Origin of the sequence: Massilia sp. BSC265, from assembly GCF_000740675.1 — a bacterium.
Classification (GTDB): domain Bacteria; phylum Pseudomonadota; class Gammaproteobacteria; order Burkholderiales; family Burkholderiaceae_D; genus Telluria.
This window is the reverse complement of the sequence record NZ_JPXI01000033.1, coordinates 57310-114040: the sequence shown is the minus strand read 5'-3', so window position 1 is coordinate 114040 and position 56731 is coordinate 57310. Positions and strand designations below refer to the sequence as shown.

General features: G+C 67.6%; 49 protein-coding genes and 1 pseudogene (2 of these 50 running past the window's edge). 19 read left to right on the top strand and 31 right to left on the bottom strand.

Annotation, left to right across the window (positions count from 1 at the left end):
- Nucleotides 1–2733 carry the 3' portion of an EAL domain-containing protein gene (locus MA09_RS12655; RefSeq protein ID WP_229440696.1) on the top strand. It extends 150 nt beyond the left edge of the window, so only the last 2733 of its 2883 coding nucleotides appear in the window; its start codon lies off the left edge, out of view; its stop codon occupies nucleotides 2731–2733.
- An 85-nt stretch (nucleotides 2734–2818) separates the two neighbouring features.
- Here the strand turns inward: MA09_RS12655 and MA09_RS12650 are convergent, their stop codons facing one another.
- From MA09_RS12650 to MA09_RS12640, 3 genes are all read right to left on the bottom strand, one after another.
- Entirely contained in the window at nucleotides 2819–3205 is a 387-nt protein-coding gene (locus MA09_RS12650; RefSeq protein ID WP_036248961.1) for a hypothetical protein, read from the bottom strand.
- Between the two features lie 94 nt (nucleotides 3206–3299).
- Nucleotides 3300–3674 carry a RidA family protein gene (locus MA09_RS12645; protein ID WP_036248958.1) on the bottom strand — a complete coding sequence of 125 codons (375 nt, stop codon included), beginning with the start codon at nucleotides 3672–3674 and terminating at the stop codon, nucleotides 3300–3302.
- Entirely contained in the window at nucleotides 3674–4651 is a 978-nt protein-coding gene (locus MA09_RS12640; RefSeq protein WP_036248955.1) for a threo-3-hydroxy-L-aspartate ammonia-lyase, read from the bottom strand. Before MA09_RS12640 ends, MA09_RS12645 begins: the two co-directional genes overlap by 1 nt.
- A 122-nt stretch (nucleotides 4652–4773) precedes the next feature.
- On the opposite strand from MA09_RS12640, the gene MA09_RS12635 reads away from it, so the two are divergent.
- The 3 genes from MA09_RS12635 to MA09_RS12625 all read left to right on the top strand — a co-directional run bounded on the left by MA09_RS12635 (nucleotide 4774) and on the right by MA09_RS12625 (nucleotide 8169).
- Nucleotides 4774–5316 (top strand): GbsR/MarR family transcriptional regulator, encoded by a 543-nt coding sequence (locus tag MA09_RS12635; RefSeq protein WP_036248953.1) that lies wholly within the window; start codon nucleotides 4774–4776, stop codon nucleotides 5314–5316.
- Nucleotides 5313–6341, top strand: a complete 1029-nt coding sequence (locus tag MA09_RS12630; protein WP_081897572.1) for a TIGR01777 family oxidoreductase — start codon at nucleotides 5313–5315, stop codon at nucleotides 6339–6341. Before MA09_RS12635 ends, MA09_RS12630 begins: the two co-directional genes overlap by 4 nt.
- A 355-nt stretch (nucleotides 6342–6696) precedes the next feature.
- Nucleotides 6697–8169: a pyridoxal phosphate-dependent aminotransferase gene (locus MA09_RS12625; RefSeq protein WP_036248950.1), complete on the top strand. Its 1473-nt coding sequence runs from the start codon at nucleotides 6697–6699 to the stop codon at nucleotides 8167–8169.
- 3 nt (nucleotides 8170–8172) lie between these two features.
- Here MA09_RS12625 and MA09_RS12620 read toward each other — a convergent pair whose 3' ends face one another.
- Genes MA09_RS12620 through ompR form a run of 3 tightly spaced genes read right to left on the bottom strand, consistent with a single transcriptional unit; the run spans nucleotide 8173 to nucleotide 11955 of the window.
- Complete coding sequence (locus MA09_RS12620) at nucleotides 8173–9873, bottom strand: hypothetical protein (protein WP_036248947.1); 1701 nt, start codon at nucleotides 9871–9873, stop codon at nucleotides 8173–8175.
- A 7-nt stretch (nucleotides 9874–9880) separates the two neighbouring features.
- Nucleotides 9881–11254 (bottom strand): sensor histidine kinase, encoded by a 1374-nt coding sequence (locus tag MA09_RS12615; RefSeq protein WP_036248944.1) that lies wholly within the window; start codon nucleotides 11252–11254, stop codon nucleotides 9881–9883.
- Nucleotides 11254–11955 (bottom strand): two-component system response regulator OmpR, encoded by a 702-nt coding sequence (ompR, locus tag MA09_RS12610; protein WP_051306146.1) that lies wholly within the window; start codon nucleotides 11953–11955, stop codon nucleotides 11254–11256. The genes MA09_RS12615 and ompR overlap by 1 nt, the downstream gene beginning before the upstream one ends.
- 286 nt (nucleotides 11956–12241) lie before the next feature.
- Here ompR and MA09_RS12605 point away from each other — a divergent pair, with 286 nt between their 5' ends.
- Both MA09_RS12605 and MA09_RS12600 read left to right on the top strand, forming a co-directional pair.
- A complete protein-coding gene (locus MA09_RS12605) occupies nucleotides 12242–12646 on the top strand; it encodes a hypothetical protein (protein ID WP_051933401.1) in 405 nt (134 codons plus the stop codon).
- A gap of 178 nt (nucleotides 12647–12824) precedes the next feature.
- The gene (locus tag MA09_RS12600; RefSeq protein ID WP_081897571.1) at nucleotides 12825–14756 is read left to right on the top strand and encodes a flagellar assembly protein A; all 1932 of its coding nucleotides are present in this window, start codon (nucleotides 12825–12827) and stop codon (nucleotides 14754–14756) included.
- 37 nt (nucleotides 14757–14793) lie between these two features.
- Here MA09_RS12600 and MA09_RS12595 read toward each other — a convergent pair whose 3' ends face one another.
- On the bottom strand, nucleotides 14794–15294 hold the full coding sequence (locus tag MA09_RS12595; RefSeq protein WP_036248938.1) for a nuclear transport factor 2 family protein: 501 nt from the start codon (nucleotides 15292–15294) through the stop codon (nucleotides 14794–14796).
- A gap of 101 nt (nucleotides 15295–15395) precedes the next feature.
- Nucleotides 15396–16265, bottom strand: a complete 870-nt coding sequence (locus tag MA09_RS12590) for a DUF817 domain-containing protein (protein WP_152594641.1) — start codon at nucleotides 16263–16265, stop codon at nucleotides 15396–15398.
- Between the two features lie 131 nt (nucleotides 16266–16396).
- Here MA09_RS12590 and MA09_RS23705 point away from each other — a divergent pair, with 131 nt between their 5' ends.
- The 5 genes from MA09_RS23705 (at nucleotide 16397) to MA09_RS12565 (ending at nucleotide 21505) form a co-directional block, all read left to right on the top strand.
- Nucleotides 16397–19375 (top strand): PAS domain-containing protein, encoded by a 2979-nt coding sequence (locus MA09_RS23705; protein WP_081897570.1) that lies wholly within the window; start codon nucleotides 16397–16399, stop codon nucleotides 19373–19375.
- 9 nt (nucleotides 19376–19384) lie between these two features.
- A complete protein-coding gene (locus MA09_RS12580) occupies nucleotides 19385–20014 on the top strand; it encodes an NUDIX hydrolase (protein WP_036248935.1) in 630 nt (209 codons plus the stop codon).
- 11 nt (nucleotides 20015–20025) lie between these two features.
- Entirely contained in the window at nucleotides 20026–20388 is a 363-nt protein-coding gene (locus MA09_RS12575) for a hypothetical protein (protein WP_036248932.1), read from the top strand.
- Between the two features lie 107 nt (nucleotides 20389–20495).
- The gene (locus MA09_RS12570; protein ID WP_036248929.1) at nucleotides 20496–20975 is read left to right on the top strand and encodes a hypothetical protein; all 480 of its coding nucleotides are present in this window, start codon (nucleotides 20496–20498) and stop codon (nucleotides 20973–20975) included.
- Nucleotides 20976–21043: 68 nt separating this feature from the next.
- Entirely contained in the window at nucleotides 21044–21505 is a 462-nt protein-coding gene (locus MA09_RS12565) for a chemotaxis protein CheW (protein ID WP_036248926.1), read from the top strand.
- On the opposite strand, the gene MA09_RS12560 is transcribed toward MA09_RS12565, so the two are convergent.
- The 10 genes from MA09_RS12560 to dapC all read right to left on the bottom strand — a co-directional run bounded on the left by MA09_RS12560 (nucleotide 21502) and on the right by dapC (nucleotide 34351).
- On the bottom strand, nucleotides 21502–23541 hold the full coding sequence (locus MA09_RS12560) for a TonB-dependent receptor domain-containing protein (protein ID WP_229440726.1): 2040 nt from the start codon (nucleotides 23539–23541) through the stop codon (nucleotides 21502–21504). The two genes, MA09_RS12565 and MA09_RS12560, sit on opposite strands and share 4 nt — an antisense overlap.
- Nucleotides 23542–23906: 365 nt before the next feature.
- A complete protein-coding gene (locus MA09_RS12555; RefSeq protein ID WP_036248920.1) occupies nucleotides 23907–25886 on the bottom strand; it encodes an ATP-binding cassette domain-containing protein in 1980 nt (659 codons plus the stop codon).
- Nucleotides 25887–26031: 145 nt separating this feature from the next.
- The gene (gene prmB, locus MA09_RS12550; protein WP_036248918.1) at nucleotides 26032–26922 is read right to left on the bottom strand and encodes a 50S ribosomal protein L3 N(5)-glutamine methyltransferase; all 891 of its coding nucleotides are present in this window, start codon (nucleotides 26920–26922) and stop codon (nucleotides 26032–26034) included.
- A 21-nt stretch (nucleotides 26923–26943) separates the two neighbouring features.
- The gene (dapE, locus tag MA09_RS12545) at nucleotides 26944–28080 is read right to left on the bottom strand and encodes a succinyl-diaminopimelate desuccinylase (RefSeq protein WP_036248916.1); all 1137 of its coding nucleotides are present in this window, start codon (nucleotides 28078–28080) and stop codon (nucleotides 26944–26946) included.
- Nucleotides 28077–28436, bottom strand: coding sequence for an ArsC family reductase (locus tag MA09_RS12540; RefSeq protein ID WP_036248913.1), 360 nt, complete (start codon nucleotides 28434–28436; stop codon nucleotides 28077–28079). The genes dapE and MA09_RS12540 overlap by 4 nt, the downstream gene beginning before the upstream one ends.
- Nucleotides 28437–28653: 217 nt before the next feature.
- Entirely contained in the window at nucleotides 28654–29997 is a 1344-nt protein-coding gene (gene gudD, locus MA09_RS12535) for a glucarate dehydratase (RefSeq protein ID WP_036248910.1), read from the bottom strand.
- A 90-nt stretch (nucleotides 29998–30087) separates the two neighbouring features.
- Nucleotides 30088–30996, bottom strand: a complete 909-nt coding sequence (locus MA09_RS12530; RefSeq protein WP_036248907.1) for a LysR substrate-binding domain-containing protein — start codon at nucleotides 30994–30996, stop codon at nucleotides 30088–30090.
- A 28-nt stretch (nucleotides 30997–31024) separates the two neighbouring features.
- Nucleotides 31025–32167, bottom strand: a complete 1143-nt coding sequence (locus tag MA09_RS12525) for a PilT/PilU family type 4a pilus ATPase (protein ID WP_036248904.1) — start codon at nucleotides 32165–32167, stop codon at nucleotides 31025–31027.
- A 96-nt stretch (nucleotides 32168–32263) separates the two neighbouring features.
- Nucleotides 32264–33091, bottom strand: a complete 828-nt coding sequence (gene dapD, locus MA09_RS12520; protein WP_036248901.1) for a 2,3,4,5-tetrahydropyridine-2,6-dicarboxylate N-succinyltransferase — start codon at nucleotides 33089–33091, stop codon at nucleotides 32264–32266.
- Nucleotides 33092–33139: 48 nt separating this feature from the next.
- On the bottom strand, nucleotides 33140–34351 hold the full coding sequence (gene dapC / locus MA09_RS12515; RefSeq protein WP_036248900.1) for a succinyldiaminopimelate transaminase: 1212 nt from the start codon (nucleotides 34349–34351) through the stop codon (nucleotides 33140–33142).
- Between the two features lie 154 nt (nucleotides 34352–34505).
- Here dapC and MA09_RS12510 point away from each other — a divergent pair, with 154 nt between their 5' ends.
- The 3 genes and pseudogenes from MA09_RS12510 to MA09_RS25525 all read left to right on the top strand — a co-directional run bounded on the left by MA09_RS12510 (nucleotide 34506) and on the right by MA09_RS25525 (nucleotide 37416).
- The gene (locus MA09_RS12510) at nucleotides 34506–36155 is read left to right on the top strand and encodes a mechanosensitive ion channel family protein (RefSeq protein WP_036248897.1); all 1650 of its coding nucleotides are present in this window, start codon (nucleotides 34506–34508) and stop codon (nucleotides 36153–36155) included.
- Between the two features lie 105 nt (nucleotides 36156–36260).
- Nucleotides 36261–36665 (top strand): annotated as a pseudogene (locus tag MA09_RS25530) (ABC transporter ATP-binding protein); the annotation flags it as partial.
- Between the two features lie 85 nt (nucleotides 36666–36750).
- On the top strand, nucleotides 36751–37416 hold the full coding sequence (locus tag MA09_RS25525) for an ATP-binding cassette domain-containing protein (RefSeq protein ID WP_307183862.1): 666 nt from the start codon (nucleotides 36751–36753) through the stop codon (nucleotides 37414–37416).
- On the opposite strand, the gene MA09_RS12500 is transcribed toward MA09_RS25525, so the two are convergent.
- Entirely contained in the window at nucleotides 37395–38459 is a 1065-nt protein-coding gene (locus tag MA09_RS12500) for an AraC family transcriptional regulator (RefSeq protein WP_051933398.1), read from the bottom strand. The two genes, MA09_RS25525 and MA09_RS12500, sit on opposite strands and share 22 nt — an antisense overlap.
- Before the next feature lie 72 nt (nucleotides 38460–38531).
- On the opposite strand from MA09_RS12500, the gene MA09_RS12495 reads away from it, so the two are divergent.
- From MA09_RS12495 to MA09_RS12485, 3 genes are read left to right on the top strand one after another with little or no spacing between them, the layout of a single operon-like run.
- The gene (locus tag MA09_RS12495) at nucleotides 38532–40127 is read left to right on the top strand and encodes an FAD-binding oxidoreductase (protein ID WP_036248894.1); all 1596 of its coding nucleotides are present in this window, start codon (nucleotides 38532–38534) and stop codon (nucleotides 40125–40127) included.
- On the top strand, nucleotides 40124–41695 hold the full coding sequence (locus tag MA09_RS12490) for a glycerol-3-phosphate dehydrogenase/oxidase (protein WP_036248892.1): 1572 nt from the start codon (nucleotides 40124–40126) through the stop codon (nucleotides 41693–41695). Before MA09_RS12495 ends, MA09_RS12490 begins: the two co-directional genes overlap by 4 nt.
- Nucleotides 41688–43250, top strand: a complete 1563-nt coding sequence (locus tag MA09_RS12485; RefSeq protein ID WP_036248889.1) for an FGGY-family carbohydrate kinase — start codon at nucleotides 41688–41690, stop codon at nucleotides 43248–43250. The genes MA09_RS12490 and MA09_RS12485 overlap by 8 nt, the downstream gene beginning before the upstream one ends.
- Here the strand turns inward: MA09_RS12485 and MA09_RS12480 are convergent.
- From MA09_RS12480 to MA09_RS12465, 4 genes are all read right to left on the bottom strand, one after another.
- Nucleotides 43232–43747, bottom strand: coding sequence for a response regulator (locus tag MA09_RS12480; protein ID WP_081897569.1), 516 nt, complete (start codon nucleotides 43745–43747; stop codon nucleotides 43232–43234). The genes MA09_RS12485 and MA09_RS12480 overlap by 19 nt on opposite strands.
- Before the next feature lie 28 nt (nucleotides 43748–43775).
- Nucleotides 43776–44969 (bottom strand): PLP-dependent aminotransferase family protein, encoded by a 1194-nt coding sequence (locus MA09_RS12475; protein WP_036248886.1) that lies wholly within the window; start codon nucleotides 44967–44969, stop codon nucleotides 43776–43778.
- 144 nt (nucleotides 44970–45113) lie between these two features.
- A complete protein-coding gene (locus MA09_RS12470; protein ID WP_036249941.1) occupies nucleotides 45114–45575 on the bottom strand; it encodes a RidA family protein in 462 nt (153 codons plus the stop codon).
- Between the two features lie 66 nt (nucleotides 45576–45641).
- A complete protein-coding gene (locus tag MA09_RS12465; RefSeq protein ID WP_036248884.1) occupies nucleotides 45642–46556 on the bottom strand; it encodes a DMT family transporter in 915 nt (304 codons plus the stop codon).
- 114 nt (nucleotides 46557–46670) lie between these two features.
- On the opposite strand from MA09_RS12465, the gene MA09_RS12460 reads away from it, so the two are divergent.
- Nucleotides 46671–48104 (top strand): PLP-dependent aminotransferase family protein, encoded by a 1434-nt coding sequence (locus tag MA09_RS12460; RefSeq protein WP_036248882.1) that lies wholly within the window; start codon nucleotides 46671–46673, stop codon nucleotides 48102–48104.
- A 3-nt stretch (nucleotides 48105–48107) separates the two neighbouring features.
- Here MA09_RS12460 and MA09_RS12455 read toward each other — a convergent pair whose 3' ends face one another.
- Nucleotides 48108–48590, bottom strand: coding sequence for a VOC family protein (locus MA09_RS12455; protein WP_036248879.1), 483 nt, complete (start codon nucleotides 48588–48590; stop codon nucleotides 48108–48110).
- A 230-nt stretch (nucleotides 48591–48820) separates the two neighbouring features.
- On the opposite strand from MA09_RS12455, the gene lpxD reads away from it, so the two are divergent.
- Nucleotides 48821–49882, top strand: coding sequence for a UDP-3-O-(3-hydroxymyristoyl)glucosamine N-acyltransferase (gene lpxD / locus MA09_RS12450; RefSeq protein ID WP_036248877.1), 1062 nt, complete (start codon nucleotides 48821–48823; stop codon nucleotides 49880–49882).
- A gap of 38 nt (nucleotides 49883–49920) precedes the next feature.
- Here lpxD and MA09_RS12445 read toward each other — a convergent pair whose 3' ends face one another.
- The 7 genes in view from MA09_RS12445 to MA09_RS12415 are tightly spaced (at most 53 nt apart) and all read right to left on the bottom strand, a layout consistent with a single transcriptional unit that may run on beyond the window.
- Complete coding sequence (locus MA09_RS12445; protein ID WP_229440695.1) at nucleotides 49921–51129, bottom strand: Gfo/Idh/MocA family protein; 1209 nt, start codon at nucleotides 51127–51129, stop codon at nucleotides 49921–49923.
- The gene (locus MA09_RS12440) at nucleotides 51126–52181 is read right to left on the bottom strand and encodes a sugar phosphate isomerase/epimerase (protein ID WP_036248873.1); all 1056 of its coding nucleotides are present in this window, start codon (nucleotides 52179–52181) and stop codon (nucleotides 51126–51128) included. Before MA09_RS12440 ends, MA09_RS12445 begins: the two co-directional genes overlap by 4 nt.
- 15 nt (nucleotides 52182–52196) lie before the next feature.
- Nucleotides 52197–53141, bottom strand: a complete 945-nt coding sequence (locus tag MA09_RS12435; RefSeq protein WP_152594640.1) for a substrate-binding domain-containing protein — start codon at nucleotides 53139–53141, stop codon at nucleotides 52197–52199.
- Between the two features lie 53 nt (nucleotides 53142–53194).
- Nucleotides 53195–54226, bottom strand: a complete 1032-nt coding sequence (locus tag MA09_RS12430) for an ABC transporter permease (RefSeq protein ID WP_036248868.1) — start codon at nucleotides 54224–54226, stop codon at nucleotides 53195–53197.
- Nucleotides 54195–55694: a sugar ABC transporter ATP-binding protein gene (locus MA09_RS12425; RefSeq protein WP_036248867.1), complete on the bottom strand. Its 1500-nt coding sequence runs from the start codon at nucleotides 55692–55694 to the stop codon at nucleotides 54195–54197. Before MA09_RS12425 ends, MA09_RS12430 begins: the two co-directional genes overlap by 32 nt.
- Nucleotides 55691–56545 (bottom strand): sugar phosphate isomerase/epimerase, encoded by an 855-nt coding sequence (locus MA09_RS12420; protein ID WP_036248865.1) that lies wholly within the window; start codon nucleotides 56543–56545, stop codon nucleotides 55691–55693. Before MA09_RS12420 ends, MA09_RS12425 begins: the two co-directional genes overlap by 4 nt.
- 29 nt (nucleotides 56546–56574) lie before the next feature.
- Nucleotides 56575–56731: the 3' end of a GMC oxidoreductase gene (locus MA09_RS12415; protein ID WP_036248862.1), read on the bottom strand. It continues 1583 nt past the right edge of the window; only the last 157 of its 1740 coding nucleotides appear in the window; the start codon falls outside the window, past its right edge; its stop codon occupies nucleotides 56575–56577.

The window sequence follows — 56731 nt, the reverse complement described above, 5'->3', positions numbered from 1 at the left end:
CCAGGCGCCGCGCTGGCGCGCACACGCGCCTCCGGCCTGGTCATCGGCCATGACACCCACCTGTCCGAAGCCCCGGTCTGGTTCGCCTTCGAACCGATGCCGCGTGCGGGCACGCAGGTGGTCGAGTTTCCCTCGCGCCACGCACTCGACGTGAGCTGCTGGGACGCCGCCAGCCTGGTGCCGCTCGGCAGCGCCATCCGTGGCGCGAGCCAGGGTGTCATCGAAGGATCGAAGGCCGGTTTCGCCCTGCAGCTGAACCCGCTGCCGCCCGAACTGCTGTGCCGCGCCACGTTCTCCGGCCCGGCCCGCCTGTCGGTGCTGCAATGGCCGGCCGACCAGTACGCGCTATCGGTCGAGCAGTACCACCGCAAGTCCGGCCTGCTCGACGGCGGCATGGTGGTGCTGGCCCTGTTCATCCTGATTACCGCCGCCATCAACCGCCAGCCGCTGTATGTGCTGTTCGCGGGCTGGCTGGTGCTGAACCTGCGCATGGCCGCACTGTCGGCAGGGTGGGACATCCAGTGGCTGGGGCAGACCATTCCGTCGGACTGGCTGCTGCGCAGCCGCTCGGTCACGATTACCCTGTACGGCATCGCCACGCTCACCCTGTACCAGGCCCTGCTGAAAGAAAACATCGCTGCGCTGCGCTACGTGCTGCCGTTCCGCATCATGCAGTGGCTGTGCATGCCGATGCTGGCCGCCGCCATGTTCCTGCCTTACGGCATGTACCTGCCGCTGCTGTGGGGTATTACGGTGTGCTGCTTCTCGGTCATGACTGTCGGCCTGTTCAAGATCATCGCGGAATCGCGCAACCGGGTCGCTTCCTGGTTCGCCGCTTCCTTCGCCGTCAGCTTCCTGGCCACCATCGCCGAAGTGGCCTCGGCCGCGCTCGGCATGCGCGAACTGCTGGGCGTCATCAACAGCGTCACTGCCGCGCTCGCGTCGAGCCTGCTGGCCGCGCTCGCCGTGGCCGAGCAGATGCGGGTCGAGACCGAACAGCGCGAAGCGGCCCAGCAGGAACTGGAACACGCCTACCAGGCCATGCCGGTCGGCCTGTTCACGCTCGATATGTATGGCCATTTCCTGAGCGTGAATCCGGCGCTGCAGAAGATGCTGGGCATCGCCAGCTTCGTGCCGGGCCGCACCGCGTGGCGCCAGTTCTTCACCGAAAGTACCTGGACCGAGCTGCACGAGGGGGTGCATGCCAAGGCCGAGGCCGAGATGGAACTGACCAGCCGCGACGGCACCCAGCGCTTCCTGGTGAGCGCCACCCTGGCGCGCTCGCGGATCGAAGGCGTGCTGCAGGACACCACCGAAAAGCACAAGGCCACCGAGCAGCTGCAGTTCATGGCCAACAACGATCCGCTGACCAAGGTCTTCAACCGCCGCGGCATCGAACGCGAATTTGCCCTGGCCGCCAATGGCCTGGCAAACGGCAAGCCGATGGCCCTGGCCTACGTCGACCTCGACCGCTTCAAGCTGATCAACGACCTGTTCGGCCACGCGGCCGGCGACGAAGTGCTCAAGCAGGTATGCGAGCGCATGGCGACCATGCTGGCCGGCGGCCAGCAGATCGGCCGCGTGGGCGGCGACGAATTCGTGATCCTGATGCCGGAAACGGCCATCCCGCTGGCCTCGATCATCTGCCGCGGCATCGTCGACCGCCTCGGCAACACCCCGTACCGGGTGGGCGACAAGGCCTTCCATGTGCGGGGCTCGGTCGGGCTGATCGAAGTCACGCCGGGCATCGCCATGAAGGATGCGGTCTCGACCGCCGACCGCGCCTGCCGTGAAGCCAAGGCCGGGGCAGGCGAGGGCCTGGTGGTCTACGAGCGCGGCGCCGAAGCCTTCCGCCAGCGCGCCGCCGAGCTGGACATGGTGGCGCGCCTTTCAAGCCCGCAAGCCACCGACGCCTTGCTGCTCGAGATGCAGCCGATCATGTCGCTGCGCAGTCCGCGCGAATCGCTGAACTTCGAAGTGCTGCTGCGCATGCGCGAGCCGGACGGCCGCGTGGTGCCGGCCGGCGCCGTGATCTCGGCGGCCGAGAAGAGCGGCCGCGCAAGCGTGATCGACCGCTGGGTGCTGAACACGACGCTGGCCTGGATTGCCGAGCATGCCGAGCAGCTGGGCAATACCCGTTTCGTCTGCATGAACCTGTCGGGCGCCTCGCTCAACGACGAGCGCTTCGTGCAGGACACCTTCGACATCCTGGGACGCTACGTGCATGTCGCCAGCCGCTTGTGCCTGGAGATCACGGAAAGCGTCGCGCTGCACGACCTCGACAACACGCGCCGCTTCATCGACCAGGTGCGCAGCTTCGGCGTGAAGGTGGCTCTGGACGACTTCGGCGCCGGCTATACGTCCTTCTCCTACCTGAAGGAACTCCCGGCCGACGTGCTGAAGATCGACGGCAACTTCATCGTCAACATCAACGCCCATCCGGCCAATGTGGCGATCGTCGAAGCGATCGTCAGCCTGGCGGGCAACCTGGGCATGAGGACGATCGCGGAATGGGCGGAAGACGCGGCCACCGTGCAGACGCTGGCGGAGATCGGCGTGGACTACGTGCAGGGCTGGGCGGTGTCGCGCTCGCAGCCGCCGGAGCGCCTGCTGCAGGCACGCTCGGCCGCGGATTTCATCACCAATCCCGAGGTGCTGGATGTGCTGCGGATGCTGGAGTCGCCCTCGCCGTCGCACCTGGCGAGTGTAACGAGGCTGCATGATTTGCATTGAGCAGCGCCCTGGCCGTTCGAATTGACGTAGGGCGGGCGGGTCTCCCGCCCACGCGTTCAACCAGCTGTAGGGCAGCCGCAAACGCTTAATCCAGCGTCGCCAGCGTCCGCTTCGGCGCCCCCGCATCCATCAACAAAAATTGCGCCCGCGCTGCCTTGAGCGTGGCCACGTCGCGCGTCATCGGCTTGGCCTTCACGCGCTTCGGCAGTGGACGGCGTTGCACCGCAGACGGTGGTGGCAGCACGCCCTGTTCGGCTGCCAGTGGATACGGTTCGGCACGGGTAATGCCTTCGTCAGCCGGGGTATTGGCCAGGCGCACCATGGTCGCACCGTTCTCGCAGCCCTGGTCGGTCAGGGTGACGCGGCCGGCGCTGTCGACGCACTTGACGATGTTTGCGCCCGCATGGGCAAGCTGGACGGTCGGTGCGGCCAGGGCCGCGACAAGCATACTGAGGCAGAGATGACGCTTCATGGTCGGCTCCTTTATCGAGCCTCCATTGTCCGTGCCTGTCTTGCATGGCTCTGTTCGCTGCCTCACGTGTGCGCGGCTGGCGCGCCGGAATCTCTCAGCTGTTCGGACGCTCGGCGACCAACTGCACTTCCACCAGGAAACCGTAGTGCAGCGCCGGCACCGGCACCACGGCACGTGCCGGCCGGTGGTCGCCGAACACGCCCGCATACGCGCTATTGAATGCGGGCCAGTGCTCGACGCCGGCCAGGTAAGCCGTGCATTGCACGACGTCGTTCATCTGGCAGCCAGCTGCGCGCAGGATCTTCTCGCACTGCGCGAATACCGACGCGCACTGGGCGTCGAAGCTGGTATCCGCCAGGTCGCGCGCCGGCAGCACCCCCGACACGAAGACCAGGCCGCCGCGCGTGACGACGGCCTGCGAATAATGGCCTGCGGGGGCGGGGAGTTCGGATGACTGGACGAATTCCATCACGCTTCCAAAGTCTGCATCAGCGCGGCAAAGCGCGACAGGTCGACGTTGCCGCCGCTGATCAGGATGCCGACGCGCTTAGCCCTGACGTCGACCACGCCGTGCAGCGCCGCGGCCGCCGCCAGGCAACCGGTGGGCTCGACGATCATCTTCATGCGCTCGGCGAAGAAGGCCATGGTCTGCACAAGTTGCGCGTCGCTGACGGTGACGATGTCGTCCACGCTGCGGCGAATCACCTCGAAGTTGTGCTCGCCGATATGGGTCACCATGGCGCCGTCGGCGATGGTCCTGGGCACCGCGATGTGCACGATTTCCCCCTTGCGCAGCGATTGCTGCCCGTCGTTGCCGGCTTCCGGCTCGACGCCGATCACCCGGCAAGACGGCGACAGGGCGCGCGCCGCCAGCGCGCAGCCGGCCAGCAGGCCGCCGCCGCCCAGGCACACCAGCAGGATGTCGAGCTCGCCGGTTTCCTCGAACAGTTCCTTGGCGGCCGTGCCCTGGCCGGCAATGACGTCCGGATGGTCGTAGGGCGGAATCAGGGTCATGCCGCGCTCTTCCGACAGGCGCCGGCCGATCTCTTCGCGGTTCTCCGTATAGCGGTCATAGGTGATGACTTCGCCGCCGTACTCCTTGGTGGCCTTGACCTTCAGCGCCGGCGCGTCCTGCGGCATGATGATGACGGACTTGATGCCGGCCAGCCTGGCCGACAGGGCGATCGCCTGGGCGTGGTTGCCCGAAGAGAAGGTCAGCACGCCGGCGGCGCGCTGGGCCTCGTCGAATTTGGCGATGGCGTTGTAGGCGCCGCGGAACTTGAAGGCGCCCATGCGCTGGTAGTTCTCGCACTTGAAGAACAGCGTGCCGCCGGACAGCTTGTTCGCCGTGCTCGAGGTCAGGACCGGCGTGCGGTGCGCAGCGCCAGCCAAGCGCTCGGCGGACAGTTCGACGTCACGGTAGGAGAGGGCGGTAGTAGCGGTCATGGCGGTCTCGGTCAAGTCGAAAGGCGACAGTATAGCGAACCGACATTCCCCATCAAGGATTCGCTTGACCTTTCGTTCATTTCGTTCTTTAATTTCTGTAACAACAGAAATAAAGGAAAATCATGAGCCTCAGCCCGACCGCGCAGAAATTCGTCCTTCACTGGGGAGAGATGGGAACCCGCTGGGGCGTCAACCGGACCGTCGCCCAGATCCACGCGCTGCTCTACCTGTCCGAGCGCCCCTTGACCGCCGACGACATCGTCGAGACCTTGGGCGTGGCCCGCTCCAACGTCAGCAACAGCCTGAAGGAGCTGCAGAGCTGGAAGCTGGTGCGCGTGAGCCACGTGCTGGGCGACCGGCGCGACCACTTCCAGGCCTTGCAGGATGTGTGGGAAATCTTCCGGGTGATCCTGGAAGAGCGCAAGCGCCGCGAGATCGACCCCACCCTCACCGTCCTGCGCGAATGCGCCATCGAAGGGGAAGCGGACAAGGGCCTGGACGCCGCCACGCTGGCGCGCATGCAGGTCGTGCTCGAGTTCCTCGAGATGCTGAGCGCCACCTTCAAGGACTACCAGCACCTGCCGCCGCAGACGCTGCAGCGCTTCCTCAAGATGGGCGGCAAGGTCGCCCGCTTCCTCGGACCCAACGGCAAGGAGCAGCCATGAGCGCCAACGTACGGAAGCTGTCGGGACTGCGCGATGTAATCGCAGCTGCGCGCGGACAGGGCGGCATCAAGGTGCCCGCCGTGTCCTTCGATGCGCACAAGCGTACCGTCCTCGTCACCGGCGCCACCGGCTTCGTCGGCCGGCACCTGGTGCCGGCCCTGCTGCAGGACGGCCACACGGTGCTCGCCCTGAGCCGGCAGCCGGAAGCGGCGGCGCGGCTGTTCGAGGGCAAGGTAAAGTGCATCGCATCGATGGACGCGCTGCCACCGAGCACCCGGATCGACGTCGTGGTCAACCTGGCCGGCGCCCGCATCCTGGGCCCGCGCTGGAGCACGGCGCGCAAGGAAGCCCTGCGCCGCAGCCGCGTCGAGCTGACGCGGCAGGTGGTGGCCTGGATCGAACGCGCCGACCACAAGCCCTTCCTGCTGCTGAATGCCTCCGCCATCGGCTACTACGGCATCCAGCGCATCGGCGACGCGTCCGAGCTCGACGAAGCCGCGCCGCCGCAGCCGATCTTCATGTCGGACCTGTGCCGCGAATGGGAGGAAGCGGCCGGCGCCGCCGCGCGGTACGGCGTGCAGGTGGAGTGCATGCGCTTCGGCCTGGTCGTCGGCAAAGGCGGGGCGCTGCCCATGATGCTGCTGCCGATCCTGCTCGGCCTGGGCGGGAGGCTGGGAAGCGGCCGGCAGTGGCTGTCGTGGATCCACGTGGACGACGTGGTGGGCGGCATGGCGCACCGCTGGCGCCACGCGCTCGCGGCCCCAAGGCCGGGCACCGCAGGGGCCACCAATTTCACGGCGCCCGAATGCCTCACGCAGGCCGAATTCGGCCGGGCGGCCGGGCGTATCTGGCGCCGTCCCAGCTTCATGCCGACGCCCGGCTGGCCGCTGCGCCTGATGCTGGGCGAGCAGTCCGACCTGCTGCTGGAGGGGCAGCGCGTCGTGCCGCGGCGGCTGCAGCGGGAAGGCTTCGTGTTTCGCTACCCCGGCATCGAGGGGGCGCTGGCGAGCCTGAAAGGCAGATAACGGGCTAATGCCTGTCACTTAAGAGGCGCCGCTCATCCGTAGGGTGGGCGGGTCTCCCGCCCACGCGGTTAGATCACAGTACTGCAGCCCGGTCGATTTTTCGTATCTCAACTAACACCGCGTGGGCGTTTGTCATTCCGGGCATTGCCCGGCATTACCCCGCCCACCCTACAGTTCTTCCTAACTGACAGGCATTGGGTAACGGGCCATGATTCATGCGGCTTGCATGGTTCGGATCGCCCCGTCCAATCGTGCGACTGTCACTACTGCAACTCATTAGACTGCGCGGAGTTTTTGCTGTTGCTCCATGGCAAAACTGCAACCATCCGCCAAGTTTATAGTGAGAGACATCCTCATGACCCAGCTGAATCAAGCCCTCGAACGCCCCACGATTCCCACCTGGACGCCGCACCTGCGCAGCCACATCAAGGCCGCCGCCGAGCACCTCCAGAACGATTCGGAAGAGATGCGCCAATGCTCGCCGGAGCAGGTGCTGTATCACGAGTACATGGGGGCCGGCGCGCCGCACGGACCGGTGCTGTATGCCGTCAAGGGCGAACACTGGAACGGCGTCAGTCCTAAATTCCTGGAATTCATCAACGCCTTCCAGTTCGAGCGCGGCGACATGGGTTATGCCGAATCCGGCTACGGCATTCAGCGCCACCGCAATTTCATGCGCCGACTGATCGTCAGCGAACACCACCTGGCGGGGCGCAAGCCGGCCCCCGGCCTCGACATCGACGTCGGCTGCCTGGCGATGACCACCCGGATGGCGATGTACGACATGGCCAAGGTCGCGATGCGCCACGCGCGCGACAACTTCCCGGGCAAGACCCCGGTGGCGCTGGTGCCGACCCCGAGCTGGGACTACCGCGGCATCTTCAGGGACGTCGGCTTCGAGGTCGTGTTCCTGCCGCTGGGGCCGAAGAACGGCTGGCTGCCGGACCTGCGGCGATGGGACGCCATCGTGCGCGAGACGGTTGCCGACGGCAGCCGCCACATCGCCATGGCCGTGACCAATCCGCAGCACAACCCGACCGGCATGCAATGGCCGGTCGAGGTCACGCACTACCTCCTGGAGCTGTGCGCGGCGCAAGGCGGCTTCCTGCTGCTCGACGACGCCTATTACTGCGTCCACGACCCGCGCGCGCCGGTCGTCAACCACCTGAAGGCGCTGCTCGACGCCTTCGACGGCAACGGCGGCGACAATGAGCTGGTCCGCTCCGGCATGTTCGAGCGCTGGGTCGCCACCCGCCCCTTCGGCAAGCAGTTCTCGTGCAATACGATGGGCGTCGCGGCCATCACCACCTCGCCGAAGATGCTGCGGCTCCTGGGCCGCGAATCCTGGATCAACCGCTACCACACCAACACCCACAATGCGGAGCTGATGTGCGCCTGGCTGGCCACGCCGGAAGCAGCCGACTGGACCATCGAGACCGGCCTGTTCTACACGCGCCAGAAGGAACTGGTGCGCGCGCGCCTGAAGGAACGCATGGGCTGGCTCGACCCGGCCCTGTGCATCGGGCCGTCGACCTCCTACATGCTGATCGAGATCCCGCAGGTGTACCAGACCACCGACGGCGGCATCGACCGCTTCCGCGACGACCTGTTCTTCGCCACCGGCACCCTGGTCTCGGCCTCGCTGTTCAACCAGACCGCGCCGGTGCCCTTCGTGCGCCTGCACCTGGGCAGCCACCCGGACGTGATCGAGGAGTTCCTGCGCCGCTGGGAAGCGGCCGGCCTGCGCTACGACATGCCGGCCACCTTCGGGGGCAGGGCGGCGCTGGCGAGGCCGGTGCTGCCGCCGGCGTTCCGGCAGGGGGCGTAAAGCTCAAATGCCGAATGCCTTCAGCCCGGCGTCCAGCAGCATCCCGAAGGGGTTGTTGCGGCGCCGGCCTTCCTGGGCCGCGCGCGGAACTTCCTCGTACAGGAAGCAGGCATCCTGCCCGGTGAAGCTGTCGTGGAACAGCGGCTGCCTGCCGGCCAGGTAAGGCAGGAAGGGCTCGGCGCGCACGGTACCGTAGCCGGCGTGCGCGCTGAAGCCCAGGGTGGCGTCCTGGCTGATCGTGCGGCCACGGCCGGCGTGTTCGAGGCGCACGCCGCGGCAACCCTTGAGCACCAGGGTCGCCGGGCCCTCGAACGACAGATAGCGCAATTGCAGCGTGAGCCAGGCATGCAGCGTTCCCAGGCGCCAGTGGCTGCGGATGACGGGCCGCCGGCCCCCACCCAGGACCATGCCCACCAGGCAGCTCGGCTGCAACACGAAGGACTCGCCGGGCGCGAGTTCCAGCAGCGCGACTTCGTCCAGCGGGTCGAGTGTCGCCGATACGACCACCTCGGCCGCCGTCACGGCGCGCAGGCGTTTGAGCATCCACAGGCGCGCGGCCAGGCTGCTCAGCGGGCGCCGCCAGTCGAACAACACGCGGGTCGCGACGGCCACGCCTGCAGGCTGGCTCTGGCAGTAGTCGGGACGGACCAGCAGTTCGTCGCCCGGCGCCAGTGCCAGGGCTTGCGAGACGGCAGAGATGCGCGAAGACATCCGGGGCCGCGTCTGCGCAGCGGCCGCGCCGATGACGATCGCCAGCCTGCGCGCCGCCAGCGGCGCCAGCACGAAATAGAACAGGGCGCGGATCGCCGCCGGCGCCAGCCACCACCCAAGCAGCACCAGCAGCGCCGGCAGCAGCAGCGGCTGCACCACTCCGTAGACTTGCCAGGCGCCGCTGGTCCCCGCCAGCTGCTCGACCTCGCGCAGCCGTTCGCGCAGCGGTGCGGCGGCAGCCGCCAGCGCCTCGTCATTCAGCCGGAACGCGGCCGGTGCGCCGACCGACGGCAGCGTGTTCACCAGCGCCCGCTGGGCCTGGAAGGCCCGGTGCGCGGCGGTGTTCCTGGCGCGCAGCTGGGCTGCCCTCGCGTCCAGTGCCCGCAGATGCCGGTAGTCTTCGGTAAAGAACAGTTTGCCCCAGGTCCCCGCGGCCGCTTCGAGCTGGGCGCGCCTTTTCAATGTGTCCTGCAGCGCCGTGTAGACCGCCACGTGTTCGCGTCGCAGCCGTTCCAGGGTGGCCAGCGCGGCCTGCCGGTTGGCGAGCGCGTCGGCGCGCGCGCGCAGGGCCAGCAGGTGCGTCTTTTCCTGGCGCCGCAGTTCGATTTCCATGTCGCGCATGGCCGAGCGCGCAAGCTGCTGCGCCAGGGCCTCCCGGCCGGCGAGCACGGCGCCCAGCACCGGTGCGGCTTCCTGCTCGCGGCGCAGCTGTGCGATCTCCCCGTCGATGGCCGCGATGCGCCTGTCGAGCTGTGCGATGCCGGCGCCGGACAGCCGGCGAACCTCTTCTTCGGTGGCATGCACCAGCGCGGCGCGGCGCTCGTCGAAGACGGCCTGCGCCTGCCGCAGCGCCGGGAGTTCGCCGACGATGTGCTGGATGTCCCTCCACTCGTCCCTCACCCAGGAGGCGGACGCGAGGACGAGCACGATGGCCGCGAACACCAGCAGGTTGCGGCCAAGGCTGCGAAGGAGGACGGCGAGCAGCTGTCCCACGCGTCGCTTACCCCGCCAGCGGCAGCGCCAGTTGCAGCAGCAGGCCGCCGCCTTCGCGGTTGCTGACCGTCAGCTCGGCGTTGTGGCGCGTGAGCACGCGCTCCACGATGGCCAGGCCCAGGCCGGCGCCGTTGGCCTGGCCGCGCGCGCTGTCCAGGCGCGTGAAGGGCTTCAGCAGCTGGTTGATCTGGTCCTCCGGCACGCCCACGCCGTGGTCGCAGATCTCGATCACGGCGCGCCGTCCGTGGCCTGTCGCTTTTACTCTTAATACGATCGCGATCTCGGTGTAGTCCTGGCCCGGCGTCTTGCCGTACTTGCGCGCGTTCTCGATGATGTTGTTGACCACGCGCCGCAGGTCGGTCGCGTTGCCCATCACGTGCACGCCGGGCATCAGGTCGACCCGGACCCGCAGGTCGCGGATGCGGCCCGCCTCGCGGCCGACTTCGGCCAGCATCTCGGACAGGTTGACCGAAACGAAAGTGGCGGCATCGGTCGGCTTGGCGTAGTCGAGGAACTGGCCGATGATCGCGTCCATCTGGTTGATGTCCGACTGCATGCCTTCGCGCGCATCGTCCGGCAGGTTGGCCATTTCGACCTCGAGCTGCATGCGCGCCAGCGGCGTGCGCAGGTCGTGCGAGATGCCGGCCAGGATCACCGCGCGGTCCTTCTCCACCTGCGCCAGGTCGTCGACCATCTGGTTGAAGCTGCGGTTGGCCTCGATGATCTCCTGCGAGCCCTTCTCGGGCAGCGGGTCCGGCTTCTCGCCCTTGGCGATGGTGCGCGCCGCCGCCGTCAGGCGCGCCAGCGGCCGGTTCACCAGCGAGGAGATCAGCGCCGCGCCGAGCAGCGACAGCAGGCCGACCAGCGTGGCCCAGCCGAGCCACTGCTCGCGCGACAGGCCGGCCAGGCGCTCGCGCTCGAGCATCAGCCAGTATTCGTCCTCGTCGATGTTGAAGCTGATGTAGAAACCCGGCACCCCGTTCACGTTGCTCGAGAAGCGCGTCTGCTTGCCGAGGCGTTCGCGCACCATGGCGGCGATCTCGGGCATCAGGCGGTTGTCCGGCGGCGGCTCGATGATGTCGTCTTCGTTCAGCGTGAAGATGCGGATGCCTTCGCTCGACGCCAGCTCGAACAGCAGTTCGCGCCGCTGCTCGGGCGCCGAGTGGATGAGGGCGGCCTTGGTCAGCGTGACGACCGACACCACCAGTTCGGCGGTCTGCTGCACCTGGGGACCGCGCTGGAACATGTTGAGCATGCCGATCCAGGAGCCGATCGAGGCCGCGGTGAGCAGCGACATCAAGAGGAAAGTGCGCCAGAACAGGCCGCTCCGGTACCAGGCGAAGCGGGCGGCGCGGCGCGCCGCCGAGAGTGGAGCTAACACTAGCGCGGCTGTCCTTCAGGGATGAACACGTAGCCCAGGCCCCAGACGGTCTGAATGTACAGCGGGCTGGAAGGATCCGGCTCGATCAGCTTGCGCAAGCGCGAGATCTGCACGTCGAGCGAGCGGTCGAAGACCTCGTATTCGCGGCCTCTAGCCAGTTCCATCAGCTTCTCGCGCGAGAGCGGCTGGCGCGCATGGCGCGCGAACACCTTCAGCACCGAGAATTCGCCGGTGGTCAGGGGCACGGTCTCGCCATTTTTCTTCAGCGTGCGCGTGCCCAGGTCGAGCACGAAGTCGCCGAACTCGAAGGTCTGCGGGGTCTCGCTCGGCGCGCCCGGGATCTCGTCGGGGCCCTTGCGGCGCAGGACCGCGCCGATGCGGGCCACCAGCTCGCGCGGGTTGAAAGGCTTGGGCAGGTAGTCGTCTGCGCCCATCTCGAGGCCGACGATGCGGTCGACATCCTCGCCCTTCGCGGTCAGCATGATGATCGGGGTCTGGTCGCCGGCGCCGCGCAGGCGGCGGCAGATCGACAGGCCGTCCTCGCCGGGCAGCATGAGGTCCAGCACCAGGAGGTCATAGCGCTCGCGCAGCCACAGCTTGTTCATGGCGGGCGCGCTTTCCGCGGTCACCACCTGGAAGCCCTGTTCGGTGAGGTAGCGGCGCAGCAGGTCGCGCAGGCGGACGTCGTCGTCCACGACCATGATCTTGGCGGAGTGGCCGCCCTGGTTGCCAGGGGCGCTGTTGATGCCGCTGCCGGCAGTGCCCGTATTGTTCGTCGTCGCGTTCATATGGAATCCAGAATTGTCAGAAGCATGTCGCTATGGTAACGTCTTATCGCTTGGACATCTCGTCCATGTGGCTCAGCCATTACATTGTGTTACAAACTTTACCCAATCAGGCTTACTCCTCAGACGGTATGCACATACACTGGCGGCAAGTGGAAATCACAGCTTATCTGTTTATATGGCATCGCGGAAGAGGAACACCATGAACAACGTGCGTATCAAAATCCAGGCAGAAGGTTCGGCTGCAAGCGGCGGTCTGCCGCTTCAGTTCGCTACGCTCGTCCGGCACGGTGTGGTCGCCTTTGCCCTGGCTTGCACCGCTGCCGGCGCCGTGGCGGCCGGTCAGGACCGCAGCCCGCGCCGCGACGAGATGCACCAGCAGGGCATGCGCGACCGTTACGACGCCCGTGCGCAGGATCCGCGCTACGACCAGCGTGCCTACGAGATGCGCGAGGAAGCCCGCATGCGGCAGGAAGAAGCCATGCGCGACTCCATGCGTGAAGAAGGCGGCCGCCGCATGCGCATGACGCCGGACGAGCGCAGCGAGCTGAAGCGTCAGATCAATGAAGCCAACCGGGACCTTCCTCCGAACCTGCGCCGCCGCTGATTCGGCGGCCGCGGCGGCCCGCCGCGCTCCTTCCTGACGGCGCCTGCGGGCGCCGTCGTCGTGTACGGGACCTTTCCCCCATCGGTGGGGTTCTTTAGGAAAAGCATGTTGCAATACGTTTATTTACTTATTGCAACATGCTATCTTAGGGAACCTTAGCAGATCGGGAGAGCATGCCGTGTCCAACCCAGTAGCCAGCAGCGTCCAGTCCCTGCCGGTGGCCCGGCCTGTGGCCGCATCTGCGGCTTCTGGCACGCCTGCCGCCACCGCAGGCGCCGGCGCATGCATCGCCCGCCATGCTGACGGCGTCTATTGCGATGTCGCGGCGCTGGGCCACACCTTGCTGGCGGCAGTCGAGGGCATCCTGCTCCGGAACCAGTATTTCGCCGGCCTCGATTATCCGGTCCTGATCAAGGCCCTGTTCGGCCATGGCCCCGAGCTGCCGCGCAATGCCCGCGGGGAGACCGTGGTGCGCCTGGCCGACGGCATCCTGCCTTTCGATCCCGCGCGCCGCCAGCTCTATCGCGCGGTCAAGATCGCCGACGGCCAGGCCGAGTACTACTTCGAGCCCGTGTTCCTGGCCGACGCGGAAGGCGTCGAGCAGCCGACCAGCCTCGACATCGACGAGTTCATCGCCGACATGTGGATGAAGGGCATCCGCTTCGGTATCGATGTCGAAGGGGTCGCGGCCGCCATCGCTTCCGGCGCGGCGGGCCGCATCGTGGTGGCGCGCCGGCTGCCTCCCCGGCCGGGCCAGGACGCGCGCGTGGTCGAGGTCTCGAACGAGCTGCACCGCAGCGACGCGCCGCGCCAGCTCGCCAACGGCAGGCTCGACCTGATGAGCTTCCAGAACCGCTTCCCGCAAGTCCAGCGCGGCACGCGCCTGCTGCGCAAGCTCCCGCGCGTACAGGGCGAGCCGGGTTTCGACCTGTCCGGCATCGCCCTCGCGCCGGAGATGCCGCTTGATCTCGAACTGATGGACTGGAGCGGCCCCGGCACCACGGTCGACCGCATCGCCGAAGGCGAGTTCGTGGTCGCCCTGCAGGATGGTTTCCTGAACGTGGAAGGCAACCGCATCTCGGTGGGCGACAAGATCGTCAGCCATGACGGCGTCAGCGCCAGGACCACCGGCAACCTGCAGCTGGAGGGCGACTACGAGGAATTCGGCGAAGTGCAGGAAAACCGGGTGGTCGAGGGCGGCAGCATCACCGTGCATGCCGACGTCTTCGGCCATATCGTCTCGCGCGGCGGCGTGGTGTGCCTGAACCGCAACCTGATGGGCGGCAGCGCGCGCAACGCCGACGGCCCGATCGTCGTCCAAGGGGTCGCTTCAAGCGCCGTCATCGGAAGCGCCAACGGCGAAGTCAGCCTGCAGCGCGCCGAGAACTGCGTCATTTCGGGCAGCAGGGTCTCGGTGGTCGAAGCGGTCAATTGCGAGATCGTGGCCGACGTGGTGGAGATCACCCAGGCCGAAGGCTGCGCCATTGCCGCAAAACGCATCGCGATCGAGCGCGCCGCGCCGCGCGGACACAGCGAAATGCGGATCTTCGTGCTGCGCCCCGACTGCGCGCGCATCGACGCGGCGATCGGCATGATTCGCGAGCGCGTGGGCCGGTTCGGCGAGCTGGCCGGGCAGCGTCGCGCGGCGATGGGCGCGCTGGCGGCACAGCCGGAGGTGGCCAGCTACCTCCGGCTGGCCGGGCGTGTGCGCAAGGGTGAGCTGGTGCTCACGCCCGAGCAGCAACCGGCATTCAAGAAGCTGGCCGCTGCCGCCGCGCCGGCGCTCAAGCAGATGGCCGCGCTGTCGCAGGAAACCAAGGACATCGAGGCCGAGCAGCAGTCCGGCATGGCGCTGCTGGCAAGGCTGGAAGCGCAGCGGGCGCAGCATAGCAGCGCGGCCAGCGTCGCCATCCTGCAGGCCGCCGGCGACATCACGGTGCGTGCGCTGGACGTCGAACCCGACAGTGCGGAAGCAGAGCGCGGCAGCCATTACCACCTGGCGCCGCGCGAGATCAAGGCGCGCCTGCGCGACGCCAGCGGCGCCGAGCTGCTGTTTGCCGGCAGCAGCGGCAGCTTCAGCTGGAGCACGGCGGAGCTCGCCACCTCCTGAGCGTCAGGGCGTCCGCCAACTCCAGTGGTCAGGCGCCTTAGCTGCGCGCCGGCCTGATGGCGGTGCTCTGGTGAAAGCTGCTCTTCCAGCCGTCCGGCTGGCGTATCCACAGGTGCGCGAAGCGGAAGCGCAGCGGTTTGGCGGAGACGCCCGCCTGCAGCGAACGGAAGGTACCGGTCACCAGGGCCGCGCTGCCGCCTTCCAGCACCTGTACTTCGGTCGATTCGATCTCGTAGAGGCGGAAGCCGAAGTCGTTGCGTTCGAGCCCCGTGAGCAGCTCGGTCTTGCTGCGCACCCGCCCGCGGCTGTCGACGTGGTAGTACTGGCGGTCCATCAGGTGGCGCAGGGCAGCGACGTCGCGCCGCACGATGGCGTTGGCGCGCTGCCTCTCCAGCCCGGCCAGCAGGGCGGGGAGGTCGACTTCTCCGGCGGCGATGGCGCGCTGGCTCTGGAAGCCTGCCGCATGGACGGGCTGCGGCGCCGGCAGCGTGGCGGACAGCACCGCGAGCAGGGCGACTAGGCTGGTCGGCGGTTTCATGGCGGTTCCTTCGTGAAAGCGGACAGGAGCGTGCTACGCGCCCATGATACCGCGCTCCGCGCCGGCGCCGAACACCTGTCCGTCCTGCCCCTTGCCGGCCCTCAGGGGCGCGCGATGTGGATCTTTTCCTTGATGTGCTTGAGGTTGGCGACGATGGTGAAGGTCATGATCACCAGCAGCGACCACGAGCTCCACTTGCTCACGTGGACCACCGACCAGGCGCCCAGCTGGTTCGGATAGCGCCACACGCCCCAGAAGGTGCCGATGTTCTCGGCCAGCCAGATGAAGAAGCCGATCAGCACGAAGGACAGCAGCAGCGGCATCTTGCGGTCGCGGTCGAGCGGCCGGAACACCACCGTGGTGCGCGAGTACAGGCCGAGCGCGCAGGCCGCCAGGTACCAGCGGTAGTCGCCGATGTAATGGTGGGTGAAGAAGTTCAGGTAGATCAGGATCGCGATCGTCCAGGCCATCCAGTGCGGCGGATGGTGGCGGATGCGCAGGTCGAACAGGCGCCAGGCCTGCACGATGTAGCTGCCGATGGCCGCATACATGAAGCCCGAGAACAGCGGCACTTCGAGCACCTTGGCATAGGCGAAGTCCGGATAGGCCCAGGACTGGATCGCGCCTGACACCTTGAAGGCCTCGAGCGCGAAGCCGATCGCGTGGAACAGGCAGATTGCCTTCAGCTCGTCCATCGTCTCCAGTCCCGAACGCACCATCCACAGCTGGATGGCCAGCGCCACCAGCAGCAGCACGTCGTAGCGCGGGACACCGAGGATGCCGGTGCGCGGCGTCAGCATCATGGCGGCGAAGAACAGGCCCACGAACAGGCAGGCGCGCGCGTTCTTGAATCCGAACCAGAGGAACTCGACCCCGCCGCGGCGCCAACCGGCGAGCCGGCGCGGACGCGTGTCGAGCAGGACGTTATCGAGTGCCAGGGTGATCGGGGCGGAGCCGGGCGTCTTGTTCATTGTTATCGGCGAGGCAAGATAGGTCAGCCGATCTTGTCACAGAAGGGTGGGCGAATCAATGGCAGGCGCTCGCAGGTGCGCAAAACGATGCCTGGACGTAACGAAATCTTGTCAGAATCAATAGAGGTACAATGAATATTCATCATTACGACCTCTGGATCATGGCGCTCCACGACCACGCCTACCGCGCCCTGTTCGACGCTTCGCCGAATCCCTATCTCGTGCTCGACCGCGAGCTCACCATCGTCACCGCCAACCGGGCCTACCTGGCGTCCACCGGGCGCACCCTGGCGGAGATCGCCGGGCGCCCGGCCGGCGATGCCTTCCCGTCCGACCCGGCCACCATGCGCCATATGCTGGCTTCGTTCAACCGGGTGTTGCGCTCCAAGCGGCCGGACACCATGGCGCTGCTGCGCTATGACATCGCCCGCAGCAGTACCGATGGCGTCGACGGTGGCGGCATGGAGACGCGCTACTGGACCGTCACGCACCTGCCGGTGCTGGATGCAGCGGGCGAAGTCGAACTGGTGCTGCAGCATCCGATCGACGTCACCGGACTGGCGCGCATGCGCGAAGCCGCGGGCCTGGCGCTGGATGCGGACACCCCGCTGCTGGCCGAGCAGACCGGATTGATGGACCGCGCCCGCCATGTCCAGGAAGCCAACCTGCACCTGCAGGCCGACGTCGCGCGCCTGCAAACGCTGTTCCTGAAGGCGCCGAGCTTCATGGCGGTGTTGCGGGGCCCCGAGCACGTGTTTGAATTCGTCAACGACGCCATGATCGAGCTGCTCGGACCGCGCGCCTATATCGGCCGGCCGGTGCGCGAGGCGCTGGCCGAGCTGGAAGACCAGCGCCTGTTCGAGGTGCTCGACGCGGTCCACGCCTCGGGGAGGGAATACCTGGCCTACGACATCCCGATCCGGATCCGGCGCGGCGCAGGCGCGGAGCTGGAGCGGCGCTACATCAACGTGATCTACCAGCCGATCGTCGAGGAGGGCATCATTGCCGGCATCTTCGTGGAAGGCACCGACGTCACCGAGCAGCACCTGGCGCGCCGCACGGTCGAGATGCAGGTGGCGCAGATGAAGCAGGTCGAGCGCCAGCAGGCTTTCCAGCTCGCGCTGGCCGACCGCCTGGCGCCGCTGGACGAGGTCGGGGAGATCATCGGCGCGGCCAGCGCCCTGCTTGGCGAGACGCTCGGCCTGGCGCGGGTGCTGTTCGCCGAGGTGCGCGAGCCGTTTGGCGCAGTCACGATCCGTCGTGACTGGTGCCGCCCGGGTGTGTCCAGCATCGCAGGAGTCGCGACGACGCTCGACGCTTTCGGTCCCGGTCTGGCCCTGGAGCTGCGCCGCGGGAACGATGTGGTGGTCGCGGACGCGGAGCGGGATCCACGCACCAGCGCCTTCCTGACCGCCTACGAGGCGTTTGCAGTACGCGCCTATATGACCATGCCGCTGATCAAGGCCGGGGAACTGCGCATCGTCCTGAGCATGCACAGCGACGTCCCGCGGGACTGGAGGGAGGACGAGGTGCGGATGGCGCGCGAAATGGCCGAGCGTACCTGGGCAGCAGTGGAAAACGCCGGTGCCCAGGCCGAGCTGCGGGCCGAGCGCGACCGCTCGCGCTATATCTTCGACACCATGACCGAAGGCTTCGCCCTGATCGATGCCGACTGGACCGTCACGCGCATGAACGCGACAGGCCTGCAGCTGGTGCAGCGGGCGGAAGACGAGATCATCGGTCGCGATCACTGGGAGGCATTCCCGAGTTCCGTGGGCAGCGAGGTGGAGCGCATCTGCCACGAAGTGATGACCACGCGGGTGGCCGGCCATGTCGAATACGCGTATCCGCTGCCGGCCGGGGGGCACCTGTGGATGGAGGTGCGCGTGTATCCGGCCATGGAGGGCGGGCTGGCGATCTTCTTCCGCGACATCAGCAACCGGCGCCGCGCCCAGGAACAGCTGCGCCTCGAGGCCCAGCGCAAGGACGAGTTCCTGGCCATGCTGGCCCATGAGCTGCGCAACCCGCTGGCGCCGATCGGGGCCGCGGCCGAGCTGCTGGCGCTCGGGCGCCTGTCGGAGGATGGCGTGCGCCATACCAGTGCGATCGTCGCGCGCCAGGTCGGTCACATGACGAGCCTGATCAACGACCTGCTGGACGTCTCGCGCGTCACACGTGGCCTGGTGGCGCTGGCCTCGGAGCCGGTCGACGTCAAGGCCACCGTGGCCGACGCGCTGGAGCAGGCGCGCCCCCTGGTCCAGGCGCGCCACCACCGGCTGGAGGTGCACCTGGCCCCGGATGAAGCCGTGGTCGAGGGCGACCGCAAGCGCCTGGTGCAGGTGCTGGCCAATCTGCTGGGCAACGCCGCCAAGTACACCCCGGACGGCGGTCGCATCGTGGTGGGACTGGAGGTGGAGGACGAGCGGGTGCTGCTGTCGGTCGCGGACAACGGAATCGGCATGTCGCCGGAGGTGCAGCGCGGCGTGTTCGACTTGTTCACCCAGGCCGAGCGCACTTCGGACCGTTCGCAAGGCGGCCTGGGCATCGGCCTGGCGCTGGTCAAGAGCCTGGTCGAGCTGCACCGCGGCAGCGTGGCGGTGCACAGCGACGGCCCGGGGCAGGGCAGCCGCTTCTCGGTCTGCCTGCCGCGCATGGCCGTGCCGGCGCAGCTGCGGCAGGACGGCGAAGACAAGGCCGGCCGCCATGCCGGGGCGCCCGCGGGCGCCGGCCGCCACGTGCTGGTGGTCGACGACAATGCCGACGCCGCCGAGCTGCTGGGCATGATGCTGGAAAGCGCCGGCCACCGCGTCCACATCGACCACCATTCGCACAGTGCGCTCGACTACGCGCGCGCGCATGCGCCGGAGGCCTGCATCCTCGACATCGGCCTGCCCGACATGGACGGCAACGAACTGGCGCGCCGCCTGCGCACGCTGCCGGGGATGGCCGGGGCGCTGCTGGTCGCCGTCACCGGCTACGGAAGACCGCAGGACCGCGACGCCGCGCTGGCGGCCGGCTTCGACCAGCACCTGGTGAAGCCGGTCGACATCCAGCAGCTGCTGGACCTGCTGGCGCCGCCGCCTCGCCTCGAACCAGGGCGCCTGCCGTAGAATGTCCGCATGACCGCCTTCCATCCGAAACAGGACGAATACGGCGCCCCGGTGGCGCTCCATTTCCCGACCCCGCCGACATCGGTGGACAGCTGGCTCGACCCGCAGCAGCTTGCCACCGTGGTCCCCCAGGGCGTGCTGCCCGCCGCCCTGTGCGGCATTCCCTTCGAGGCCTGGCGCGACGCTCCGCAGAACGATGCCGGCTGGGCCGTGGTGGCAGGCCAGGATGCGCCCTTCGACGAGCCGCCCTTCGTGCCGGCGCCCGGCAAGCGCGTGGCGGCGGGCGTCGTCATCGTCGAATCCGACGGGCGGGTCTGGGTGGTGCATCCGTCGAATGGCTTCGGCGGCTATCCGGCCACCTTCCCGAAAGGGACGCTGGACCCGGGCATGCTGCTCCGCGCCACGGCGATTCGCGAAGCCTATGAAGAAAGCGGACTGCGCGTGGCCTTGAGCGGCTACCTGATGGACCTGACGCGCAGCCGCAGCCGGACCCGCTACTACCTGGGCCGGCGCGTCGGCGGCTGCCCCTCGGACATGGGCTGGGAGAGCCAGGCGGTGTCGCTGGTGCCGCGCGCGTTGCTGGGCAAGCTGCTGGTCAATCCGAACGATGCGCCGCTGGTGGCCTGGCTGCAGGCCTGAACGGAGCCGCCATGGAACCCATTGCGCTGGTGGCCGGGATTGCGGTGGCGGCGCTAGCGGCGTACAGCAACTACCGGTATGTGCGTGGCGCGCGCGACGTCGTACGCCTGGCGGACAAGGAATTCCGGCAAATCCTCGTCAAGGGAGCGCCGCCGGAGCTGTGCTTCGACGGCCGGGGCGCCGAGATCGTCGTCGAGAGCGTGTCTTACCAGGACAAGTACCGTATACGCGTCCTCAGCGTGACCCGCTACGCGCGCAATGCGCACGGCGAGTATTTCTACTTCATGTCCGAAGGCACGGGCAGGCCTTTGTTCAGGCATATCGAACAACGGGCCGCCAAGGCGGCGCTGGGAAAACGCTACGTGGAGCCCTGAGCCATGGACGGCGGGGGGCAAAGCGAAGTCATCCTTCCGTAAAATCGGAACATGCGCTACCCCTGCCGGGATACACTGGATGCCGCTATTTCGCCAAACGGAGAACCATGCATATCGAGCGGATCCATTTTGAAGCGGTGTTCGATGTCGCGCCCGGCCGCGGCGACTTCAGCTTCCGTAGCGGTGGTCGCACCGAGTATGGCGTCAACCTGCGGCGCGGAACGATTCCGCGTGCAGGCGCCACCTATGCCGTCGCGTTCGGGCGGGCGGGAGACTGGAGCTCGGTGCTGGGCTGGCGCGACCTCGCCGCGCAAGAGGTCATGCTCAACCATTCGACCGTCGGGCTGCTGCTGGCCAGGCTATACGACATCTATTGGTACGGCCTGTTCGTTTTCGCGGGCGGGTTCGTGTTTGGCGGCATCCGCATGGCGCTGGCCTTCGCGGCACTCTTCATTGCCGGACTCCTCTACGTAACCGCGCGGGATGTCCGTACCCTGCGTCACGCCAGGTACGCCTTGCTCTCTGCCGACGATCATGCCGGAAATCCGGACAAAAACGGTGCGCAGCGCCCCGGCGCAGTGCCATAGTTGATTGCAGTCAACAATTTAAGGGAAGCTCCCCTTTAGCATTGGTGGTGCCGATGAAAGGAAGCACCATGTCGAACCACATACTCGCCGCACCCCGGCAGTTCCTCGGTTTCACCCTGGGCGGGCTCGAATACGGGCTCGACTATGCCGCGGTACAGGAACTGAAGGCCTACCGGTCGCTCGAGCGCTTTTCCAGCGACGGCGAGATCATTGGCGGCGTGGCCTTGTCGCGCGGGGTCATCATGCCGGTAATGGACCTGCGGGCAGCGTTCTCCCCCCGATTCACGCTGCCCGAGCCGGATACCGACGTGGTGATCGTCCGGGTGGCGGCAGGCAGGGTCGGGGTGGTGGTGGAGCGCGTCACCGGGGTGGTGCGCCTGCGTCCGGAGCAGGTGGCGCCGCTGCCGGGCGCCCAGCACGACGCCGACTACCTGATCGGGCTGGGCCTCGCCAGGGGGCGCCGCATGATCCTGATCGACATCGAGCGCCTGATGTCGGTGGCGCCCGCCGCGCCGCGCCAGGTCGCTTAGAAATCGGCGCTCACGGACAGCCAGAGACGGCGCCCCTCGATGTTGTTGACATACACGCTGCTCCAGGTCGGCGTGGCCGCACCTGGCGCCTGGTAAGGACGGTAGTCGATGAAGTCCTTGTTGGCCAGGTTGTAGATCGCCGCATTGACCGCTACTCGCTTATTGATCTGGTAGCTGGTGCCCAGGTGCAGCATGCCATATCCCTTGTAGTCGCCCAGCGCCGCCTTGGCGGCGCGGGTCGCGGCCGAGCTGCCCGGGTCGCGGAAGCGCTCGCTGCGCGCCTCGAGGCGCAGCCAGGCATTCCATTGCGCCGAGACGTCCCAGCCCAGGCGCGCATTGAGCGCATGTTCCGGCGTGTCGCCGAGCGGCTTGCCGGCGTTCGGGCCGCTCTTCTGCTCGCTGTCCGTGAAGGTGTAGTTGGCACTCAGGGCCCATCCCGGCGCGAGCGGGAAGCGGGTCGCGAGCTCGACGCCGCGGGTCACCGCCTCGTCGACATTGGTCGACTGGCCGAAGGCGTCGACGTTGGGCCAGTTGCCGAAGCTGACGCAGCCCGGCCGGTTGCGCGCAAGGCGGTAGTCGCAGTTGAGCAGGCCGGTGCCGCTGGTGATCTTGTCCCTGAACTCGTTGTTGAACAGGGCGGCATTGGCGCTCCAGCCGGCCCCGTTGTCGAAATAGACCCCCAGTTCGGTCGTCACGCTGGTCTCCGGTTTCAGGCCGGGACTGCCCACCAGCGGAATCGTGCCCTGGCCGCCGAAGCCGTTGATGCCGGGCGCCAGCTGTTCGACGCGCGGTGTCTTGTAGCCGCGGCTGACGCCGCCCTTGACGGTCCAGCGCGGCGACGCGTTCCAGACCAGGTAGGCGCGCGGGCTGGCCTGCCCGCCGAAGATGCTGTGGTCGTCGTAGCGCGCCCCGAGCGTCAGCAGCAGCTGCTGGGCGATGCGCCATTCGTCTTCCAGGAACAGGGCTTTTTGCGTGAAGGCGAAGGCTTGCGGCGCGACGCCGTCGACCATTTCGGCATCCCAGTACTGGGCGCCGATGGTGGTGAGGTGATCGCTCCAGGGCGCCACCAGCTTGGTGTCGAACACGCGGCTCTCGACCGCCAAGGCACGCGCGCTGCCGGCCACGGCGCCCGGGGTGCCCGGCGGGATGGTGCGGCCGACGGTTTCGGTGCGGTTGACCATGTAGCTGCTGTTCCAGGTGCCGAAGCCGAGGCGTGCGCGATAGGAGGCGGTGCCCTGGTCGCGGTTGTACTTCTGCTTCGGGCCATAGCCGCCCTGGACGCCCAGGGCGCCGAGCTGGCCGCCGGTGTTGTCGTAGGCCTGGCGGGTGCTGTCCGCATCCAGCGTGAACTCGTGGCTGCGGCTCGGCGTCCAGGCCAGGCGCGCGCCGAGGTTGTGGATGGTCGATTCGACCGGGTTGGCGCCCATGTTCGGCGTGACTACGCCATTGTGGTTCCGATAACGGATATCGGCGGCGTCGCGGCGCTGGGTGCTGCCGCGCAGCGACAGGCCGAGCACGTCGGCGGCGAGCGGGCCGCTCAGGTAGAACTTGGCGCCCTTGACGTCGCCGAAGCTCGACTCCTCCTGGGCCGTGTAGTCGGCGGCCAGGTTGCCGTTCCAGGTCTTGCCCACCTTGCGCGTGATGATATTGATCACGCCGCCCATGGCATCCGAACCGTACAGGGTCGACATCGGGCCGCGGATGATCTCGATGCGCTCGATCGCGCCGATGGGCGGCATGAAGCTGGTCGAGGTGCCGCCGAAGCCGTTCGGGGTGACGTTGCCGGCGGCGTTCTGGCGGCGGCCGTCGATCAGGACCAGGGTGTAGTCGCTCGGCATGCCGCGGATGCTGATGTTCATGCCGCCGGTCTTGTCGCCGGCCGCGCCGACGTCGATGCCTTCCACGCTTTCCAGCGCTTGCGCCAGGTTGCCGAAGCGTTCCTTCTCGAGCTGGTCGCGGCTCAAGACCGTGATCGAGGCCGGCGCTTCGCGGATGCTCTGCTCGAAGCCGGATGCGGTGACCACGACCGTCGCCATGTTGTGCGGCGCGGGATCGGCGCTGGCGGCGAGGGGCAGCAGGGCGAGGGTCGTGCTGATCAGGGAGCGGCGGAACTGCGGCAGGGACAGGCGAGGCTCAGGCATACGGTATCCGTGTGTAAGAAAATGGAAGAGGACCAGATGGAAAAGCAATTCAGAATATGCAGAATAGCAATATTCTAACTGAGAATAAGAATGATTCCTATTCATATTTTTGATGTTTGACGAGACATGCGCCAGGTGCGGTGTCCTGGCTTGCGAGAGAAATACGTGGGATGGCGCGCCCAGAGGGGGCGCGGAAGGTCGCGCATCGCCCTGGCGCAGGGCGATGCGGATGGGTCAAACGGGGAGGTGTGGCGTGTGGCTCAGGCGGCCAGGCCTTCGAGCTGCTCCTGCAGCTCCAGCCATTCGGATTCGAGCTGTTCCAGGTCGCGCGAGGCGAAGGCCTGGTCGGCCACCAGGGTCTTGAGCTTGTCCTTGTTCTCGGCCTCGTAGATGCTCGGCTCGAGCAGCTGGGCGTCGATCTCGGCCTTCTTGGCGTTGAGCTTGGCCATCTGCTCTTCCAGGCGCTTGACGCGGTTCTCGATGGGTTTCCTCAGCGCGGCCAGGCGCTGGCGGGCTTCCGCTTCCAGCTTCTTTTGCTCCTTGCGGTCGACCGGGGCGGCCATCGGCGCCTCAAGCTTGCTGTCCTTCGCCGGCGTAGGCGCGGGCAGGGTGTCGGTGCCCTTGCCGAGCTTGGACTGGAACAGCCACTCCTTGTAGTCGTCCAGGTCGCCGTCGAAAGGCTGCAGCTTGCCGTCGGCGACGATGATGAACTGGTCGGTGGTGGCGCGCAGCAGGTGGCGGTCGTGCGACACCAGCACCAGGGTGCCCTCGAACTGGGCCAGCGCCATGGTCAGGGCCTCGCGCGTTTCCAGGTCGAGGTGGTTGGTCGGTTCGTCGAGCAGCAGCAGGTTCGGGCGCTGCCACACGATCAGGGCCAGGGCCAGGCGCGCCTTTTCGCCGCCCGAGAAGGGGGCGATCTTGCTGGTCACCATATCGCCCGGGAAGTTGAAGCTGCCCAGGAAGTTGCGCAGTTCCTGCTCGCGCACGTTCGGCGCGATCTTCATCAGGTGCCACAGCGGCGACTCGTCGTGGCGCAGCATCTCGACCTGGTGCTGGGCAAAGTAGCCGATCGACAGGCCTTTGCCCAGGGTGGCCTTGCCTTCCAGGGGCATCAGCTCGCCGGCCACGGTCTTGATGAGCGTGGATTTGCCGGCGCCGTTCACGCCCAGCAGGCCGATGCGCTGGCCGATCTGCAGCGAGAAATTCACGCGCTTGACGATGGCCTTGCCGCCGACCTTGTCGCCGTGTCCGTCGAGGACCGGATAGCCGGCGTCGACGTCCTCCAGCACCAGCAGCGGGTTCGGCGCGGACAGCGGCTCGCGGAACTCGAAGGAGAATTCGGCGGCGGCGCGCAGCGGCGCCAGTTCTTCCATCTTGGCCAGCGCCTTCATGCGGCTCTGGGCCTGGCGCGCCTTGGTGGCCTTGGCCTTGAAGCGGTCCACGAAGGACTGCAGGTGGGCGCGCGTGCGCTGCTGCTTCTCGTAAGCGGCGGCAGCCAGCACCAGGCCTGCTGCGCGCTGGCGCTCGAAACCGGAGTAGTTGCCCGAGTAGCGCTTCAGCTTGCGCTCGTCGATGTGCACGATGACGTTCACGATTTCGTCGAGGAAGTCGCGGTCGTGCGAGATGATGATCAGGGTGCCCGGGTAGCGCTTCAGCCAATCCTCCAGCCAGATGATCGCGTCCAGGTCGAGGTGGTTGGTCGGCTCGTCCAGCAGCAGCAGGTCGGAAGGGCACATCAGGGCCTGCGCCAGGTTCAGGCGCATGCGCCAGCCGCCCGAGAAGCTCGCCACCGGACGCTGCATTTGCTCCAGCGAGAAGCCCAGGCCCAGCAGCAGCTGCTCGGCGCGCGACTGCACCGTGTAGGCGTCGGCATCAAGCAGGGCGCTGTGCAGTTCGCCCAGGCGCATGCCGTGGTCGCCCACGTCAGGGTGGGCTTCCAGTTCGTCGAGCTCGGCCTGCAGGCGGCGCAAGTTGACGTCGCCGTCGATCGCGTATTCCAGCGCCGGACGGTCGAGGGCCGGGGTCTCCTGGGCCACGTAGGCCATGCGCCACTTGGCGGGGAAGTCGATGGCGCCCTGGTCCGGGTGCAGCTCGCCGCGCAGCATGGCGAACAGGCTCGATTTGCCGGCGCCGTTGGCGCCGATCAGGCCGATCTTGTCGCCCGGGTTGAGGGTGAGGTCGGCGTCTTCGAGCAGCGGCTTGGTGCCGCGCATCAGGCTGACGTTCTGGAAGCGGATCATGAAAACTAGCTGAATTGTTTGGTTTACGTAGGGTGGGCAAGTCTCTTGCCCACGCGTTCGACAATCGTATGTGTCGCCACAACGCATCCGGAAGTTGGACGCGTGGGCGGGAGACCCGCCCACCCTACGAAAATCTATGAGGTAATTACTGGGCCTGCAGCTGTTCCGCGGTCAGCAGGAACACCGCATCGTCACCGGCGCTGGTGGTCAGCCAGGTCAGGCCCAGGTGACCGAAGGCGGCTTCGGCAAACTCGCGCTCGTTGCCGATCTCCACCACCAGGATGCCTTCCGGCGTCAGGCGCTCGCTAGCGCCTTCCACGATCTTGCGCACCAGGTCCATGCCGTCCTCGCCGCCGGCCAGCGCGATCTGCGGCTCGCGCAGGTATTCCGGCGGCAGCTTGCCCATCGAGACGCTGTTCACGTAGGGCGGGTTGGTGACGATCAGGTCGTAGCGCTTGAAGGGCACGTGTTCGTACAGGTCCGATTCGATCGGGTTGACGCGGCCTTCGAGCTTGTACTCGCGGATGTTGTGCTCGGCCACGGCCAGCGCGTCCTTCGAGATGTCGACGGCGTCGATCACGGCGTTCGGGAAGGCGTCGGCCATCATGATCGCCAGGCAGCCGCTGCCGGTGCACAGTTCCAGCACGTTCTCGACGGCTTCCGGATCCTGTACCCAGGGGCTGAAGGTCTGCGGGATCAGCTCGGCGATGAAGGAGCGCGGTACCAGCACGCGCTCGTCCACGTAGAAGTGGTACTCGCCCAACCAGGCTTCCTTGGTGATGTAGGCGGCCGGCACGCGTTCGGTGACGCGGCGCTCGATCACTTCCATCACCTGGATCACTTCGTCCGACAGCAGGCGCGCGTCGAGGAAGGGATCGAGGCGGTCCAGCGGCAGCTTGAGGGTGTGCAGGATCAGGTAGGCCGCTTCGTCGAAGGCCTCGGCGCTGCCGTGGCCGAAGAACAGCTTGGCGCCGTTGAAACGGGTGATCGCGTAGCGCAGCAGGTCGCGCGGCGTGCTGAAAGTGGTGTTGGTCATGGCCTTCTCCCGGGTGTCTTGTTACGCCGCCAGCAGCTGTTCCAGCGTGCGGCGGTAGATGTTCTTGAGGGGATCGATGTAGCGCAGCTCGATGTGTTCGTCGATCTTGTGGATGCTGGCGTTCGGAGGCCCGAATTCTATCACCTGCGGGCAGATGCGGGCGATGAAGCGGCCGTCCGAGGTGCCGCCGGTGGTCGACAGTTCGGTCTGCACGCCCAGCTCCTCGTAGATCGCGTTGCACAGCGTGTCCGAGAGCAGGCCCTTCGGCGTCAGGAAGGGCTGGCCCGACAGGGTCCACTGCAGTTCGTAGTCGAGCCCGTGGCGGTCGAGGATGGCGTGCACGCGCGCTTCCAGGCCGTCGGCGGTGCTGGCGGTCGAGAAGCGGAAATTGAAGTCGAGGCTCACGTGGCCCGGGATCACGTTGGTGGCGCCGGTGCCGGCCTGGATGTTCGAGATCTGCCAGCTGGTCGGCGCATAGTATTCATTGCCCTCGTCCCAGACTTCGGCGGCCAGCTCGGCCAGCGCCGGCGCGGCCTGGTGGATCGGGTTGCGCGCCAGGTGAGGGTAGGCGATGTGGCCCTGGATGCCCTTGATCACCAGGTGGCCCGAGAGCGAGCCGCGGCGGCCGTTCTTGATGGTGTCGCCCAGTACGTGCACCGAGGTCGGCTCGCCGACCACGCAGTAGTCCAGCGTTTCGCCGCGTTCTTCCAGGCGCTCGCAGACGACCACGGTGCCGTCCACGGCCGGGCCTTCCTCGTCGCTGGTGATCAGGAAGGCGATCGAGCCTTTGTGGTCCGGGTTGGCCGCGATGAATTCCTCGCAGGCGACGACCATGGCCGCGATCGAGGTCTTCATGTCGGAGGCGCCGCGGCCGTACAGCTTGCCGTCGCGGCGGGTGGGCGTGAACGGGCTGGAGGCCCACTGGTGCTCGGGCCCGGTCGGCACCACGTCGGTATGCCCGGCGAACACGAACACCGGCGCGGCCGTGCCCTTGCGCGCCCACAGGTTGGTGACCCCGTTCGATGCGATGGTCTCGCAATGGAAGCCCAGCGGCGCCAGCAGTTCCTTGAGGCGCTCCTGGCAACCCCTGTCGTGGGGCGTGACCGAGTCGAGGGCGATCAGCTCTTCGGCGAGCAGCAGGGTGCGCGAGGGTTTCATGCAGCGTCCTGGAATTTCGCCCCGTAGGCGTCGGCCGAGAAGCCGACCGAGACCGGGCCGACGCCCTGCAGGACCGGCCGCTTGATGACCGAAGGGTTCTCCAGCATCAGCGCCAGCGCGCTGGCCTTGTCGACCACCTGCGCCTTGCGCTCGTCCGGCAAATTGCGCCAGGTCGTGCCCTTGCGGTTCACCAGGGTTTCCCAATCCAGCTGCTCGAGCCAGCCCGCCACCACTTCACGCGTCAAGCCTTGTTTCTTGAAGTCATGGAAGATGAAATCATGGCCGTTGTCTGCCAACCAGGTGCGGGCTTTCTTGACGGTGTCGCAGTTGGGGATGCCGTAGAGGGTCGTAGTCATGGAACGTAAGTCAGGGAGTGTAAGTCAGGGAGCGTAAGTCAGGGAGCGTCAGTCAGCGCGCCACGGGAGGTGGACGACTATTGAATTAAAGAAACTCGCGAGGATAGCACAAGCTTCCCAAGCGAAGATTGTACACAGATGGAGGAAGTGGGCCGCGTGCGTGGCCCGGCAGGAAAGCAGGCAGGCCCCTTGTAAAAAGGCAAGAGGCCGGTACTGCTCAGCGCACCAGGCAGGGGCGCTTGTTGTCGAATTTCCATCCCGGCACCAGGTATTGCATCGCGACTGCGTCGTCGCGCGCGCCCAGGCCCATGTTCTTGTAGGCCTGGTGGGCTTTTTCCAACTGGTCGACATCGATCTCGATGCCCAGGCCGGGCTTCTTCGGCACTGCTACCCGCCCGCCTTCGATCTTGAGCGGTTCCCTGGTGATGCGCTGGCCGTCCTGCCAGATCCAGTGGGTGTCGATCGCGGTGACCTTGCCCGGGGCGGCGGCGGCGACGTGGGTGAACATGGCCAGCGAGATGTCGAAGTGGTTGTTCGAATGCGAGCCCCAGGTCAGGCCGAACATCTCGCACAGCTGGGCGACGCGCACCGATCCCTGCATGGTCCAGAAGTGCGGGTCGGCCAGCGGGATGTCGACCGACTGCAGCTGGATCGCGTGCGCCATCTGGCGCCAGTCGGTGGCGATCATGTTGGTGGCGGTGGGCAGGCCGGTGGCGCGGCGGAACTCGGCCATCACTTCGCGGCCCGAGAAGCCGTTCTCGGCGCCGCAGGGGTCCTCGGCATAGGCCAGGATGCCGTGTTTGTCGCGGCAGACGCGGATCGCGTCATCCAGCAGCCAGCCGCCGTTCGGGTCCAGGGTGCAGCGCGCTTCGGGAAAGCGCTCGTGCAGGGCGACGATGGCGTCCATCTCGGCGTCGGCGCTCAGCACGCCGCCCTTGAGCTTGAAGTCATTGAAGCCGTAGCGCTCGCGTGCGGCTTCGGCCAGGCGCACCACTGCTTCCGGGCTCAAGGCTTCCTCGTTGCGCAGCCGGAACCAGGCGTTGCCGGCATCGTCTTCGGCGCGGTAGGCAAGGTCGGTCTTCTTGCGGTCGCCCACGTAGAACAGGTAGCCGAGCATCTCGACCGTATCGCGCTGCTGGCCTTCGCCCAGCAGGGCGGCGACGGGTACGTTCATGAACTGCCCCAGCAGGTCGAGCAGGGCCGATTCCACCGCGGTGAGCGCATGGATGGTGGTGCGCAGGTCGAAGGTCTGGAGGCCGCGGCCGCCGGCATCGCGGTCGGCGAAGGCCTTGCGCATGGCGTTGAGCACGCCGTTGTAGTCGCCCAGCGACTTGCCGATGACGAGGGGACGGGCATCCTCGATGGTCTGGCGGATCTTTTCGCCGCCCGGGACTTCGCCGAGGCCGGTGTTGCCGGCGCTATCTCGCAGGATGACGATGTTGCGGGTGAACCAGGGGCCGTGGGCGCCCGAGAGGTTCAGTAGCATGCTGTCCTGGCCGGCGACGGGGACGACGCGCAGGTCGGTGACGACAGGGGTGCCGGTAAGGGTGGTAGTGGTCATGGTGCTTGGAGGCTGTTGTTTGAAGCGATCATAGCGCTTGATCGATTCACGACCAAATCAAAGAGTATTGCGATCGATTCAGGAATTGAATCAATCGATGGATCGACGTGGAGACGCTTCGGTATCGAAGCCGGGCAGCACGTCGCGCTTGAACAGCTGGAGGGCGGGGTTGTCGTTGTCGCGGCGGTAGGTACAGACCATTTCCACCGGTTCGCTCGAGAGCCGGCGCATGACGATGCCGTCGAACTTCAGGCGCGCCGCGCCTTCCGCGATCAGTGCCGCGCCCACGCCGGCCCGGACCAGGGCCAGCATGGTATGCACCTGGCCGATGTGCTCGACGATGTCCGGCACCACGCCGGCCCGGACGAAGCGTTCGGTCAGCATCAGGTAGAAGGGGCGGGCCTCGTAGGGCGAATACATGATGAAGGGCTTGCCGTGCAGGCTCTCGAGCGTGGGCTCGAGCGGCCATCGGTCCTCCTCGCTCTCCTGGATGGCGAGCATGAGCGACTCGGTGGCGATCAGCCGGCTTTCGAGCTCGGCGTTCATGGGATGGGGACGCAGCAGGCCGAGGTCGATCTCGCCGGCGTTCAGGGCCTGCACCTGCGTGGTGCTGACCAGTTCCTTGAGCGTGAGCGAGACCCGGGGCGCGCATTCGCGCAGGCGGCGCACGACCTCGGGCAGCAGGCTGTAGCCGGAGGCGGAGGTGAAGCCGATGGCGAGATTGCCCTGTTCGCCCTTGGCGGCGCGGCGGGCGGCGAAGGTCGCTTCCTCGGCGATGCGCAGGATGCGTGCGGCTTCCGGGAAGAACGCCTTGCCGGCGGCGGTGAGGCGCACAAGCCGGCTGTTGCGCTCGAGGAGCGGGACGCCGACATGGTGCTCGAGCAGCCGGATCTGGCGGCTCAGCGGCGGCTGGGTCATGTTCAGGCGCTCGGCCGCGCGGCTGAAGTGCAGTTCCTCGGCGACCGCGACGAAGCAGCGCAGCTGGCTGAGTTCGAACATCGAGGCGACGGGCGCGGCCTTCGCCTGCCTAGTTCAGCGTGAATTCCGTAAAGGACGCGCCCGGCGGTTCGGCCCCCGGCTTTTTCGCCTCCTCCGGCTGCACCTGGCTCTCCGGCCCGTTGTTGAGCAGCCAGAGCAGGTTGGTGGCCGAGTCGGCATTGGCCAGCGCTTCTTCCTGCGTGACCAGGCCGTCCTTGACCAGCTTGAGCAGGGCGGTCTCGAAGGATTGCGAGCCCGGCGACAGACTCTTGTCCATCGCTTCCTTGATCTGGCCGATTTCGCCTTTCTCGATGAGGTCGGCGATGTAGCGGGTGTTCAGCATGACCTCGACCGCGGCCTGGCGCTGGCCGCCGGCGGCCGACTTGACCAGGCGCTGCGAGACGATCGCCTTCACGCTCGATGCCAGGTCCTGCAGCAGGGCGGCGCGGTTCTCGATCGGGTAGAAGCTGATGATGCGGTTCAGTGCGTTGTAGCTGTTGTTCGCGTGCAGGGTGGCCAGCACCAGGTGGCCGGACTGGGCGTAGGCCAGCGCCGCCGCCATGGTTTCCTTGTCGCGGATTTCGCCGATCAGGATGCAGTCCGGCGCCTGGCGCATCGAGTTGCGCAGGGCGGTGGCGAAGCTGGTGGCGTCGCTGCCGATCTCGCGCTGGTTGACGATCGATTTCTTGTTCTTGAAGAGGTATTCGATCGGGTCTTCCAGCGTCAGGATATGGCCGGTGCGCTGTTCGTTGCGGTGGTCCAGCATCGAGGCGATGGTGGTCGACTTGCCGGAGCCGGTGGCGCCCACGATCAGCAGCAGGCCGCGCTTTTCCATGATCAGATCAAGCAGCACCGGCGGCAGGCCAAGCTCGCCGATCGGCGGAATATTCGCAGGCACGAAGCGGAACACCGCCGAGATCGAGCCGCGCTGGCGGAAGGCCGACAGGCGGAAGCGTCCCAGGTTGGGGACCGAGACGCCCATGTTGAGCTCATTCTCGCGCTCGAGCTCGGTCATCTGCTCGGGCGAGGCGATTTCCGACAGCAGCGAGATGATGTTGTCGGGTTCGAGGCGATGCTGGTTGATCGGGATGAGGTTCCCGTTGATCTTGATGTGCACCGGCGAGTTCACGGCGAAGAACATGTCGGAAGCGTTCTTCTCCTTCATCAGCTGGAACAGGCGGTCCATGGCCATGTCATCGTCTCCTAATGTGGTAGTGCTCTACTGCTGGTCGACCGCGTGGGCAGGAGACCTGCCCACCCTGCAACCGCCACGCGGTCGACGAGCAAATTAGTCGCCGCGCAGCAGCTCGTTGATGCCGGTCTTGGCGCGGGTCTGGGCGTCGACGCGCTTGACGATCACGGCGCAGTACAGGCTGTACTTGCCGTCGGCGGAGGGCAGGCTGCCCGACACCACCACCGAACCCGCCGGCACGCGGCCGTAGGTGATTTCGCCGGTGGCGCGATCGTAGATCTTGGTCGACTGGCCGATGTACACGCCCATCGAGATCACCGAGTTCTCTTCGACGATCACGCCTTCGACGATCTCCGAACGGGCGCCGATGAAGCAGTTGTCTTCGATGATGGTCGGGTTGGCCTGCATCGGTTCGAGCACGCCGCCGATGCCGACGCCGCCCGACAGGTGCACGTTCTTGCCGATCTGGGCGCAGGAGCCGACGGTGGCCCAGGTGTCGACCATCGCGCCTTCATCGACGTAGGCGCCGATGTTGACGTAGGACGGCATCAGCACCACGTTCTTGCCGATGAAGCTGCCGCGGCGGGCGACGGCCGGCGGCACCACGCGGAAGCCGCCTTTCGCGAAATCTTCCGGGGTGTAGTCGGCGAACTTGGTCGGGACCTTGTCGTAGAACTGCATGCCGCCGCCACCCGCCACCGGCACGTTGTTCTCGAGGCGGAAGGACAGCAGGACGGCCTTCTTGATCCACTGGTTCACGACCCAGCTGCCGCTGTCTTTCTGCGCCACGCGCAGGCTGCCGGCATCCAGGCCGGCGAGGACGTGGGCGACCGCGTCGCGCACCTCAGGGCTGGCGCTGGACGGGCTGATCTCGGCGCGCTGTTCCCACGCGGTGTCGATGATGTTCTGGAGTTGTTGGGTCATGATGATTCTCTAGTTAAGGATTTGTTTGGTACTGCCGCTCATTGGCAATCAAAGGCCCTTGCAGAACTCGACGATGCGGGTGGCGGCTTCGAGTCCTTCGTCGACGCTGGCAACCAGCGCCATGCGGATGCGGTTGCGGCCCGGGTTGAGGCCGTGCGCTTCGCGTGCAAGATAACTGCCTGGCAAAACCGTCACATTATATTCGGCGTACAGGCGGCGTGCGAAGTCAAGGTCCGACAGGCCGGTGCGGCGCACGTCGGCCCACAGGTAGAAGCCGGCGTCCGGCAGTTCGACGTCCATCACCTCCCTCAAGAGCGGGGTAATCAGGTTGAACTTCTCGCGGTACAGCGCGCGGTTTTCCTGCACGTGCTGCTCGTCGTTCCAGGCCGCGATCGACGCCGCCTGGATCGGCGGCGACATCGCGCCGCCGCTGTAGGTGCGGTAGAGCAGGAATTTTTTCAGCAGCTGAGGGTCGCCCGCCACGAAGCCCGAGCGCATGCCCGGCACGTTCGAGCGTTTCGACAGGCTGGAGAACACGACCAGGTTGGCGTACGGACGGGCACCTTCGCTGCGGCCCAGGGCGTGGGCCGCTTCGAGCGCGCCCAGCGGCGGAGTCGAGCCGAAATAGATCTCGGAATAGCACTCGTCCGCCGCGATCACGAAGCCGTGGCGGTCGGACAGCGCGAACAGCCCCTCCCAGTCTTCCTGCGTGAGCACGGCGCCGGTCGGGTTGCCCGGCGAGCACACGTACAGGAGCTGCACGCGCGACCACACTTCATCCGGCACGCTGTCGTAGTCGGGCGCGAAGTTGCGGCCGGGTTCCGAGTTGACATAGTAGGGCGTGGCCCCGCTCAGGTAGGCGGCGCCTTCGTAGATCTGGTAGAAGGGGTTCGGGCTCATCACCAGCGCCTCGCCGCGCGAAGCGTCGACCACGCACTGGGCGAAGGCGAACAGGGCCTCGCGCGAGCCGTTCACCGGCAGCACCATGGTGGCCGGATCGACGCCCGGGATGCCGTAACGATGCTCCAGCCAGCTGGCGATCGCCGCGCGCAGCGCTTCGCCGCCATGCGTGCTGGGATAGACCGACAGTCCCGCCATCGCATGCATCAGGGCTTTTTCGATGAAGGCCGGGGTCGGGTGCTTGGGCTCACCGATGCCGAGGCTGATCGGACCGTGGGCGGGATTCGGGGTGACGCCGGCGAAGAGCTGGCGCAGCTGCTCGAAGGGGTAGGGATGGAGCTGGTCGAGATGTGGATTCACGTCGGTAACCGCACATGAGCGGCCTGTTCACTTTGGATATTCAGACAATTATAGCCCTTGCCCGGAGAAGCGATGGGGACGGCACCCGGACGGAGGCGGGGCCGACCGGATGCTAGACTTCGCGCTGCCCACGTTCGTAGGAGCTGTATTCGCGATGCGTTTTTCCTTTCCGAAATTCCTGATTCCTTTGTGGCTTGTCTGCCTGCTGTTCGCAGCCATCCCGCCGGCAGCTGCGCTTGCTCCGCTCTTTGCTGCCGAGCCCGAAGCGGCCACCCCGGCTGCGGCCACCCAGGCCGATCTCCTTGGCCGCGAAACGCCGCGTTCCACGATCTCGGGACTGATCCGGGCCCTGGCGGAGCACGACTACGACCGCGCCGCCCAGTATTTCGACCTTCCCTCGAACACCAGCCGGCAGCGCGCCGCCGCCGCGGCGAGGGCGCGCGAGTTCCAGGCGCTGCTCGACAGCGGCGGCTCGCTGGAACCCTATGCCGCCTTGTCGAACGACGGCCCCGGCAGGATCGGCGACGAACTTCCCGTCGACCGGGAGCGGGTCGGCGAAATCAGGATCAAGGGCAGGACCATCCCGGTGCTGCTCAGCCGCGGCGAAGAGGAGGGCCTGCAGATCTGGCGCGTCTCGCGGGAGACGGCGACGAGCATCGCGGCCGTCACCGGCCGGCAGGCCGGCCAGCTCGACAGCCAGCGCCCTGAATTCACCGTGGCCGGCGCGCCCCTGGAAGACTGGGGCATGCTGGTCGGCCTCGCCGTGCTGGTCATCGGCAGCTTGTGGATGGTCGCGACGATCCTGGTCGTCATCATGCGCCGCCTGGTGGCCGATCCCGCCGCCAATGGCGTCTACCGCTTCTTCGAGGCAGCCCTGCCGCCGCTGAGCCTCCTGATTGCGGTGTTCGTGTTCTTCGAATGGGCCGAGCGCTTGCCGGTCGCCATCGTGGCGCGCCAGACGCTGCTGCGCTACACCGGCATCCTGCTGGTCATCGCCTTCGTCTGGTTCGGCCTGCGCCTGGTGGACGCCATCGCCCAGCTGGCCATCACGCGCATGCAGCGGCGCGGACGGCGCCAGGTCGTGTCCGTCATCGTCCTGCTGCGGCGTACCGCGAAGGTGGTACTGCTCATGTTTTTCGGGATCGGTATCCTCGACACCTTCGGCATCGACGTGACCACCGGCATCGCAGCGCTCGGCATCGGCGGCATCGCCCTGGCGCTGGGGGCGCAGAAGACCGTGGAAAACCTGGTGGGCAGCGTGACCGTGATCGCCGACCGGCCCGCGCAGGTGGGCGACTTCATCAAGGTGGGCGACGTGGTCGGTACGGTCGAAGACGTCGGTATCCGCTCGACCCGCATCCGCACGCTTGGACGCACCCTGGTCACCATTCCCAACGGCGACTTCTCGGCCCGCCAGATCGAGAACTTCGCGGCGCGCGACCGCTTCCTGTTCAATCCGGTCATCGGGGTGGATTACCGGACGCCTGCCGCGAAAATCGAAGAAGCCGTGCGCATCGTCAAGGGCGTGCTGCTCGAGCGTACCGACATTGCGGAAGGTGCGCGGGCGAACCTGGCCGCAATCGGCGAGCGCTCCTTCCATATCGAAGTGTTCTCCTACATCGAGGCGCCCGACTGGGATGCCAGCGTGATCGTGCGCGAAGCGCTCCTGATGTCCATCATAGCCCGCCTCGAAGCAGCGGGGATCGGGCTTGCCTTCCCGGCCCAGACCGTCGTGTTCGCGCCCGAGCAGCTCGACGCCATCCAGCCCCGAGCCGGGGCGCAGGGGGGCACGGCGGGCACCTAGTCGGTGCGCCGGTGCTTCGGACAACGGCTATGTCTGTTTCCGCACTGAACAGCTCCATGCGCGGCCGTATGCTGGGCCCAAGTAGTCAACCGCAGGGTACCCAGCATGAGCACGCCTACCTCCGCACCCAAGGACGCCGCAACCGCTCACGTCGCGGAGGGAAGCGACGAAGGGCGCCGTGCCGCACCCTTGTCGCTCGCTGCATGGAAGCAATTCGTCAGCGTGGCAAAACCCTACTGGCTGGGAGAAAAGAAGAAACAGGCCTGGACCCTGCTGCCCCTCCTGATCGTGCTGATGCTGGCCGAAACCAAGCTGGCCGTGATGCTCAACAACCAGGCCGGCGAGATGACCTCGGCGCTGGCGGTCGCGGTGCCGGTCTACGCCATCTATTACTACCTGCGCGACCGCTTCGCCAACCAGTGGCGGCGCTGGCTCACCGCGCGCTTCCTCGACGGCTACCTGAAGGGCCGCAAGTACTACCGGCTGGGCACCGACAGCGAGATCGACAACCCCGACCAGCGCATCAGCGAAGACATCAACAGCTTCACGGGCCGGTCGATCCATTTCCTGCTCATCTTCCTGGGCTTCGGAGCGGGTGCTCATCAAGGAACTTTCCCTTGCCTTGAAGCCGGGCGACGCGCTGCTCATCACCGGCGAGAGCGGCTGCGGCAAGAGTTCGCTGCTGCGCGCAATCGCGGGCCTGTGGCACCGGGGCAGCGGCGTGATCCACCGCCCGTCCCTGGACCAGTTCTTCTTCCTGCCCCAGCGACCCTACCTGCAGTCGGGCACGCTGCGCAGCCAGCTCGTCTACCCCAGCGCGCATGCCGGCCTGAGCGACGCGCAGTTGCTGGACATCCTGCGCCAGGTCCACCTGCCGCGCCTGGCCGAGCGGGTAGGCGGCCTGGATGCGGTGCATGACTGGGAAAAACTGCTGTCGGTCGGCGAGCAGCAGCGCCTGGGCTTCGCCAGGGTGCTGGTGCACAAGCCGACGATCGTCGTCCTGGACGAGGCCACCAGCGCGCTCGATGCCGGCAACGAGGCCTCGCTGTATGCGCGCCTGCGCGACAGCGGCGCGACGCTCGTCAGCATCGCCTACCGCGCTGCGGTGCTGCGCCACCACACCCACGTGCTGTGCCTGAAGGGCGAGGGCGCATGGGAGCTGCATGAAGCGGCCGGCTTCCGGTTCGACGGGCAGCACGAGCAGCCGGGCGGCAGGGTTCCCGATGCGCGGCGGGAGCGTCAGGAAGCTGCCGCCGGGTAGCCGGGGGCGAGCGCGTCGCGCCACGCGCCCGGATTCATGCCCGACCACACGCGGAAGGCATGGGTGAAGGCACTCTGCTCCTGGTATCCGAGCAGGAAGGCGATGTCCGCCAGGCTCAGGTCGCGCTGACGAAGATAGGCCTGCGCCAGTTCGTAACGGACGCTGTCGAGCACCTCCTGGAAGCCGCAGCCGGCATCGGCCAGCTTGCGCTGCAGCGTGCGCGGCGACAGGCCGAGCTGCGCCGCCACCGCCGGCAGCCGGGCGCCGCCCTGGGCGAGGGCACGGATCACGGCGGCACGCGCCTGCGCCGCCACCCCGGCACCCAGCGCGGCGCGTTCGCCCAGCAGGCGCTCCGCGTGCTGGCGCAGCACCGGGTACAGGCTGGGGTCCGCATTCGGCACCGGCATCGCCAGCAAGCCCGCATCGAAGGCTGCCAGGTTGGCGGGGGCGCCGAACCGCGGCTGCACGCCGAGCACGCGCAGGTATTCCCTTGCCGAAGCATCGCTGCGATGCGTGAAGGCCATGCGCGTCGGCGCGAGCGGCCGTCCGGCCAGCCAGCTGCCGAAGACGCGGATGCCGGCGAACACGCTCTCCACCAGGTGCCGGGTGGCAGCCGGGTAATGGGTGGTCCAGCCGTACAGCGCCTCCTCCCCCTCCACCGAGAGCATCGTCCGGCCGAGATCATGGGCCAGCCCCTCGTAGCGCTGCGTCTGCTCCAGGGCCTGGCCGAAGTCGCGGCAGGCCATCAGCACCAGGCCGTAGACCGAAAAGGTCGAGGGGCGGACCCGTTCGCCCACGTGCAGGCCGAAGTGCGCGTCGCCCGTGAGCCGGGCGCCGGCATCGAGGACCGCGATGTAGTCGCATGCCGGCAGCGATTCGGGCAGGGGCGAGAGCGCCGTTTCATGCAGGCTGGCGGCGCGCGCCAGCCGTCCGGCATCGACGCCAAGGGCGGCGGCGGTCTCGACGACCGGCTGCAGGTAGGCGCCGGTGACCCGACCGGCATCGGGCGGAGCGGATGGCGCGATGGAGCAAGGCTGTGTCATGAAAGCGCAAGACAGGTAGGCAATGAACCGTTACTCTGGCATAAATGCAAGCTCAAGTAAAAGGGGACAGGGATGCGGCGCTGGAATGGCTGGGGGGACGATTCGGTCGACATGGAGCTGGGTACCGAGGCACGGTACTTCCTCTTCGAGCGCTTGGGGCAGGGCAGTGCGCCCACGGATGCCACGTTCGATGCGGCCTGCGCGCAGCTGGTGCCGGGGCGCCTGCCGCCGCACCCCCTGGTCGATGCCAGTCCCCAGTCCAGGCTGCGCCACGCACTGGGACAGAGCCTGCCGGACTGGCTGCGGCTGCGCCATGGCCGCATCGAAGCGGCACCGGATGGCGTGGCCTATCCGGAAAGCGCGGAGCAGGTGCGCGAGCTGCTGGCCTTCGCCGCCGCCCATGGCGCCGCCGTGATCCCCTATGGCGGCGGCACCAGCGTCGCCGGCCACCTGGGCGTGCACGACGCCGCGCGCCCGACCCTCACGATCGCCATGGGCCGCATGCGCGCCCTGGTCTCGCTCGACCGCGAAGCCCAGCTGGCGACCTTTGGCGCCGGCGTGGCCGGGCCGGACCTGGAAGCCCAGTTGCGCGCGCACGGCTATACGCTCGGGCACTTTCCGCAATCCTTCGAATACTCGACCCTGGGCGGCTGGGTGGTGACGCGCTCCTCCGGCCAGCAGTCGCTACGCTACGGGCGCATCGAACAGATGTTCGCAGGCGGCCGGGTCGAGACGCCCAGAGGCACCCTCGACATCCCGACCTTTCCCGCATCCAGCGCCGGCGTCGACCTGCGCGAGATGGTGCTCGGCTCCGAAGGCCGGCTCGGTATCCTGACTGAAGCCACGGTGCGCGTCAGCCGCCTGCCGCAGCACGAAGCCTTCCATGCGGTGTTCTTCCCGAACTGGGACAGCGCGCTGCAGGCGGTGCGCGAACTGGCGCAGGCGCGGCTGCCGCTGTCGATGCTGCGCCTGTCGAATGCGCTCGAGACCACCACCATGTTGACCCTGGCCGGCCACGCAAGGCTGGTGCGGGTGCTGGAAGCCTGGCTGTCGCTGCGCGGCTGCGCCGAAGGCAAGTGCATGCTGATGCTCGGCGTCAGCGGTTCCAAAGCGCAGGCCGTGCCGGCCCTGCGCGCGGCCGTCAAGCTGGCGCGAGCGCACGGCGGCGTGCACGTGGGCCGCGGCCTGGGCGAGCGCTGGCGCCGCAACCGCTTCCGCAGCGTCTACCTGCGCAACGCCGCCTGGCGACACGGCTATGCGATCGACACCGTCGAGACGGCGCTCGACTGGCCGCGCGTGAGCGCGGCGATTGGCGGCATCGAGCGCGCCGCCGGCGCGGCGCTTCAGGCCTGCGGCGAACGGGTGCACGCCTATACCCACCTGTCACACATCTACCCGCAGGGCGCCAGCGTCTACTCGACCTTCGTGTTCCGCCTGGCCGGACAGTACGAGGCCGACCTGGCGCGCTGGCGCCGGTTGAAGGAGCGCGTGTCCGACGCCATCGTGGCGGCCGGGGGCACCATCAGCCACCAGCATGGCGTCGGGACCGACCATGCACCCTGGCTGGCGCATGAAAAGGGCGAGCTGGGTCTGGGCGCGATGGCGGCGCTGTTCCGCCATTTCGACCCGGACGGGCGCATGAACCCGGGCAAGCTGGTCGCGCCATGAAGCGGAAGGAACTCGACATCCTGGTGATCGGCGGCGGTATCACCGGCGCCGGCATCCTGCTGGAAGCGGCGCGGCGCGGCTTGACCGCCCTGCTGGTCGAGCAGCGCGACTTCGCCTGGGGCACCTCAAGCCGCTCGTCCAAGCTGGTCCATGGCGGCCTGCGCTACCTAGCCGAGGGCCGGCTGCGCCTGACGCGCGAATCGGTGCGCGAACGGGAAGCGCTGCTGCGCGACGCGCCGGGTCTGGTCGAACCCCAGGGATTCGCCTTCCCGGACTATGGCAACAGCGCGCGCAAGCGGCGCAGTTTCCTCGCCGGCCTGGCGGTGTACGACTTGCTGGCCGGGCGACGGGAAGTGCACTGGCTCGATGCCGACGGCTTCCGGATGCTGGCCCCGAACATCCGCAGCGAGGGCCTGGCGGGCGGGATCCGCTACCTCGATGCCAAGACCGACGACGCCCGCCTGGTGCTGCGCGTGCTCGACGAAGCGCGCAGCCACGGCGCCGAGGCGCGCAACTACGTGGCGGTCGAATCCTTGCTGCGCGCCGATGGCCGGGTGAGCGGGGCGCTGCTGCGCGACGGGCGCACCGGTGCGGCCGGCGAGGTGGCGGCGCGGGTCGTGGTCAACGCCACCGGCGCCTGGGCCTGCGGCATCGCCGGGCCGGGCGGGCAGGGGCGGATACCTCGCTTGCGTCCGCTGCGCGGCAGTCACCTGGTGCTGCCGGCCTGGCGCCTGCCGCTGGCGCAGGCGGTCAGCCTGATGCACCCTCTCGATGGCCGGCCGGTGTTCGCCTTCCCCTGGGAAGGCGTGACGCTGGTGGGCACGACCGACGTCGACCACGCTGACGGCCTGGCGTGCGAAGCGAAGGTCACGCGTGCCGAGTTCGACTACCTGATGGCGGCGCTGCGGGCGCAGTTCCCGCAGCTGCAGTTGGACGACGGCGACGTGCTCGCCACCTACGCGGGCGTGCGACCGGTGCTCGACAGCGGGACGCGAGGGGCGCCGTCCAAGGAGACGCGCGAACACCTGGTCTGGGACGAGCCGGGCCTGGTCGCTGTCACCGGCGGCAAGCTGACCACCTTCCGCGCGATCGCCCTCGACACCTTGCGCCACGTGGCGCGCCAGCTGCCGGGGTGGCGGGCGGACCTGGCGCCGCGGCCTGTGTTCTCGCCGCACGCCGTCCCGAACGGCCCGCGCGCGGTAGTGCCCGCCGTCCTGCGGCGCCTGGCGGGCCGTCACGGGCGCCATGCCCAGGCCCTGGTCGACGCCGCCCGCGATGGCGAGCTCGACCCCATCCCCGGCACGCTGACGCCCTGGGCCGAACTGCGCTGGGCCGCGCGCCGCGAAGCCGTGCAGCGGCTCGAAGACCTGCTGCTGCGCCGCACCCGCCTGGGCATCCAGCTGCGCGGCGGCGGCATCGCCCACATGGCGCGTATCCGCGCGATCTGCCAGCCGGAGCTCGGCTGGAGCGATGCGCACTGGGAAACCGAGCAGGCCGCCTATTTCCAATTGTGCCGGAGCCATTACGGGCTGCCCGGCACCGACACGCACGAACGCACCCATGCATGACCCTCTGATCCTCGCCATCGACAACGGCACCCAGAGCGTGCGCGCCCTGCTGTTCGACCTGCGGGGCGACATCGTCGCCAAGGCGCAGGTGCCCTTGCTGGACTACCGCAGCGAGCATCCCGGCTGGGCCGAGCACGACCCGGAGGGCTTCTGGCAGGCGCTGTGCCAGGCCTGCCGGCAGCTCTGGACCCAGCCGGACGTGGACCGTACCCGCCTCGCCGGCGTGGCCGTGACCACCCAGCGCGGCACCGTCATCAACGTCGACCGCGCGGGCAGGGCGCTACGCCCGGCCATCACCTGGCTCGACCAGCGCCGCACCGAGCTCGTGCCGCCCATCGGACCGCTGTGGCGCGGCGCCTTCAAGCTGGCGCGGGTGAGCGGCACCATCGATTACTTCCGCGGCGAAGCCGAGATCAACTGGATCCGGGCCCACCAGCCCGAGGTGTGGGAAGCAACGCACAAATTCCTGCTGCTGTCGGGCTACCTGAACTGGCGCCTGTGCGGGCGCTTCGCCGATTCGTCCGGCTCGCAGGTGGCTTATCTTCCTTTCGACTACCGGCGCCGCAGGTGGGCCGGCCGGCGCGACTGGAAGTGGCAGGCGCTGGCGGTGGAGCCGCGCATGCTGCCCGAACTGCAGGAACCGGGAACGCAGCTGGGAACGATCAGCGCGGAAGCTGCCCGCGATACCGGCATCCCCGCCGGCTTGCCGCTGCTGGCGGCGGCCGCCGACAAGGCCTGCGAGGTGATCGGCGCCGGCTGCAGCGCGCCCCACATTGGCTGCCTGAGCTACGGCACCACGGCCACCATCAACACCACCACCACCCGCTATGTCGAGGTGACACCCTTCGTGCCGCCTTACCCGGCGGCGATCCCGGGCGCCTACAGCACCGAGGTACAGGTGTTCCGGGGCTACTGGATGGTCAACTGGTTCAAGGAGCAGTTCGGCCACCACGAGCAGTCGCGGGCCCTGCTCGAAGACGTGGCGCCCGAGCGCCTGTTCGACGAGCTGGCCAATGCCGTGCCGCCCGGCTCGCTGGGCCTGATGCTGCAACCCTACTGGACGCCGGGCATCCGGGTGCCGGGGCGCGAAGCGAAGGGCGCCATCATCGGTTTCGGCGACGTGCATACCCGCGCCCATGTCTACCGTGCCATCCTGGAAGGGCTGGCGTATGCGCTGCGCGAAGGAAAGGAACGCATCGAGCGGCGCGCCAAGACCCGCATTACCGAGCTGCGCGTCTCGGGCGGCGGCTCGCAGAGCGACGCGGCGATGCAGCTCACTGCCGACATCTTCGGCCTGCCGACCTCGCGCCCGCATGTGTACGAAACCTCGGGGCTGGGCGCGGCCATCGACGCCGCCGTGGGACTGGGCCTGTACCCGGATTTCGCGGCGGCGATGGGAGGCATGACGCGGGTGGGCAGGGTGTTCGAACCGATCGCGGCCAACCAGGCTGTCTATGAGCGGCTGTACCGCGAGGTCTATCTACGGATGTACCGGCGGCTGCAGCCGATGTATCGCGACATTGCGCGCATCACGGGTTACCCGCAAGTGACGTAGAGCGTCCGACACGTGCATGGGCGGTCGTCACGCATGCCGGAGCTGAACGCGCGTTCGGCGACGCCGGTGAGCGGGTCGGCCATGGCCACGCGCTGCAGTGCCGTCTCGGACTGCTTGTGGTGGGTGATGTCGTGCAGCAGGGCGACGTGGAGCTGTTCGCCCGACGCCATCGGCGACAGGCTCAGGTCCATCGCGCGCAGGCCGCCGCCGGGCTGCTTGCGGCCGTCACGGCCGAGCAGCGTCAGGCCTTCGTCCATCCCTTCGACGATCATGCGCAGGCGCTTGGCCATGTAGTCGGCGGCGCCCTGGTCGACGCCGGCCACGATGTCTTCGGTGTCGGAGCAGGCGCTCACGACGATGACGGGGATGTCGGCGGTAGCCGGGTTGGCTTTCACGCGGCGGCAGGTTTCCAGGCCATCCAGGCCGGGTAGCATGACATCGAGCAGGATCGGGTCGGGCTGGACCCGTTCCGCGAGGTCGAGGTGTGCAACCGACAGTGCGTACCGACGGTTGCCATCGTGGTGTTTACAGCATGTCCTTGATCAGTTTGCCAAGGATGGCGATGCCTTCGCGGATGCGTTCCGGCGGCACGGTCACGAAGGACAGGCGCAGGGTGTTGGTGGCCGGTTCGTTGGCGTAGAACGGCGCGCCCGGCACGAAGGCCACGCGGGCGGCCAGCGACTGGTCGAGCAGTTTCATCGCATCGATGCTCTGCGGCAGGGTGACCCAGATGAACATGCCGCCTTCCGGCTTGGTCCAGGTCACGCCGGCCGGGAAGTGCTCGGCCATGGCGTCCAGCATCACCTGGCACTGGTCGCCGTAGAGCTTGCGGATGGTCGGGATGTGCTGGTCGAGGAAGCCGTCCTTGATCACTTCGTGCACGACCATCTGGGTCAGCTGGGCGGTGTGCAGGTCGGCGGCCTGCTTGGCCAGCTCGAGGCGGCGCACCAGCGGCAGCGGGGCGCAGACGTAGCCGAGGCGGATGCCCGGGGTCAGCACCTTCGAGAAGGAACCCATGTAGATGACGCCGTCCGGGTTCATCGCCACCATCTTCGGCATCGGCTCGCCTTTATAGCTCAGGGCGCCGTAGGGATCGTCCTCGATCAGCGGCAGGCCCAGGCGGGCGCAGGTTTCCACCAACTCCTGGCGGCGTTCGACCGACAACGATCGGCCGGTCGGGTTCTGGAAGTTCGGCAGCGAGTACAGCAGGCGCGCGCCTTGCGCCACGGCGTCGATCGAGGCTGGAACCAGGCCGTGGTCGTCGGTGTCGACGGAGGCGAATTCAGGACGGTAGACCGAGAAGGCCTGCAGGGCGCCGAGGTAGCTCGGGGTCTCGACCAGCACGCGGCTGCCTTCGTCGATCAGGACCTTGCCCAGCAGGTCGAGCGCCTGCTGCGAGCCCGAGGTCATCAGGATCTGTTCAGGCAGGATGCGGCTGCCTTCCGTGGAGAGGGAATTCGCGATCCATTCCCGCAGCGGGCCGTAGCCATCGGTCGGACCGTACTGCAGCGCGACCTTGCCGGTCTCGCTCAGGACCTTGTCGTAGGCCGCTTTCATGACCTCGACCGGGAAGGTGGCAGGCGATGGCAGGCCGCCGGCGAAGGAGATGATCTCCGGACGCTGGGTGATCTTCAGGATTTCGCGGATGAACGAGCTTTGCAGCTGCTGCGCGCGCTCAGAAAACTGCCACTGGATGGGGTTTGGATTGTCGATTTTCATACTGGTCTCACAGGAAGGGGCCGCACGGTAATGCCGGGCCATTATAAAGCACGCCTGGTAGGCGGCCTTGGAAAGGCCGGGCCGGATAGGCCCAGCCCGCAAGCGCTACTAATTAAACAATTGCAATGTTATCTAAACAAATGTTTAGGCCACTTCAGCGATCAGCTCGATCTCGACACAGGTGCCGCGCGGCAGCGAGGCAACGCCGAAAGCCGAGCGGGCATGCTTGCCGGCTTCGCCGAACACTTCGCCGATCAGTTCCGAGCAGCCGTTGGTGACCAGGTGCTGCTCATTGTATTCCGGGGTCGAGGCAACCAGGCTCATCACCTTGACGATGCGCTTGACGCGGTTCAGGTCGCCGCCGACGGCTTCCTGCAGGGTGCCGATCAGGTCGATGGCGACCGAGCGGGCAGCGGCCTGGCCGTCCGCGGTGGTCTTGTCCTTGCCCAGGATGCCGGTGTTCGGCGAGCCGTCCGCATTCTTGGCGATGTGGCCCGAGATGAACACGAGGTTGCCGGTCTGCACGTACATAACGTAAGCGGCGGCCGGGGTGGCCGGCGCGGCCAGGGTGATGTTCAGTTCTTTGAGTTTGTCGTAGACGGACATGGTTTTGTTGACGTTGCAGTGAAAGAAGCCGGTATTGTACGTCCACCTGGCGCGCTGGAGCATGTTTTACTGCCGGCGTACCGCCATCCGGCGTCCCGCGAACACGACTGCGGCCACCGCCAGCGCGAAGGCGCAGTTCGACAGGGTCAGCGCTTCACCCAGCAGCAGGGCTGCCCCGACCAGGCTCATGAAGGGCTGCAGCAGCTGCACCTGGCCGACCCGGGCCACGCCGCCCAGCGCCAGGCCGCGATACCAGAAGAAGAAGCCGACGAACATCGAGATCGCGGTGACGTAGGCGAAGGCCAGCCAGGACGCCGCTCCCACGTTCCTCGGATCCGGTACGCCGTGCCACAGCAGCAGCGGCAGCAGCACCGGCGCCGCCAGCACCAGCGCCCAGCAGATGGTTTCCGGCCCGCCCAGGCTGCGCGACAGGCGGCCGCCTTCCGCATAGCCGACCGCCGCCGAGACCACGGCGCCGAACACCAGCAGGTCCGCCAAGTGCAGGCTACCGCCGCCCTGGGCCAGGGCGAAGGCCACCACCAGGCCCGATCCGAGCAGCGCCATGCCCCAGAAGCCGCGCGAGGGCCGCTCGTAGCCGCGCAGGGCGGCATACAGCGCCGTCACCAGGGGAAGCACGCCCACCAGCAGGGCGCCATGCGAGGCCGGCAGGGTGCGCAGGGCGATCGAGGTCAGGAGCGGGAAGCCGACGATGCAGCCGCCGGCCACCAGCGCCAGCGGCAGCAGGGCGTGGCGCGGCGGCAGCGGGGCGCGGCGCCAGGCCAGCCATCCTGCCGCCAGCAGGGCGGCGCCCAGCGCGCGGCCGAGCGCCACGAAGACCGGATCGAGTTCCGCCACCGCCATGCGGGTGAAGGGCATGGTCAGGCTGAACATGGCGACGCCGAGCAGGCCGAGCAGCATGCCCCGGTTTTCGTCGGGGGAAGTGGCGGTCGATACGGCAGTGGGGCAGGCGGCGGTACGCATGGGACTCCTTCGAAAGATGCTTGCGGCGACATTGGGGACGGGTCTATGCTAGCGCTACCGACCAATACAGTCCCAGTACACTTTTCCACTTAATTTCTTCACTGTGATGGTGACGTGACCAATACGCCTCTCCTGCGCCTGGCGCGCGACCGCGGCGAGCCGCTGGCCGACCAGATCGTGCGCCTCGTCGCCGCCCGCATCGACGAGCGTCTGCTGCGCCCCGGCGCGCGCATGCCCTCGATCCGCCAGTTCGCGGCAAGCCACGGCGTGTCGCCCTTCACCGTGGTCGCCAGCTACGACCGGCTGGTGGCCCAGGGCTACCTGGATTCGCGCCGCGGCGCCGGGTTCTTCGTGCGCGAACGGGCGCAGCCGCCGTCCGCTGCGGCTTCGAGGACGGTGGCGCCGGCGGCAAGCGCCAGCGCCAGCCCCGACATCGCCTGGCTGATCCGCAACATGTTCCGCCAGGCGCCGCTGCAGCATTCGCCGGGTGCAGGCGTGCTGCCGGCCGACTGGCTGGACGGCCCGGCCGTGGCCAAGGCCCTGGGCGGCCTGAGCCGGCAGAACAGCGCCGCCTTCCTCGGCTACGGCGCGCCGCAGGGCTTCCTGCCGCTGCGCCAGCAGCTGCAGCGCAAGCTGGCCGAGTTCGAGATCGAGGCGGCGCCGGAACAGATCGTCATGACGATGGGCGTGAGCCAGGCGCTCGACCTGGTGGCGCGCGAGTTCTGCCGGCCGGGCGACACAATCTTCGTCGACGATCCGGCCTGGTTCCTGATGTTCGGGTCCTTTTCCGCGATGGGCCTGAACGTGGTCGGCGTGCGCCGCCTGGCCGACGGTCCCGACCTGGAGCAGCTGGCCGAACTCGCGGCCCGCTACCATCCCCGCCTGTACGTGATTGTGTCGGTGCTGCACAACCCGACCTCGACCTCGCTGTCGGCGTCGAAAGCTTTCCAGGTGTTGCGGCTGGCCGAGCAGTTCGGCTTTACCGTTGTGGAGGACGACATCTATGCGGACCTGCACCCGGGCGCGGGCAGCCAGCCGGCCACGCGGCTGGCCGCCCTCGACGGGCTGCGCCAGGTCATCTACCTTGGCGGCTTTTCGAAGTCGATGGCGCCAAACCTGCGCGTCGGCTTCATCGCGACGTCCCCGGAATGTGCGCAGCGCCTGGCCGACCGCAAGATGCTGGCCACCCTCACCACCAGCGACATCGGCGAGCGGGTGGTGTACAAGATCCTGTCCGAAGGGCACTACCGCAAGCACCTGGACCGGGTGCGCAGCCGCCTGGATGCGGTGCGCCCGAAGGCGCTGCGCCAGCTCGAAGCTCTCGGCCTGCGCGCCGAGCCGGCGCCAAGCGCCGGCATGTTCGTCTGGGTCGATGCCGGCCGCGACACCAACGAACTGGCCGCACGCGCCATGCAGGAAGACCTGCTGCTGGCGCCGGGCAGCCTGTTCTCGCCGGACCAGCTGCCCTCGACCCGCATGCGCCTGAACGTGGCCGCGCTGCAGGAGCCGGCGACGTTCCGCTTCCTCGAACGTGCGCTGGCCGATTGAGGTTCAGGCGCTGCCGCAGGCGCCAGGCATCGCCTTGGCCATCTCGGCCTCGATTTCCCGGGGCGTCATGTCGCGCAGGCGAGTGGCGATGGCCCAGCGATGGCCGAAGGGATCGGCCAGCTGGCCGTAGCGGTCGCCCCAGAATGCATTGCCCAAGGGCATGAGCGGCCTGGCGCCGGCGGCGAGAGCGCGTTCCCACACTGAATCGGCGTCGGGCACGTACAGGTGGATCACCACGGCCGAGCCCTGGAGGGCGAGCGGCCCGCGGCTGCCGTATTCGGGGAAATCGTCGCACAGCATGATGATGGAGTCGCCGATGCGCAGCTCGGCGTGCATGATCTTGCCGCCGGGCCCGGACATGCGGCTGACTTCGACCGCGCCGAAGGCCTGGGAGTAGAAGGCGATCGCGTCGGCCGCGCCCTCGCAGACCAGATGGGGGGTGACGCTGTGGAAACCCTCGGGGATGGGACGTGCTGCCTGCTTCATGATGGACCTCCTGTTGTGGTTGTGGAGCTGTTGCCACCACGACGAACGGGGTGCGCCGGGTTCGACACGCAGGCCCCGAATAATGGCCACAAGTTTGCGCCGCAGCTATCCTGCCTGCCGCTTGATCCAGGTTAGGGGGCGACCGCAGTGCTGGAACCGCCATTCGGAAAACATGTCCAAACCGGGCACCTGAACAGTGCCATCGACAAGACCAACCTGAGGCGAACAGCATGGGAACCCGATTAGGCGAGCTGGTAGAGCGTTTCGGCGGACGACTGGAGGGCGATCCCGACATCGAAGTCACGGCGGTCACCCCGCTGGACCGTGCCGGCGCCTCGGACATCAGTTTTCTCAGCAATAGCAAGCTGCGGGCGCTGGCCGCGCGCAGCCACGCCGCGGCGCTGATCCTTTCGCCTGCGGACGAACCCGAGGTGGCCGCCAGCTTCGCGGGCGCGCGCATCGTCACCGCCAATCCCTATGCCTACTTCGCCCGGGCGGCGCAGTACTTCGCGCAATTTGTCGATGCGGCACGTTTGCCGTCACCCGAACCGGGCATCCATCCGACGGCGGCGGTGCACGCCACCGCGCAGGTCGATCCCACGGCCCATATCGGCCCGCACGTGACGGTCGAGGCAGGCGCGGCCATCAAGGGCGGGGCGGTCGTCGACGCCGGCTGCTACATCGGACGCGAGGCGGTCATCGGGGAAGGCACCCGCCTGTTCGCCAACGTGACCTTCCATGCGCGCTGCATCATCGGCGCGCGCGGCATCATCCATTCGGGGGCGGTCATCGGCGGGGACGGTTTCGGCTTCGCCCAGGAAGGCGGCGTGTACATCAAGATTCCGCAGACCGGCCGCGTCGTCATCGGCGACGACGTCGACATCGGTTCGAATACGACGGTCGACCGTGGCGCGCTCGACGATACCGTGATCGAAGACGGGGTCAAGCTCGACAACCAGATCCAGATCGGCCACAACTGCCACATCGGCGCCCACACGGCCATGGCCGGTTGCGTCGGCGTCGCCGGCAGCGCCAGGATCGGCCGGCATTGCACCTTTGGCGGTGCGGCCATGATCAACGGCCACATCGAGATCGTCGACAACGTGCATGTCACGGCTGCCACGATGGTGCCGAACTCCATCACCGAACCTGGCCGGTACACGGGCTACTTCCCCGTCGCCAGGAATGCCGACTGGGAACGCGTCGCCGTGCTCGTGCGCAACCTGACCAGCATGCGCGAGAAAGTCCGTGCGCTGGAGAAGGCGGTAAAAGCGCTGGCCGGGGACAAGTAACAGCCCCGGCCGTGGACAACGCAGCCATCGAGGATGTGTCAGGCGCTCCGAGTCTTGCTTAACGCCACCCAGGACGAACCTGCCTCGTGGCTGGCCAACACGGCGTCGATGAAGCGCAGGCCGTCCACGCCGTCGTCGACCGTCGGCAGGCCGGCGGTTGCTGCCGGCAGGGGCTGGCCGGCCTCGACGGCATGGATCTGCGCCGCCGTGTCGCGGTACAGCTGCGCAAACGCTTCCAGGTAGCCTTCCGGATGGCCGCAGGGAATGCGGCTGGCATGCCCGGCAGCGCCGCCACCCACCCGGCCGCGCGTGAGCCGCTCGGCGCAGCCGCCCTGGGGCGTGAGGAGCAGCTCGTTCGGGTTCTCCTGGTCGAAGGCGAGGCTGGCCTTGCTGCCGAACACCCGCAGCTTCAGCGCATTCTCGCAGCCCGTCGCCATCTGGCTCGACCACAGCATGCCGCGCGCCCCGTTCGGGTAGCGCAGCATCACCTGCACATGGTCGTCCAGGATACGGTTCGGAGTGAACGAATGCAGCTCGGCCAGCAGCTCGCTCGGCTGGATGCCGCTGACAAAACCGGCAAGGTGGAAGGCGTGGGTGCCGATGTCGCCGGTGCAGCCGGTGGGGCCGGCGCGCTGCGGATCGTTGTGCCAGTTGCTTGCCTGGAAATCCGGGGACTGGTTGGCCGCTTCGGCCATCCAGTCCTGCGCGTATTCGACGTGCACCAGGCGCACTTCGCCGATCGCCCCCGAGGCCACCAGTTCGCGCGCATGGCGCACCATCGGATAGCCGCTGTAGGTATGGGTGAGGGCGAATACCCGGTTCCTGGCGCGCGCCAGCGCGGCCAGTTCGCGTCCCTCGGCCAGCGAAATGCCGAGCGGCTTGTCGCAGATGACGTGGATGCCCGCTTCCAGGAAGGCCTTGGCGACCGGGGCATGCAGGTGGTTGGGCGTGACGATCGCCACCACGTCGATGCCGTCCGCGCGTTCGGCTTCCAGCCGCGCCATCTCGCGGTAATCAAGGTAGCTGCGCGCCGGATCCAGCCGGATCGCCGCGCCGCTCGTCAATGCCCGTTCCGGGTTGCTGGACAGGGCGCCGGCCACCACCTCGTAGCAGTCGTCCAGGCGCGCCGCGATGCGGTGCACGGCGCCGATGAATGCGCCGTCGCCGCCGCCCACCATACCGAGGCGCAGCCTGCGCATAGGCCGGCCGTCCTGGCTGTCCGTTTCATTGCGTCCGATCGCCGTCATGCTTCGATCCCCATCAGCTGGCGCAGCGCGGCGCGCTCAAGGCCGCTGCCGGCGAAATCGTCGAAATCCCGTTCCGCCACCCGGATGATGTGGCGGCGGATGAAGTCGGCGCCTTCGCGCGCGCCGTCTTCCGGATGCTTGAGGCAGCACTCCCACTCGAGCACGGCCCAGCCGGCATAGCCGTACTGGGTCAGCTTGGAAAAGATCGCCGAAAAATCGATCTGGCCGTCGCCCAGCGAGCGAAAGCGACCGGCGCGTTCCTGCCAGCCGCTGTAGCCGCCGTAGACGCCCTGGCGTCCGTTCGGGCGGAACTCGGCATCCTTGACGTGGAAGGCCTTGATGCGCTCGTGGTAGATGTCGATGAAGGCCAGGTAGTCCAGCTGCTGCAGCACGAAGTGGCTCGGGTCGTACAGGATGTTGGCGCGCCGGTGGCCGCCGACGCCGTGCAAAAAGCGCTCGAACGTCACGCCGTCGTGCAGGTCCTCGCCCGGGTGCAGCTCGTAGCAGACGTCCACGCCGGCATCGTCGAAGGCATCCAGGATCGGCAGCCAGCGCCGCGCCAGTTCGCCGAAGGCTTCCTCGACCAGGCCGCCGGGGCGCTGGGGCCACGGATAGAGGTAGGGCCAGGCCAGCGCTCCCGAGAAGCTCGCGTGCGTCGTCAAGCCGAGACGGCGCGAGGCGCGCGCGGCTTTCTTCATCTGGTCGACCGCCCACTCCTGGCGCGCCTGCGGCTTGCCGCGCACCTGCGGCGCGGCGAAGCCGTCGAACAGACTGTCGTAGGCCGGATGCACGGCCACCAGCTGGCCCTGCAGGTGGGTGGACAGCTCGGTGATCGCCAGGCCGTGCGCGCCCAGCACGCCCTTGATCTCGTCGCAGTAGGCCTGGCTGTCGGCGGCGATGTCGAGGTCGAACAGGCGCTTGTCGGTCGGCAGCTGGATGCCCTCGTAGCCCAGCGAGCTCGCCCAGGCGGCCAGGTTGCCGAGGGTGTCGAAGGGCGCCTTGTCGCCCATGAATTGGGCGAGGAAGATCGCCGGTCCCTTGATGGTCTTCATGCGTAGCCTTTTAAATCAGTAGGGCGAATCGGGAAAGTAGAACTGCTTGGCGTTCTCGCGCGTGATCAGGACCGAAGGGATGATGGTCTTGGCGGGCAGGGCCTGGCCCTTCAAGCGCGCATTGGCCGTCATCTTGATGGCGTCGTAGATGAACTTGGGCGAGTAGGACACGTCGGCCTGCACCAGCCGGTCGCCGTCCATCACCTTCTTGACCGCGAACTTGGCGCCGGCGCCGCCGAACACTTCCTTGATGTCGCTGCGCTTGGCCTGCTCGATGGCCTTCAGCACGCCGATCGCCATGTCGTCGTCGGACGCCCACACGGCGTCGATCTGCTTGAACCGCGTCAGGTAGTCCTGCATGACCTTGAAGGCATCGTCGCGGTTCCAGTTGCCGTACTTGGCGTCGAGCACCTTGATGCCCGGGTGTTTCTTGATTTCGGCATTGAAGGCGTTGACGCGCTCGTTGTCGATGGTGCTCGGCATGCCGCGCAGGATCACGATGTTGCCCTTGCCGTTCAGGCGCTTGGCCAGGTACTCGGCCGGCAGCCTGCCGAAGGCGGTGTTGTCGCCGGCGACGTAGGCATGCTGGGCCGCCGGGTTGGTCAACCCGCGGTCCACCACGGTCACGTAGACGCCCTTGTTCTTGACCTGGGCCACCGGCTGGGTCAGCGAGGCCGACTCCAGCGGCAGGATCACCAGCGCGTTCATCTTGTTCACGACAAGCAGGTCCTGCACCTGGTTGGCCTGTTCGGGTGTGCTGCCGGCGGTCTTGACGATGACCTTCAGTCCCGGGTTGGCCGTTTCCAGTTCGCGCTTGGCCTGGTTGGCCCACCAGACGATGCCGCCGGTGAAGCCGTGGGTGGCGGTGGGGATGGCCACGCCGAGGGTCAGCTTGTCGGCGGCGAAGGCGTGGCCTGCACCGAAAGCCAGCAGGCAGGCGGCGGCGGTAAGTTTCAGCATGGAGCGGGTAGGTGAATGCATGAGTCTCTTTCTTCGTCCAAAAATATGCGGATTCAACGGCGACTGCGCTGCAGGTAGGCCACGGCGATGATCACCAGGCCCTGCACGGCAGGGTTCAGGTGCACGCTGATGATGCTGGTGAGGTTGAGGATGTTGCCGATCACGGACAGCAGGATCGCGCCGACCACCGTGCCCATGACGCGGCCCGAGCCGCCCCGCAGCGAGGTGCCGCCCACGACCACGGCGGCGATCGCCTCCAGTTCCCACAGGATGCCGGTGGTGGGCGTGGCCGAACCCAGGCGCGGCACATACAGGATGGTGGCGATCGCCACGCACACGCCCAGCAGCAGGTAGGTCAGCACCTTGATGCGGTCGACGCGGATCGCCGCATAGCGCGCCACCTGCTCGTTGGAGCCGATCGCCTGCACGTGCTGGCCGTAAGCGGTGCGGTTCAGGATCAGGGCGCCGAGCGCCGCCACCAGGGCGAATACCCAGACCGGGATCGGCACGCCCAGCAGGCTCTGGTAATACACCGGGCTGTAGGCCTCGGACAGCGTGAAGTCGAGGGTCAGGGCGCCCCCGTCCGAGAGCCAGGTCAGCACGGCGCGGAACACCCCCAGCGTGCCGAGCGTGACGATGAAGGCTTCGATGCGGCCACGCGCGATCAGGAAGCCATGCAGGATGCCGAAGGTCGCGCCGAAGGCGAGCGCGAGCCCGATGCCGAGCAACACGATGCTCACGGCGCCCGGTGGCTGTGCCCCGGCGGCCAATGCATTCATCGCCACGATCATGACGCCTGCGATCAGCGCCGCCATCGATCCGACCGAGAGGTCGATGCCGCCGGAGACGACCACGAAGGTCATGCCCACCGCGATGATGCCGATGAAGGCGGTGCGGGTCAGCACGTTCATCAGGTTGTCGAAGGTGGCGAAATCGGGGTTGAGCAGGCCGCCCGCGATGCAGAGCAGGATCAGGGCGAGCACCGGGCCGGCGCCTTTCAGGCGCGGCCGGGCAACTGTAAAGGGCTTGCCGGCGCCTCCCAGGAGGGAGGGCTCAGTGGCTGGTGTGTTGGGTGTCGGTTGCATGGGAAATGATGTTTTCTTCACTGAGTTGGTCGGGGCCGAGCACGGCCTGCAGGCGTCCGCCGTGCAGCACGGCCACCCGGTGCGACAGGCCGATCAGCTCGATCAGTTCGGACGAGATGACGATCACTGCGCGCCCTTCGCTGGCCAGGCGGTGGACCAGCGCATAGATGTCGCGCTTGGCCCCGACGTCGACCCCGCGGGTCGGTTCGTCGAGCACGATCACCCGCGGATCCGAATGCAGGTACTTGGCCAGCGCCAGCTTCTGCTGGTTGCCGCCCGAGAGCGAGCGCGCCACGCAATCGGGGTCGCGCAGGCGGATGCCATAGTTGGCGATGGCCTGCTCGAGGGCCGCGCGGCCCGCCTTCAGGTCGACCCAGGGACGGGCGTCGCGCTCGAGTGTCATCATGGTGAGGTTCTCGCGCAGGCCGAGATCGAGGTGCAGGCCCTTGCCCTTGCGGTCTTCGCTCAGGTAGGTCAGCCCATGGTGCATGGCCTCGCGCGGGCTGCGGATGTCCACGGCCTGCCCCGCGATCTCGATCCTGCCGCTGCGCCTGGGCCGCAGGCCGAGGATGGCTTCGAAGGCCTCGGTGCGGCCTGCGCCGACCAGGCCGGCAAAGCCGAGGATTTCGCCGGCGCGCACCTCGAAGCTGAGCTTCTCGACCCAGCCCGGGACGTCCAGGCCCGACACGCGCAGCAGCACGGGCGCCCCTGGGGGCGCAGGATGCTTGGGCGGGAACATGTCCGAGACGTCGCGCCCGACCATCAGGTTGGCCATCTGCCGGCGGTTCACTTCGCTCGTCAGGGCGCGGGTGACGAACTTCCCGTCGCGCATGACGACCACTTCGTCGGTATGCGCTTCCATCTCGTCGAGCTTGTGCGAGATGTAGACGATGGTCACGCCTTCCGCCTTCAGGCGCGCCATCAGGGCGAACAGCTTGCGCGTCTCGCCCGCCGACAGGCTGGCGGTCGGCTCGTCCATGATCAGGAGGCGCGCCTTGCGCGACAGGGCCTTGGCGATCTCGACCAGCTGTTTTTCGGCGACGATCAGGTCGGCGACGCGGGTCTCCGGATCGCGTGCCAACCCCACCTGCTCGAGGTAAGCGGCAGCCTCGAGCGCCATGGCGCGGCGCTCCAACAGGCCGCCGCGGGTCTTTTCGTGGCCGAGGAAGATGTTCTGGGCGATCGTCAGGTGCTCGGCCAGGTTGAATTCCTGGTGGATGAGGGCGATGCCCAGCGCCTCGGCCTCGCGGGCGCTGTCAAAGCGACGCTCGGCGCCGTCGATCAGCAGCTGGCCGCTGGTAGGGCGCTCGTAGCCGGCCAGGATCTTCATCAGCGTCGATTTGCCGGCGCCGTTTTCTCCCAGCAGGCCGACCACGCGCCCCGCTTCGAGCGCGAAGTCGACCCCGTGCAGGACGCGCACCGGGCCGAATTCCTTGACGATCTGGTGGAAGCGGACGGACAGGCTCATTTCGCCGGCATCTTCGCGAGCACGGCCTGCAGGCCCTTCAGGGACGCGGCCACCGTGTCGAGCTGGCCCATCCCGTCCGGGTATTCCTCCTGCTCGACGATGATCCACTCGGTGCCGCCGGCCTGACGCAGGGCGCGGGTGAGATTCGCCCAGTCGGTCCTGTCCTGGCCGATGATCGGCGTGCCGCTGGTGCCCGGCGCGAACTTGGCCTTGTAGTGGGTGCTCACGGTGCGGCCCGGGTACTTGTAGACGTAGGCCACCGGGTCCTTGCCGGCATGCGTGGTCCAGCCCACGTCCTGCTGCATGATCGACTCCTTCGGCGTGTTCCGGGCGATGACGTCCCAGGGCGTGCTGCCGAAGCTGCCTTCCATCTCCTGCGCGTGGTTGTGGTAGCCGATGCGCATGCCTTTCGGGGCCAGCTTGGCGGAGAGCGCGCTGAGTTCCTTGCTCATCGCGGCGCTGCCCTCGACGCTGGCGCCGCGCGCGTCCATCGGGATGACCAGGTTGGCGCAGCCGAGCGTCTTGTAGAAGGTGGTGGTGGCCTCGAAGCGCGCGTCCGCCAGTTGGTCGAAATGCACGTGCGCGCCGGCGCACTGCAGCTTGTTCCTGTCCAGGAAGGCGCGCAGGCCGGCCGGGTTTGCCTTGTAGGGACCGAAGTCGCCGGCGAATTCCACACCCTGGAAGCCGAGCTTGGCGATCTTGACGAGGGTGCCCTCGAAATCCTGCTTGATCTCGTCCTTGACGGACCACAGCTGCACGCCGACGCGCGGCGTGGCCTCGGCGGCGACCGAATGGGAAGCTGCGCCCAGGATGGCGGCCAACACGGCGTACAGTATCGTTTGCTTGTTCATCTCGTCTCCGTCCTTGTGGTGTTCAGTGATCAGATCTTGCCGGCCTTGAGCTGGTCGGCCGCGTAGGCACAGGCGCGCGCCGTCAGCGCCATGAAGGTCAGCGACGGGTTCTGCCAGGCGGAGGAAGCCAGGGAAGATCCATCGGTGACGAACAGGTTGGGGACGTCGTGGGCCTGGTTGAAGCCG

Excerpts from the sequence above, each read along its gene's own strand:
- MA09_RS12650 (WP_036248961.1), bottom strand. The coding sequence starts at position 3,205 with ATGAAGCGTCATCTCTGCCTCAGTATGCTTGTCGCGGCCCTGGCCGCA.
- MA09_RS12645 (WP_036248958.1), bottom strand. The coding sequence starts at position 3,674 with ATGGAATTCGTCCAGTCATCCGAACTCCCCGCCCCCGCAGGCCATTAT.
- MA09_RS12640 (WP_036248955.1), bottom strand. The coding sequence starts at position 4,651 with ATGACCGCTACTACCGCCCTCTCCTACCGTGACGTCGAACTGTCCGCC.
- MA09_RS12635 (WP_036248953.1), top strand. The coding sequence starts at position 4,774 with ATGAGCCTCAGCCCGACCGCGCAGAAATTCGTCCTTCACTGGGGAGAG.
- MA09_RS12630 (WP_081897572.1), top strand. The coding sequence starts at position 5,313 with ATGAGCGCCAACGTACGGAAGCTGTCGGGACTGCGCGATGTAATCGCA.
- MA09_RS12625 (WP_036248950.1), top strand. The coding sequence starts at position 6,697 with ATGACCCAGCTGAATCAAGCCCTCGAACGCCCCACGATTCCCACCTGG.
- ompR (WP_051306146.1), bottom strand. The coding sequence starts at position 11,955 with ATGGTCGTGGACGACGACGTCCGCCTGCGCGACCTGCTGCGCCGCTAC.
- MA09_RS12605 (WP_051933401.1), top strand. The coding sequence starts at position 12,242 with ATGAACAACGTGCGTATCAAAATCCAGGCAGAAGGTTCGGCTGCAAGC.
- MA09_RS12595 (WP_036248938.1), bottom strand. The coding sequence starts at position 15,294 with ATGAAACCGCCGACCAGCCTAGTCGCCCTGCTCGCGGTGCTGTCCGCC.
- MA09_RS12590 (WP_152594641.1), bottom strand. The coding sequence starts at position 16,265 with ATGAACAAGACGCCCGGCTCCGCCCCGATCACCCTGGCACTCGATAAC.
- MA09_RS23705 (WP_081897570.1), top strand. The coding sequence starts at position 16,397 with ATGAATATTCATCATTACGACCTCTGGATCATGGCGCTCCACGACCAC.
- MA09_RS12580 (WP_036248935.1), top strand. The coding sequence starts at position 19,385 with ATGACCGCCTTCCATCCGAAACAGGACGAATACGGCGCCCCGGTGGCG.
- MA09_RS12575 (WP_036248932.1), top strand. The coding sequence starts at position 20,026 with ATGGAACCCATTGCGCTGGTGGCCGGGATTGCGGTGGCGGCGCTAGCG.
- MA09_RS12570 (WP_036248929.1), top strand. The coding sequence starts at position 20,496 with ATGCATATCGAGCGGATCCATTTTGAAGCGGTGTTCGATGTCGCGCCC.
- MA09_RS12565 (WP_036248926.1), top strand. The coding sequence starts at position 21,044 with ATGTCGAACCACATACTCGCCGCACCCCGGCAGTTCCTCGGTTTCACC.
- MA09_RS12560 (WP_229440726.1), bottom strand. The coding sequence starts at position 23,541 with ATGGCGACGGTCGTGGTCACCGCATCCGGCTTCGAGCAGAGCATCCGC.
- MA09_RS12555 (WP_036248920.1), bottom strand. The coding sequence starts at position 25,886 with ATGATCCGCTTCCAGAACGTCAGCCTGATGCGCGGCACCAAGCCGCTG.
- prmB (WP_036248918.1), bottom strand. The coding sequence starts at position 26,922 with ATGACCAACACCACTTTCAGCACGCCGCGCGACCTGCTGCGCTACGCG.
- dapE (WP_036248916.1), bottom strand. The coding sequence starts at position 28,080 with ATGAAACCCTCGCGCACCCTGCTGCTCGCCGAAGAGCTGATCGCCCTC.
- MA09_RS12540 (WP_036248913.1), bottom strand. The coding sequence starts at position 28,436 with ATGACTACGACCCTCTACGGCATCCCCAACTGCGACACCGTCAAGAAA.
- gudD (WP_036248910.1), bottom strand. The coding sequence starts at position 29,997 with ATGACCACTACCACCCTTACCGGCACCCCTGTCGTCACCGACCTGCGC.
- MA09_RS12530 (WP_036248907.1), bottom strand. The coding sequence starts at position 30,996 with ATGTTCGAACTCAGCCAGCTGCGCTGCTTCGTCGCGGTCGCCGAGGAA.
- MA09_RS12525 (WP_036248904.1), bottom strand. The coding sequence starts at position 32,167 with ATGGCCATGGACCGCCTGTTCCAGCTGATGAAGGAGAAGAACGCTTCC.
- dapD (WP_036248901.1), bottom strand. The coding sequence starts at position 33,091 with ATGACCCAACAACTCCAGAACATCATCGACACCGCGTGGGAACAGCGC.
- MA09_RS12510 (WP_036248897.1), top strand. The coding sequence starts at position 34,506 with ATGCGTTTTTCCTTTCCGAAATTCCTGATTCCTTTGTGGCTTGTCTGC.
- MA09_RS12500 (WP_051933398.1), bottom strand. The coding sequence starts at position 38,459 with ATGACACAGCCTTGCTCCATCGCGCCATCCGCTCCGCCCGATGCCGGT.
- MA09_RS12495 (WP_036248894.1), top strand. The coding sequence starts at position 38,532 with ATGCGGCGCTGGAATGGCTGGGGGGACGATTCGGTCGACATGGAGCTG.
- MA09_RS12490 (WP_036248892.1), top strand. The coding sequence starts at position 40,124 with ATGAAGCGGAAGGAACTCGACATCCTGGTGATCGGCGGCGGTATCACC.
- MA09_RS12485 (WP_036248889.1), top strand. The coding sequence starts at position 41,688 with ATGCATGACCCTCTGATCCTCGCCATCGACAACGGCACCCAGAGCGTG.
- MA09_RS12475 (WP_036248886.1), bottom strand. The coding sequence starts at position 44,969 with ATGAAAATCGACAATCCAAACCCCATCCAGTGGCAGTTTTCTGAGCGC.
- MA09_RS12470 (WP_036249941.1), bottom strand. The coding sequence starts at position 45,575 with ATGTCCGTCTACGACAAACTCAAAGAACTGAACATCACCCTGGCCGCG.
- MA09_RS12465 (WP_036248884.1), bottom strand. The coding sequence starts at position 46,556 with ATGCGTACCGCCGCCTGCCCCACTGCCGTATCGACCGCCACTTCCCCC.
- MA09_RS12455 (WP_036248879.1), bottom strand. The coding sequence starts at position 48,590 with ATGAAGCAGGCAGCACGTCCCATCCCCGAGGGTTTCCACAGCGTCACC.
- lpxD (WP_036248877.1), top strand. The coding sequence starts at position 48,821 with ATGGGAACCCGATTAGGCGAGCTGGTAGAGCGTTTCGGCGGACGACTG.
- MA09_RS12445 (WP_229440695.1), bottom strand. The coding sequence starts at position 51,129 with ATGACGGCGATCGGACGCAATGAAACGGACAGCCAGGACGGCCGGCCT.
- MA09_RS12440 (WP_036248873.1), bottom strand. The coding sequence starts at position 52,181 with ATGAAGACCATCAAGGGACCGGCGATCTTCCTCGCCCAATTCATGGGC.
- MA09_RS12435 (WP_152594640.1), bottom strand. The coding sequence starts at position 53,141 with ATGCTGAAACTTACCGCCGCCGCCTGCCTGCTGGCTTTCGGTGCAGGC.
- MA09_RS12430 (WP_036248868.1), bottom strand. The coding sequence starts at position 54,226 with ATGCAACCGACACCCAACACACCAGCCACTGAGCCCTCCCTCCTGGGA.
- MA09_RS12425 (WP_036248867.1), bottom strand. The coding sequence starts at position 55,694 with ATGAGCCTGTCCGTCCGCTTCCACCAGATCGTCAAGGAATTCGGCCCG.
- MA09_RS12420 (WP_036248865.1), bottom strand. The coding sequence starts at position 56,545 with ATGAACAAGCAAACGATACTGTACGCCGTGTTGGCCGCCATCCTGGGC.